General features: G+C 72.7%; 41 protein-coding genes and 1 other RNA gene. 25 read left to right on the top strand and 17 right to left on the bottom strand.

What is annotated here, in order from left to right; all coding sequences use genetic code 11:
• Positions 1-116: 116 nt before the first annotated feature.
• The 3 genes from ACFV61_RS12905 to ACFV61_RS12895 form a co-directional block, all read right to left on the bottom strand.
• Positions 117-260 carry a VenA family class IV lanthipeptide gene (locus tag ACFV61_RS12905; protein WP_159398410.1) on the bottom strand — a complete coding sequence of 48 codons (144 nt, stop codon included), beginning with the start codon at positions 258-260 and terminating at the stop codon, positions 117-119.
• A 261-nt stretch (positions 261-521) separates the two neighbouring features.
• Complete coding sequence (locus ACFV61_RS12900) at positions 522-2,519, bottom strand: alpha/beta hydrolase family protein (protein WP_380491586.1); 1,998 nt, start codon at positions 2,517-2,519, stop codon at positions 522-524.
• Positions 2,516-5,719, bottom strand: a complete 3,204-nt coding sequence (locus tag ACFV61_RS12895) for a lanthionine synthetase LanC family protein (protein WP_380491584.1) — start codon at positions 5,717-5,719, stop codon at positions 2,516-2,518. Before ACFV61_RS12895 ends, ACFV61_RS12900 begins: the two co-directional genes overlap by 4 nt.
• A gap of 651 nt (positions 5,720-6,370) precedes the next feature.
• Here ACFV61_RS12895 and ACFV61_RS12890 point away from each other — a divergent pair.
• Genes ACFV61_RS12890 through ACFV61_RS12880 form a run of 3 tightly spaced genes read left to right on the top strand, consistent with a single transcriptional unit; the run spans position 6,371 to position 9,115 of the window.
• Positions 6,371-7,207, top strand: a complete 837-nt coding sequence (locus ACFV61_RS12890; protein ID WP_380491582.1) for a Nif3-like dinuclear metal center hexameric protein — start codon at positions 6,371-6,373, stop codon at positions 7,205-7,207.
• A gap of 23 nt (positions 7,208-7,230) precedes the next feature.
• Entirely contained in the window at positions 7,231-7,974 is a 744-nt protein-coding gene (locus ACFV61_RS12885; protein WP_063347374.1) for a zinc ribbon domain-containing protein, read from the top strand.
• 4 nt (positions 7,975-7,978) lie between these two features.
• Positions 7,979-9,115, top strand: a complete 1,137-nt coding sequence (locus tag ACFV61_RS12880) for a bifunctional RNase H/acid phosphatase (protein ID WP_063347373.1) — start codon at positions 7,979-7,981, stop codon at positions 9,113-9,115.
• 49 nt (positions 9,116-9,164) lie between these two features.
• Here the strand turns inward: ACFV61_RS12880 and yaaA are convergent, their stop codons facing one another.
• Positions 9,165-9,950: a peroxide stress protein YaaA gene (yaaA, locus tag ACFV61_RS12875; protein WP_380491580.1), complete on the bottom strand. Its 786-nt coding sequence runs from the start codon at positions 9,948-9,950 to the stop codon at positions 9,165-9,167.
• Between the two features lie 117 nt (positions 9,951-10,067).
• Positions 10,068-10,508, bottom strand: coding sequence for a DUF3995 domain-containing protein (locus ACFV61_RS12870; RefSeq protein ID WP_079135552.1), 441 nt, complete (start codon positions 10,506-10,508; stop codon positions 10,068-10,070).
• A 142-nt stretch (positions 10,509-10,650) separates the two neighbouring features.
• Here ACFV61_RS12870 and ACFV61_RS12865 point away from each other — a divergent pair, with 142 nt between their 5' ends.
• From ACFV61_RS12865 to rnpB, 5 genes are all read left to right on the top strand, one after another.
• Complete coding sequence (locus ACFV61_RS12865; protein ID WP_380491578.1) at positions 10,651-11,001, top strand: hypothetical protein; 351 nt, start codon at positions 10,651-10,653, stop codon at positions 10,999-11,001.
• On the top strand, positions 10,998-11,369 hold the full coding sequence (locus ACFV61_RS12860) for a type II toxin-antitoxin system death-on-curing family toxin (RefSeq protein WP_063347370.1): 372 nt from the start codon (positions 10,998-11,000) through the stop codon (positions 11,367-11,369). Before ACFV61_RS12865 ends, ACFV61_RS12860 begins: the two co-directional genes overlap by 4 nt.
• 121 nt (positions 11,370-11,490) lie before the next feature.
• On the top strand, positions 11,491-12,948 hold the full coding sequence (locus ACFV61_RS12855) for an RNB domain-containing ribonuclease (protein WP_380337517.1): 1,458 nt from the start codon (positions 11,491-11,493) through the stop codon (positions 12,946-12,948).
• Between the two features lie 110 nt (positions 12,949-13,058).
• Complete coding sequence (locus ACFV61_RS12850; protein WP_380491576.1) at positions 13,059-14,546, top strand: MFS transporter; 1,488 nt, start codon at positions 13,059-13,061, stop codon at positions 14,544-14,546.
• Positions 14,547-14,559: 13 nt separating this feature from the next.
• An RNA gene (gene rnpB, locus ACFV61_RS12845) (RNase P RNA component class A) lies at positions 14,560-14,956 on the top strand.
• Between the two features lie 21 nt (positions 14,957-14,977).
• Here the strand turns inward: rnpB and ACFV61_RS12840 are convergent.
• The gene (locus tag ACFV61_RS12840) at positions 14,978-15,727 is read right to left on the bottom strand and encodes a very short patch repair endonuclease (protein ID WP_380491574.1); all 750 of its coding nucleotides are present in this window, start codon (positions 15,725-15,727) and stop codon (positions 14,978-14,980) included.
• Positions 15,728-15,978: 251 nt separating this feature from the next.
• Here ACFV61_RS12840 and ACFV61_RS12835 point away from each other — a divergent pair, with 251 nt between their 5' ends.
• The 6 genes from ACFV61_RS12835 to ACFV61_RS12810 all read left to right on the top strand — a co-directional run bounded on the left by ACFV61_RS12835 (position 15,979) and on the right by ACFV61_RS12810 (position 25,562).
• Complete coding sequence (locus ACFV61_RS12835; protein ID WP_380491573.1) at positions 15,979-18,579, top strand: Z1 domain-containing protein; 2,601 nt, start codon at positions 15,979-15,981, stop codon at positions 18,577-18,579.
• Entirely contained in the window at positions 18,579-19,592 is a 1,014-nt protein-coding gene (locus tag ACFV61_RS12830; RefSeq protein ID WP_380337529.1) for a PD-(D/E)XK motif protein, read from the top strand. The genes ACFV61_RS12835 and ACFV61_RS12830 overlap by 1 nt, the downstream gene beginning before the upstream one ends.
• Positions 19,589-21,481, top strand: a complete 1,893-nt coding sequence (locus tag ACFV61_RS12825; RefSeq protein WP_380491571.1) for a hypothetical protein — start codon at positions 19,589-19,591, stop codon at positions 21,479-21,481. Before ACFV61_RS12830 ends, ACFV61_RS12825 begins: the two co-directional genes overlap by 4 nt.
• Positions 21,478-22,380, top strand: a complete 903-nt coding sequence (locus tag ACFV61_RS12820) for a hypothetical protein (protein ID WP_380337535.1) — start codon at positions 21,478-21,480, stop codon at positions 22,378-22,380. The genes ACFV61_RS12825 and ACFV61_RS12820 overlap by 4 nt, the downstream gene beginning before the upstream one ends.
• On the top strand, positions 22,380-24,275 hold the full coding sequence (locus ACFV61_RS12815; protein WP_380491569.1) for a DUF6339 family protein: 1,896 nt from the start codon (positions 22,380-22,382) through the stop codon (positions 24,273-24,275). Before ACFV61_RS12820 ends, ACFV61_RS12815 begins: the two co-directional genes overlap by 1 nt.
• Positions 24,276-24,347: 72 nt before the next feature.
• Entirely contained in the window at positions 24,348-25,562 is a 1,215-nt protein-coding gene (locus ACFV61_RS12810) for a DNA cytosine methyltransferase (protein ID WP_380337541.1), read from the top strand.
• A gap of 255 nt (positions 25,563-25,817) precedes the next feature.
• Here the strand turns inward: ACFV61_RS12810 and ACFV61_RS12805 are convergent, their stop codons facing one another.
• The 3 genes from ACFV61_RS12805 to ACFV61_RS12795 all read right to left on the bottom strand — a co-directional run bounded on the left by ACFV61_RS12805 (position 25,818) and on the right by ACFV61_RS12795 (position 27,815).
• Positions 25,818-26,075, bottom strand: a complete 258-nt coding sequence (locus ACFV61_RS12805; RefSeq protein ID WP_063347367.1) for a hypothetical protein — start codon at positions 26,073-26,075, stop codon at positions 25,818-25,820.
• Between the two features lie 100 nt (positions 26,076-26,175).
• On the bottom strand, positions 26,176-26,574 hold the full coding sequence (locus ACFV61_RS12800; RefSeq protein ID WP_063347366.1) for an ACT domain-containing protein: 399 nt from the start codon (positions 26,572-26,574) through the stop codon (positions 26,176-26,178).
• A gap of 542 nt (positions 26,575-27,116) precedes the next feature.
• Positions 27,117-27,815, bottom strand: a complete 699-nt coding sequence (locus ACFV61_RS12795) for an ATP-binding cassette domain-containing protein (protein ID WP_380342717.1) — start codon at positions 27,813-27,815, stop codon at positions 27,117-27,119.
• 517 nt (positions 27,816-28,332) lie between these two features.
• On the opposite strand from ACFV61_RS12795, the gene ACFV61_RS12790 reads away from it, so the two are divergent.
• From ACFV61_RS12790 to ACFV61_RS12765, 6 genes are all read left to right on the top strand, one after another.
• Entirely contained in the window at positions 28,333-28,506 is a 174-nt protein-coding gene (locus ACFV61_RS12790) for a cypemycin family RiPP (RefSeq protein WP_159398383.1), read from the top strand.
• 107 nt (positions 28,507-28,613) lie between these two features.
• The gene (locus ACFV61_RS12785) at positions 28,614-29,462 is read left to right on the top strand and encodes a hypothetical protein (RefSeq protein ID WP_208869057.1); all 849 of its coding nucleotides are present in this window, start codon (positions 28,614-28,616) and stop codon (positions 29,460-29,462) included.
• A complete protein-coding gene (locus ACFV61_RS12780) occupies positions 29,459-30,370 on the top strand; it encodes an alpha/beta hydrolase (RefSeq protein WP_363377198.1) in 912 nt (303 codons plus the stop codon). Before ACFV61_RS12785 ends, ACFV61_RS12780 begins: the two co-directional genes overlap by 4 nt.
• A complete protein-coding gene (locus ACFV61_RS12775; protein WP_063346942.1) occupies positions 30,367-30,897 on the top strand; it encodes a hypothetical protein in 531 nt (176 codons plus the stop codon). The genes ACFV61_RS12780 and ACFV61_RS12775 overlap by 4 nt, the downstream gene beginning before the upstream one ends.
• Before the next feature lie 17 nt (positions 30,898-30,914).
• On the top strand, positions 30,915-31,580 hold the full coding sequence (locus tag ACFV61_RS12770) for a flavoprotein (RefSeq protein WP_380491567.1): 666 nt from the start codon (positions 30,915-30,917) through the stop codon (positions 31,578-31,580).
• A 77-nt stretch (positions 31,581-31,657) separates the two neighbouring features.
• Entirely contained in the window at positions 31,658-33,325 is a 1,668-nt protein-coding gene (locus tag ACFV61_RS12765; protein WP_380491565.1) for a helix-turn-helix transcriptional regulator, read from the top strand.
• 36 nt (positions 33,326-33,361) lie between these two features.
• On the opposite strand, the gene ACFV61_RS12760 is transcribed toward ACFV61_RS12765, so the two are convergent.
• Together ACFV61_RS12760 and ACFV61_RS12755 are read right to left on the bottom strand one after the other, a co-directional pair.
• Positions 33,362-33,559 (bottom strand): hypothetical protein, encoded by a 198-nt coding sequence (locus tag ACFV61_RS12760; protein WP_063347364.1) that lies wholly within the window; start codon positions 33,557-33,559, stop codon positions 33,362-33,364.
• 52 nt (positions 33,560-33,611) lie between these two features.
• Positions 33,612-33,842, bottom strand: coding sequence for a hypothetical protein (locus ACFV61_RS12755; protein ID WP_063347363.1), 231 nt, complete (start codon positions 33,840-33,842; stop codon positions 33,612-33,614).
• A gap of 424 nt (positions 33,843-34,266) precedes the next feature.
• Here ACFV61_RS12755 and ACFV61_RS12750 point away from each other — a divergent pair, with 424 nt between their 5' ends.
• On the top strand, positions 34,267-34,968 hold the full coding sequence (locus tag ACFV61_RS12750) for a bifunctional DNA primase/polymerase (protein WP_063347362.1): 702 nt from the start codon (positions 34,267-34,269) through the stop codon (positions 34,966-34,968).
• A gap of 62 nt (positions 34,969-35,030) precedes the next feature.
• On the opposite strand, the gene map is transcribed toward ACFV61_RS12750, so the two are convergent.
• On the bottom strand, positions 35,031-35,876 hold the full coding sequence (gene map, locus ACFV61_RS12745; RefSeq protein WP_380370577.1) for a type I methionyl aminopeptidase: 846 nt from the start codon (positions 35,874-35,876) through the stop codon (positions 35,031-35,033).
• Positions 35,877-35,980: 104 nt separating this feature from the next.
• On the opposite strand from map, the gene ACFV61_RS12740 reads away from it, so the two are divergent.
• Positions 35,981-36,214: a hypothetical protein gene (locus tag ACFV61_RS12740; RefSeq protein ID WP_063347360.1), complete on the top strand. Its 234-nt coding sequence runs from the start codon at positions 35,981-35,983 to the stop codon at positions 36,212-36,214.
• A gap of 57 nt (positions 36,215-36,271) precedes the next feature.
• On the opposite strand, the gene ACFV61_RS12735 is transcribed toward ACFV61_RS12740, so the two are convergent.
• Entirely contained in the window at positions 36,272-37,657 is a 1,386-nt protein-coding gene (locus tag ACFV61_RS12735; protein ID WP_380482133.1) for an MFS transporter, read from the bottom strand.
• 116 nt (positions 37,658-37,773) lie between these two features.
• The gene (locus ACFV61_RS12730; protein WP_380491562.1) at positions 37,774-38,379 is read right to left on the bottom strand and encodes a hypothetical protein; all 606 of its coding nucleotides are present in this window, start codon (positions 38,377-38,379) and stop codon (positions 37,774-37,776) included.
• A gap of 47 nt (positions 38,380-38,426) precedes the next feature.
• Between ACFV61_RS12730 and npdG the strand changes: the two genes are divergently transcribed.
• Both npdG and ACFV61_RS12720 read left to right on the top strand, forming a co-directional pair.
• Positions 38,427-39,119 (top strand): NADPH-dependent F420 reductase, encoded by a 693-nt coding sequence (gene npdG / locus ACFV61_RS12725; protein WP_380337556.1) that lies wholly within the window; start codon positions 38,427-38,429, stop codon positions 39,117-39,119.
• Between the two features lie 173 nt (positions 39,120-39,292).
• Positions 39,293-39,490 carry a hypothetical protein gene (locus tag ACFV61_RS12720; RefSeq protein WP_063347357.1) on the top strand — a complete coding sequence of 66 codons (198 nt, stop codon included), beginning with the start codon at positions 39,293-39,295 and terminating at the stop codon, positions 39,488-39,490.
• Positions 39,491-39,499: 9 nt separating this feature from the next.
• Here the strand turns inward: ACFV61_RS12720 and ACFV61_RS12715 are convergent, their stop codons facing one another.
• Entirely contained in the window at positions 39,500-40,315 is an 816-nt protein-coding gene (locus ACFV61_RS12715) for a site-2 protease family protein (protein ID WP_380482135.1), read from the bottom strand.
• A gap of 181 nt (positions 40,316-40,496) precedes the next feature.
• Between ACFV61_RS12715 and ACFV61_RS12710 the strand changes: the two genes are divergently transcribed.
• The gene (locus ACFV61_RS12710) at positions 40,497-43,883 is read left to right on the top strand and encodes a BTAD domain-containing putative transcriptional regulator (protein ID WP_380491560.1); all 3,387 of its coding nucleotides are present in this window, start codon (positions 40,497-40,499) and stop codon (positions 43,881-43,883) included.
• Positions 43,884-43,991: 108 nt separating this feature from the next.
• On the opposite strand, the gene ACFV61_RS12705 is transcribed toward ACFV61_RS12710, so the two are convergent.
• Positions 43,992-44,804 (bottom strand): ABC transporter permease, encoded by an 813-nt coding sequence (locus ACFV61_RS12705; protein ID WP_063347354.1) that lies wholly within the window; start codon positions 44,802-44,804, stop codon positions 43,992-43,994.
• Positions 44,801-45,823 (bottom strand): ATP-binding cassette domain-containing protein, encoded by a 1,023-nt coding sequence (locus ACFV61_RS12700; RefSeq protein ID WP_063347353.1) that lies wholly within the window; start codon positions 45,821-45,823, stop codon positions 44,801-44,803. Before ACFV61_RS12700 ends, ACFV61_RS12705 begins: the two co-directional genes overlap by 4 nt.
• Positions 45,824-46,037 lie beyond the last annotated feature (214 nt).

Raw genomic sequence — 46,037 nt, 5'->3', positions numbered from 1 at the left:
GGTGTGGGGGGGGGGGGGGGGGGGGGGGGGGGGGGGGGCCGCGGCGCACCCGCGCGGCGGCCCCCGCCGCCGCCGGCGCCCCGGCCCCCCCCCCCACCCACGGCTCACCGCCTGGATCAGCTGTTGGTGAAGATCAGGCAGGTGAGGATGAGACAGGTGTACTGGCAGCCGGCGCCGTGGCCGGTCAGCTCGACGGACTCGGTCTCCGGCAGGTCCTGCAGCGCCGCGAGATCGGTCTCGAAGTCCACCATGTTCTCCATGATCGGGTTCCTCCCCTGGAACTACGCCCGCCGCGATCTGCCTGCGGGCATCGGGTGTCGCCCCCGGGCGGCTCGGTCCGCCGCGCCGGGGTGGTGCCCCGGGCCGCGTCGGGCCCGGGAGTCTGTGTGGTGAGGTGTCGACGTTCTGAGGTGTCGAGGTGTCGAGGTGCCGACGTCCTGAGATGTCGAGGTACCGACGTGTCGACGTCCTGAGGAGTCGAGGTGCCGAGGTGTCGACGTACCGAGGTGCCGGGGCTCCGGTCAGCCCGGTCGGCCGGTCCGCAGGAAGGCGGCCAGCAGCTCGTGCAGCACGGCCGCGCCCTCCTCGGCGAGCACCTCGTGGCCCGATCCGGCCGCCTCGACGTACCGGAAGTCCGCGCCCTCGACCCGGCCGATCCGCAGCAACTCGTGCCGCAGTGAACGGGACTGGCTCACCGGCACGACCTCGTCCCGGTTGCCGTGCACCACCAGCAGTGGGGCGCTCAGCCGGTGCGCCAGCTGGAGGACGTCGCGCGGGCCACGGGCGTCGGTGATCGGCTCGTCGCCGGCCAGCCGGGTGGTCAACGCCCGTACGGGGGCTGCCGCTTCGGCCAGCAGCCGGGCACCGGACAGGAACGGCGCGACCACCGCGCAGCGGGACACCTGCTCGGCCGGCGCGTGCGCGGCCGCCAGCAGCGCCAGGAACGCGCCGTAGCTGACCCCGAACAGGGCCGGCGGCTCCAGCCCGAGCGCCGCGCGCTGGCCGGCGATGCCGTCCAGCAGGTACAGCACGTCGTCCAGGTCGGGCCCGCCCCAGGCGCCTCGGATGGCCATCGCGTGCGCCACCCCGTAGCCGGTGGAGCCGCGCTGGTTCGGTGCGATCACGGCCAGGCCCTCGGCGGCCATCCGCTGAAGGGCCGGGTCGAACTCCAGCCGCCAGGCGTCCGCCGGGCCCCCGTGCAGCGCCAGCACCAGGTGCGGGCTGCTCAGCCAGGTGTCCCCGCCGTACACCACGGCCTCCAACGGCCCCGCAGGACCGGCGAGTTCGAGGCTCTGCGCGGGCTGCCAGCGGCCGCCGTCCCCGGGTGCGGTGCTGCCGTCCACCCGCCAACCCGGCGGCTGGGTACGGGGGGTGCGCGGACCGCCGGGCTGCCAGGGCAGCACGGTGTCCCGCCACGGGCCGGGCAGGCCGGAGCCCAGCGGCGCCAGTTGCAGCGGCAGCGGCATCGGCATCGGGCCGGCCCCAGGCTTCGCCGGGCCGTGTGCCAGCAGCGCGTCCACGTCCAGGGCGGCCAGCGCCGCCGGGTGGTCGGGCGAGGAGTAAGGGAGCCGCAGCGCCGCCCCGCCCCAGTGGCCGACCGCGCCGAGCCGGCCGGGCGGTACCGGCAGCTGGTCCAGCCGGCCGGCGGCGGCCCGCCACAGGGCGAGCGCGGAGCCGGCGCCGTGGTCGACCTGCACCGCCACCTGCGGGCCGTCCGCCGTCTGCCGCAGCGCGACCGGCCGCAGGAACATGCCCGCGACGTGCAGGCACTCCGGGAACCGCAGCGGTTCGCCGCCGCCCAGCACGCCCCAGCCGAGCCGGTCGGTGCCCGGTGCGTCGCTGCGCACCATCGCGAACCGGCTGTCCGGGTCGAACAGCACCAGCCGGTCGTTGCTGCGCTCGCCGATCTCCAGCAGCGGGGTGGTCGTGCCGCTGCGCAGGTCCAGCACCACGGTGCGGACGAGCCCCGCGTTCACCCGGTCCAGCGCCAGCAGCGCCCCGGCGTGGTCCAGCCAGGCGCCGCCGCCGTGCAACCCCGGGATCTCGGCGACCCGTTCGGGCTCGCTGCCGTCCGTCCGCACCAGCCAGGCGGTGGTCGCCGGGCGGGTGTCCGTCCCGAGGGCGAGCGCCACCGGCGTCCGAGGACCGGCCCCGGGGGGCGTCGGGATCGGCAGCAGCCGCAGCCCGGGCATCCGGATCGTGGCCACCTGCTGTTCCACGGCGCCGTTCTCGCCGTACGAGAGGCGGACCAGGTCGTGCCGCTCGCCGTCGTGCCGGCAGACCAGCACCGAGCCGTCCGGCAGCGCGACCAGTTGCGAACGCAGGCTCTCCGACCGGTTGCCGGGCAGCGGCAACGCGAGCGGCGTGGCCGGCCCGCCGTCCGACGGCAGCCGCCAACTCTCCACGTACCAGCCGCCGTCGGCGGCCGAGGCGAGGCAGGCGGCGTGACCGCCGTCGGCGGCGAAGGTGAAACTCAGTCGGCGCAGCGCCTGCGCGACGGTCCGGGTGGCCACGTTCATGCCCCGCTCACCCCGCTTGCCGCACCCTGGGACCGGCGTACGGCGGGCGGCACCGGATCCACCCAGAGCCGGGGGCCGCCGTGCCGCAGTCGCAGCAGGAAGGCCAACGCGCCCGCCGCACCGGTGCCGTAGCCGGCCGCACAGCCCGTCCCGGTCTCGTCCGGCAGCACCAGCAGGCCGCCCCGCAGTGCCGACCGGGCGGCGATCAGCTGCGCCAACTCCTCGGCACCGGAACGGAATTCTGGTTCGGCGGCGACCTCGGCGAGGTCGAGCAGGTACTCGCCGTCGCCGGCCAGGCCGTGGCAGGCGCTCACCCCGCCGTGCCAGCGCCCGGCCAGTACGGCCCGCCCGGCGGCCAGCGCCAGCCCGTGCGCGGTGGCGTCGCCGGTGGCCCGCCAGAGCCGCAGCAGGAAGGTGCCCACGCCGGACGAGCCGCTGCACCAGTGCGCCAGCCTGACGCGGTCCGGATCGTCCGCGCTCTGCGGCCACCAGGCGCTCTCGCGCGGCGCGTCCCAGCGGACGGTCGCGGCGAGTGTGCGCCCGGCCTCGACGGCGCCGGCGAGCAGGTCGCGGTCGCCGGTCGCCTCGGCGGCGGCCAGCAGGAAGGCGCCCACACCGGCCACGCCGTGCGCGAAGCCGAGGTGGGTGATCCCGGCGAGCGCCGAGTCGAAGTCCGCCGGCACCGGCCACACCCGCCCGTACGGCTCGTGCCGGGCGGCGGCGAGCAGGGCGTGGCCGCAGTGGGCGGCGCGGTCGAGGAAGTCCGGGTCACCGGCGGCTTCGGCGGTGAAGCCTTCGGCAGCAAAGTGGAGTTGGGTGAACCCGGAGCCGGCCGCGCCGTGGCAGACGTCGGGGTTGGGCCACTCGACGGGGATCCGCCGGGCGAGCGCGGCGGCCCGAACGGCCAGCGCGTCGTCGCCCAACGCCCGGGCGGCGTCCAGCAGCGCCCAGGCCGTCCCCGACCGCCCGAAGTGCAGCCCGGGCAGCACCACCGGCTCGGCGGCCAGGCGCTGTTCGATCCACCCGGCGGCCGTCCGTGCCGTCCGCGCGGCCTCCGCGCGCACCCCGCCCGGCAGGCCCTCCGTCGCCACCGCCCGCGCCAGCACCGCCAGCACCCCGGCGGCGCCGTGCTGCACATTGCACGGATCCGTCCGCTCCCCGGCGGGCACGACCGGCCACAACCGGTCCCGCCGCAGCGGCGTGGCCGTGACGGCCAGCTGCCGCAGGCCGTCGCACAGCACCCGGTCGAGGAGGCCGGCCGACGCGCGGCAGGCGGCGTCCGCAGCGGCGCCGTCGGGTCGGACGGCAGCCCGGGGGCCGCCGGTCGCGGCGGCCGGGTCGGTCGGGTCGGTCGGGTCGGTCGCGGAACGGTCGTCGTGGGCGTCGGCGGAGTGCTCGGCGGGCGTGGCCCGGTGGGCCGCAGCGCGCCACGGCGGAGCGGCGGCGGCCCGCATGGCACCGGCCCTGGCGGGCGCGGCACTGCCGTCGGCGGCTCGCTGCGGGGGTGTGGTGGCGGCGTCGCCGGTCGGGCCGTCGGGGTGCCGGGTGTGCGCGGTCCGCCGGTTCGGGGCCTGCCACAGGGGGGTGACGGCGGTGGTGGTCTCATGCCCGTGCGCGGCACCGGGAGCCCCACCTGGGCGTGTGTCATCGCCGCGCCGGGCGTCCGCAGTGGCTTCGCCCGCGAGTTCCGCCCTGACCTGGGCGAGGCTCCAGCGCTGCCCCGGCTGTTCGGCCCGGAGGCCGAGGACGGCGGGGGCGAGGCGGCGGGCGGTGGTGCCGGTGCGGGCGGCGAGGGCGAGCCAGCGGCCGAGGCGCTCGGTGACCGGGCGGGCCCGGGGGAGGTCGTCCGGGAGCAGCGGGTCGTGCCCGGTGGCGAGGAGGAAGAGCAGGCCGCCGAGGGCGTACAGGTCGACGGCCGGGTCGGCGACGCAGGTGCCGTCGTGGACGAGGCCGAGCCGGCCGGGCCCCTGTTCGGGGGCGCGGTAGCCGGGGGTGCCGGCGGAGCCGGCGGGGCGGCCGGTTTCGGCGGCGAGTTCGAGGTCGACGAGCCGGAGGCGGCCGTCGGGGCGGACCATCACGTTGCCGGGGGAGAGGTCGCGCAGGACGAGTCCTTGGGCGTGCACCCGTTCGACGAGGTCGAGGAGGGCGTGCGCGACCGGTCCGGCGTCGGCCCAGTCGACGTCGGGGCTGCCGTCGCGCCGCAGCCGGGCGGCGACCCACGCGCCGAGCGGCTGTCCGGCGATTCGTTCCTGCACGAGGAAGACGGAGTCGTCCCGTTCGATCAGTTCGATCGGGCGGGGTGCCAGGCCCTGCCCGTCCAGCCGGGTCAGCAGGGCGGCCTCGTGCCGCAGGGCGTCGCGGGCGTCGGTGCCGGCCCGGTCGATCTCGATGTGTGCGCGGGCCTGCTTGACCACGACCTCGGCGCCGCTCGCGGCCTCCCGGCCGAGGAAGACCCCGCCCTTGGTGCTGTGCCGTACGGCGGCGGTGATCGCGTACCGCTCGGCGAGCAGCACGCCCGCGCCGCGTTTCGGCCCCGGCCGGGCCGCACCGGTCTCCAGCGGGTCGCCGGCCCAGGACGGCGCCCGGTAGGAGGCGCCGCGCACGTCCTCGGCCCGTTCGCCGTCCGGCCCGTGCAGGACGGACCGGTACTCCCCGTCGTGGCCGAGCTCGGCGCGGGCCGCGAAGGCGCCGTACCGGTAGTGGACCAGGCTGCCGGGCCGGTAGGGGCGGTCGGAGAGCACGACGGGCCCGGGCAGTCCGGCGGTGGCCCGGTCGAGTCCGGCGGCCAGCCGCCGGAACTGGGCGTCGTCGGCCGGGTAGACGGTGATGAACTTGCCCGCCGAACCCCGATCGCTGTTACGGGAGTTGAGTTCGCGCAGCCGCTGCTCCCCGGCGGCGAACTTGAACGGGCACGGGTCGTCGGCGAGAGCCCGTACGACGGCCGCGAGCACTGCTTCGCCCGCCGCCGAGGCCGCGCTGACGTGGAGCTTCCAGCCCTGCTCCGGGAGTGGAACCGACGCGGGCGGCCTGGCCGTGCACCAGAAGCCCCCGGCGGTGACCTCCCAGTCGCCGCCGCCTCCCCGGCCGCCGGCCTCCGCCAGCGCCGCCCGCGTCGTCTCCGGCCACGGTCCGGCCGCATCCGGCCCGTGGCCCGCCGATTCCCCGCCCCCGGCCGTACGCAGCGATGTGCCCGCCGCCATTCGCCACCACATCCCTTCGTCTCGTCCGCCGCCCGTGGGTGCCCACCTGCTCCGGCACCCGGGCGTGCGGCCCGGCCTGATCGGTTTCCTCGGAAGGAGCGGGAGTGCCGCCCCTGAACGGGAGTGCCGCCTCGGTGTGGCGTGCCGCCCCGGTGCGGCGCACCGCCCTGGTACGGCGCACCGCCCTGGTACGGCGGTGCCGCGCCTGGGGCAGGAGCCCCGGCCGCGCCCGTCCCGGGCCCGGTCTCGCCAGGGCCCGTGTCCGGCGGAGCGCCTTCCCGACCCCCGGTCGGGGCAACTGTCGGGGCAACTCCCGTTCGCAGGACTGAAGTTACTTTCGAGGCGGGAGTGGCTCAACGTAGAGCCGGTCACTTCACTCGTAAGGGTGATCAGGAAGCGGTTTCGAATTCGTGCGAGGGCTCCCATGTGAGCAGTGGGCGCCGGGCGCGCGGGCGCGTGCGACCGGCGCTGGCCTCTCCCGGGCGCCCCCACCGCAGATTGACGCGCGTCCGTACGCCATCGGCACCCGTGTCCGAACCGCGCCGCCGCCGCATCCCCGCCGCACCGGCCGCCCCGCTGCCGCCGCCCCGCCGCCCAGGTCGCCGAACGGCCGAGGCCCGACCGCCCCCGCGCGCACGGTAGTCTCGACAGGTGCCGAAACTGTCCGACGTCATCACCGCGCTCGAAGAGGTCTACCCGCCGCAGTGGGCGGAGGCCTGGGACGCCGTCGGCCTGGTCTGCGGAGACCCCCAGGCCGAGGTCGGCCGTGTGCTGTTCGCCGTCGACCCCGTGCAGACGGTCGTCGACGAGGCCGTCGAGTGGGGCGCCGACCTGGTGGTCACCCACCACCCCCTCTATCTGCGCGGCACCACCAGCGTCGCCGCGACCACCTTCAAGGGCCGGGTCGTACACACGCTGATCAGCAACGGCATCGCCCTGCACGTCGCGCACACCAACGCCGACCACGCCGACCCCGGCGTCTCGGACGCGCTCGCCGAGGCCGTGGGCCTGCGGGTGACCGGCCCGCTGGTGCCGGACCCGACCGACCCGCTGGGCCGCCGCGGCACCGGCCGCATCGGCTTGCTGGAGCCCCCGCTGCCCCTGTCGGCCTTCGCCGCGCAGGTGGCCGAGGGCCTGCCGGCCACCGCCACGGGCGTCCGGGTCTCCGGCGACCCGGACCGGCTGGTGAGCCGGGTCGCGGTGTGCGGCGGCTCGGGCGACAGCTTCTTCGCCGAGGTGCGGGCGGCCGGGGTGGACGCCTACCTCACCGCCGACCTGCGCCACCACCCCGCGTCCGAGGCCGCCGAGGCGGCGCCGGTCGCCCTGGTCGACGCCGCGCACTGGGCCACCGAGTGGCCCTGGCTCGCCCTGGCCGAGCGGGCCCTGCACACCGCCGCCGACCAGCGCGGCTGGGCCGTGGAGACCAAGGTCTCCCACCGGGTCACCGACCCGTGGACCGCGCACGCCCCCATGTCCTTCACCGCCTGACCCGATTCACAGGAGCCTTCCCCTTGAACGCCGCGCCCGCCGACCAGATCCGCCTGCTCGACCTCCAGGCCTTCGACTCGAAGCTCGACCAGCTGGCCCACCGGCGCCGGAGCCTGCCCGAGCACGCCGAGATCGAGAAGGCCTCCGCCGACCACACCGCGCTCAAGGACCTGGTGGTCGCCGCCGAGGCCCAGCAGGGCGACACCACGCGTGAGCTGACCAAGGCCGAGCAGGACGTGGAGCAGGTCCGCGCCCGGTCCGCCCGCAACCAGCAGCGCCTGGACTCCGGCGCGATCACCTCGCCGAGGGACCTGGAGAACCTCCAGCACGAGATCGGCTCGCTGGCCAAGCGCCAGGGCGACCTGGAGGAGATCGTGCTGGAGGTCATGGAGCGGCTGGAGAGCGCCCAGACCCGGGTCACCGAGCTGACCGCGCGCCTGCAGCACTCCACCGTCGTCCTCACCGAGGCCGAGACCCGCCGGGACGCCGCCTTCGCCGAGATCGACACCGAGGCCGACAAGGTCAAGCGGGACCGCGAGACCGTCGCCGCCGTCGTCCCCGCCGACCTGCTGAAGGTCTACACGAAGCTGCGCCAGACGCAGGGCGGCGTCGGCGCGGCCCGCCTCTACCAGCGCCGCTGCGAGGGCTGCCGCACCGAGTTCTCCATCACCGAGTTCAACGCCATCAAGGCCGAGCCGGCCGACAAGGTGGTCCGCTGCGAGAACTGCTCGCGGATCCTGGTCCGCACCGCCGATTCGGGCGCCTGACCCGGTGGCGGCTCGCTTCATCGTCGAGGCGGACGGCGGGTCCCGGGGCAACCCGGGGCCGGCCGGCTACGGCGCGGTGGTCCGGGACGGCGACACCGGGCAGATCATCGCCGAGGCCGCCGAGTTCATCGGCCACGCCACCAACAACGTGGCCGAGTACAAAGGCCTGATCGCCGGCCTCAAGGCGGCCCGGGAGCTCGACCCGGACGCCTCGGTGGACGTCCGGATGGACTCCAAGCTGGTCGTCGAGCAGATGTCCGGGCGCTGGAAGATCAAGCACCCCGACATGCAGCCGCTCGCCGCCGAGGCCCGCACGATCCTCCCGCGCGCCCGGGTGACGTACACCTGGATCCCGCGCGAGCGGAACAAGGACGCCGACCGGCTCGCCAACGAGGCGATGGACGCGGGCAAGGCCGGCCGCCAGTGGGAGCCCAGGCCGCGGGCCGCCGCGGTGGTGGACGAGCCGCCGCTGGAGACCGCCGCCCCCAAGGCCGGCTGGGCCGCCCCCGCCGACCTCGGCACCCCGACCACCTTCGTCCTGCTCCGCCACGGCGAGACCGCGCTGACCCCGCAGAAGCGCTTCTCTGGCAGTGGCGGCAGCGACCCGGAACTGTCCGACAAGGGCCGCTGGCAGGCCGCGCGGGCTGCCGAGGAACTGGCCGCCCGCGGCAGCATCCAGGCCGTGGTGGCCTCGCCGATGCGCCGCACCCGGGAGACCGCCGAGATCGTCGCCGCCCGGCTCGGCCTGGAGGTCCGGTACGAGGACGGGCTGCGCGAGGTCGACTTCGGCGACTGGGAGGGCCTGACCTTCGCCGAGGTGCAGGAGCGCCACCCGGAGGACCTGGCGGCCTGGCTCGGCTCGGCGAAGGCCAAGCCCACCGGCAGCACGGAGAGCTTCACCACGCTCACCCACCGGGCCGGCGTCGCCCGGGACAAGATCATCGCCCGGCACCCCGGCAGGACCGTGCTGGTGGTCTCCCACGTCAGCCCGATCAAGACGCTGGTCCGGCTGGCGCTCGGCGCCCCGCCGGACGCGCTGTACCGGATGGAGCTGTCCGCCGCCTCGTTCTGCGCCGTCCAGTACTACGCGGACGGCAACGCCTCGCTGCGGCTGCTCAACGACACCTCGCACCTGCGCTGAACACCCGGGGCTGAACGCCTGGCTCCGGGGACCGCCCCCCGGAGCGGGCTCAGTGCACCTCGGTGACCACCACGTCCAGCTGCCACGGCTTGCGCGCCGTGCCTTCGGCGGCGAGCTCCACCCGGTGCCCCAGGCCCCGCAGCGCGTCCAGCAGCTCGCCCGGCGTCTTCGGCTCGATCCCCGCGACCAGCAGGTCCCGCACCAGGCGCCCCTTGGTCGCCTTGTTGAAGTGGCTGACGACCGTGCGCTTGCCGTTGCGCTCCTGGAGCACCCGGACGGTCGCCGTCCGGGACGTCACCTCGCCGGCTGGCTTCCACGCCGCCGCGTACGCCGAACTGCGCAGGTCCAGCACCAGCCCGTCCGCCACCTCCGGCAGCACGGACGCCATCGCGCCCCGCCAGTACGCGCCGAGCGCCCCCGGGCCGGGCAGTTTCACGCCCATCGAGCAGCGGTAGGGCGGGATCCGGTCGGAGATCCGCACGGCGCCCCACAGGCCCGAGAAGACCAGCAGCGACCGCTCGGCCCGGCCGTACGCGGCCGCGTCCAGCGTGGCCAGACCCAGGTTGTCGAACAGCACCCCGGTGTACACCTCGCCCGCCGGACGGGCACCCGCCTCAGGCAGCCCGGCGTTGCGGGCGATCTCGCCGCGCAGCCCGGGGCTGAGCCCCAGCACCTCCGCGGCGGTGTCCTCGTCACCCCGGCAGAGACCGACCAGCGCGTCCAGCACCTCGCCGCGCGCCGCCGTCAGCCCGGGCAGCGACAGCCGGTCGAGCGCCACCGGCACCCCGTCCCCGGATGCGGCCTTGCCCTCCGAAGGCGGCAACAGCACCAGCACAGCGGACTCCTCAACACTCTGTGGCGGATGAACCCCGCCACCCTACGCAAAACCGGCGCGCCCCGGGCGGCCCGCCCGCCCCGTCCGTCCGCCCCGAGACGGTTGCCCCGGCCGCGGCTACTCGGCGCCGCCGGCCCCCGCGACCACGGCCGTCCCGGCCGCCAGCGCCAGGCAGAGCGGCGAGTAGTACCGGGTGTCCAGCCGCTTGAACCGCTCCGAGCGCTCGACGGCCCTCCCGAACAGCACCAGGCCGCCGGCGCCGCGCGCCAGCATCACCCCGGCCACCGCCCGCACCCCGGCCCGCCGCAGCCGCCGCGGCCCCACCGCAGGCAGCACCCCGGCCTCCGCCCCCACCAGGTACGCGGCCGTCCCGAGCAGCCCCGCCACCGCGACGCAGGCCGCCGGGGACGGTGGTCCGTCGCCCGCGCCGACCACGGTGTCCGCGAACTCCTCCGGCGTCCGCAGCGGCCACGGCGTCACCGCCCACACCGCGTGCAGCGCCCCCGTCGCCGCCAACACCCCCGACACCGCTGCCCCGGTCACCTTCACCGCACCCATTGCCCGAACCCCCTTCGTGAACGACCACTCGACCCCAGCCTACGAGTGCTCACACCCGGGCCCCACCCCGCCCGGGGGTTGGAAATCCGGTGGGGCCGCCCGGCGTTCGCCACTACGGTGAGCAGCGAGGAGTGTGAGCGAGATGACCCTGCGACCCCTGGACCTGGTGCCCGGCGACGACGACGCCGTGGAGGAGTCCCTGTCCGTGCGCCTGCCCGCCGGCCTGCCGGCGGAGACCCGGCAGGCCCTGGAGTTCGCGGTGCGGGCCGCCGCCGAGGCCGTGATGGCCGGGCGGGTGCGGGTGACCGAGGCCCCGGCCGGGTCGGACACCGCCGAGCTGGCCTTCGAGGTCCGCCAGTCCGAGGTGCCGGACGCGCTCACCGAGCAGTCGCAGGAGCCCGGCCGACAGAGCCGGTCCGAGCGTCGGGCCGCCATGGTCGCCCGGATCCGTGCCGCCAACGCGGAGACGCTGGAGAGGCTCAAGGACCTGTGACCGAGTACCTGGACCTGGAGGACGTCACCTACCTGGCCGGCGGCCCGGAGAACATCCGGGACCTCGGCGGCCTGCTCTCGGCGATCGCCCGCCCGCAGGCGAGCCTGTTCGGCGGGGACGCCTACCCGGACCCGTGGACCAAGGCCGCCGCCCTCGGCCAGAGCCTGTCCCGCAACCACCCGCTGATCGACCGGAACAAGCGCACCGCCTTCGAGGCGATGCTGCTGTTCCTGGACTACAACGGCGAGCCGTACACCGACCCGCACCCGGACGACGCGGTGGCCTTCATGCTCCGGCTGGCCACCGGCGGCTACGACGACGCCGTCGTGCTCGCGGGCAAGGACCTGAAGTCGCTGCTGGGGCGCTGAGCCCACCAGCACCGGCCGCCCAGTGGTACCGGCAGCACCGGCAGCACCGGCCGCCCGGCCGCCCGGCGCGTCCGGCGGGGTGATCCGTCCGGAATCACCCGATTCGCCCTACGCTGCCTGCATGCCTCGCCGAAAACTGCGCGTCAAGGCCGCCGACTCCGCCCGGATCAACACCGAACTGACCGAACTCCGCGCCCGCCTGGAGATCCACACCGAGTGGCCGGAGCCGGTGCTGGCCGAGGCGGAGGAGGCGGCCGAGCGTCCCCGGCTGCCCGAGCACGACGCCACCGACCTGCCGCTGTTCACCGTCGACCCGCCCGGCTCGCGCGACCTCGACCAGGCCATGCACCTGCTCCACCGCCCCGGCGGAGGCTACCGGGTGTACTACGCCATTGCGGACGTCGCCGCCTTCGTCCGCCCGGGCGGCGCCATCGACGCCGAGGCCCGCCGCCGGGTCGAGACCCTGTACTTCCCGGACCACCGCGTCCCGCTGCACCCCGCCCGGATCTCCGAGGACGCCGCCAGCCTGCTGCCCGGCGAGCCCCGGCCCGCCCTGCTCTGGCAGCTGGACCTGGACGCCGACGGCGCCGTGGTGCTCGCCGACCTGCGCCGCGCCCTGGTCCGCTCGCACCGCCGCCTCGACTACGCGGCCGTCCAGCGCGCGGTGGACCTCGGCGGCGCCGACGAACAGCTCGCCCTGCTCGCCACCGTCGGCCGGCTGCGCGAGGAGCAGGAGCGCGCGCGGGGCGGGATCAGCCTCCCGGTGCCCGAGCAGGAGGTCGAGGAGACCCTGCACGGCTACGTCCTCGGCTACCGCGCGCCCGGCCCCGCCGACGGCTGGAACGCGCAGATCTCGCTGCTCACCGGCCTGGCCGCGGCCGACCTGATGCTCGACGCGGGCGTCGGCCTGCTGCGCACCCTGCCCGCCGCGCCCGCCGCCGCGTACGAGCGGCTGCGCCGGATCGCCGCCGCGCTGGACGTGGACTGGCCGCAGGCGCTCCCGTACCCGGAGCTGATCCGCTCGCTGGACCCGGACGCGCCGATGGACGCCGCCTTCCTCAACGCGTGCACCGGCCTGCTGCGCGGCGCCGGCTACCACGCCTTCGACGAGTCCCGGGGCCTGCCCGCCCCGGCCGACCCGGGCCACGCCGCGCTCGCCGCGCCGTACGCGCACTGCACCGCGCCGCTGCGCAGGCTCGGCGACCGCTTCGCGCAGGAGGTGTGCGCGGCGGTGGCGGCGGGGGAGGAGGTGCCGGACTGGGCGCGGGAGGCGCTGCCCGCCGTGCCGGGCCTGATGGCGAGCGGGGACCGCCGCGCGGCCGAGGTCGAACGGGCCTGCGTGGACCTGGTGGAGGCGGAGCTGCTGGCCGGCCGGGAGGGCGAGGACTTCACCGCCGTGGTGATCGACGTGGACGAGCGGCGGCCCGCGGCCGGCACGGTGCAGCTGCGCCGGCCCGCCGTCCGGGCCCGCTGCGACGGCGCCGATCCCGGGGCGGTGCTGCCGCTCGGCGGGCTGATCCGGGTCCGGCTGACGCAGGCCGACCCGCTCACCCGCACCGTCCGCTTCGCCGCCGTCTGACCCCTACCGCTTCCACACGCCCCACGCGCCCCCGGCGCCCGCCCGGCGCCGCCACCCGGACGGTCCGTCACACGGCCCCCGAGCACCGTCCAGGTGGGAGGATCGGTCCCGTGCCCGAAGCCCAGCCCTCCGTCGCCCCGGGGCGCCGCCGCCGACTGCTCGTCCTGGCGATCTGCTGCCTGAGCCTGTTCATCGTCGGCCTGGACAACACCGTGGTGAACATCGCCCTGCCGGCGATCCAGCGGGACCTGGACGCCCCGGCGTCCGGGCTGCAGTGGATCATCGACGCCTACACCCTGGTCCTGGCCTCGCTGCTGATGCTGTTCGGCTCGGTGGCCGACCGCTTCGGCCGCCGCCGGGTGTTCCAGACCGGGCTGCTGTGCTTCGCGCTCGGCTCGCTGCTGTGCAGTCTGGCGCCGAGCCTGGAGTGGCTGGTGGCGTTCCGGGCGTTGCAGGCGGTCGGCGGTTCGATGCTGAACCCGGTGGCGATGTCGATCATCACCAACACCTTCACCGACCCGAAGGAGCGGGCCCGGGCGATCGGCGTCTGGGGCGGCGTGGTCGGCATCTCGATGGCGCTCGGCCCGTTGCTGGGCGGCTTCCTGGTGGAGGGCGCGGGCTGGCCGTCGATCTTCCTGATCAACGTTCCGGTCGCCGTGGTCGCGATGCTCCTGACCGCCCGTTACGTCCCGGAGTCGCGCTCGCCCCGGCCGCGCCGGCTGGACCCGGTCGGGCAGCTGCTGATGATCGTCCTGCTGGGCTGCGGCACCGCGGCCATCATCGAGGGCCCGGGCAGCGGCTGGACGTCCCCGCTGATCCTCGCCCTGGCGGCCGCCGCCGTGGCCGCGCTGATCGCCTTCCCGCTGTGGGAGCGGAGGGTGGCCGAGCCGCTGGTGGACCCGCGGTTCTTCGCCAGCGCGCCGTTCACCGGCGCCACCGTCACCGCGGTCTGCGCCTTCTCGGCCCTGGGCGGCTTCCTCTTCCTCAACACGCTCTACCTGCAGAACGTCCGGCACTACGACCCGTTCGAGGCGGGCCTGTGGACGCTGCCGATGGCCGCGATGATGCTGGTCTGCGCGCCGCTGTCCGGCCGGATCGTCGGCAGCCGGGGCCCGCGCGGTCCGCTGGTCGCGGCCGGGCTGGGCCTGGTCGCGAGCGGGCTGCTGCTGACCAGGCTGGCCGCCGACTCCCCGCCGGCGCTGCTGCTGGCGGCGTACGGGCTGTTCGGCTTCGGCTTCGGCATGGTCAACGCGCCGATCACCAACGCGGCCGTCTCCGGCATGCCGCGCGCCCAGGCGGGGGTGGCCGCGGCGGTCGCCTCGACGAGCCGCCAGATCGGCCAGTCGCTGGGGGTGGCGGTGATCGGCACGGTCGTCACCTCGGCCGTGGTCGGCCCGGTGGCGACGGGCTTCGCCCCGGCCAGCCACGCGGGCTGGTGGATCCTGGTGGGCCTGGGCGCCGCGATCCTCCTCCTCGGCCTGGCGACCACCACCCCGTGGGCGACCGCGACCGCCGTCCGGGTGGCCGCCCGCCTCGGCGGCGAGCCGCCCGTGGTCCGCTCCGGTGTACGGGAGGCCCCACCCGAGCGGCTACGATGACCACTACGGCGGAAGAGCCGGCCGGGCGGCCGCGACGGGTCCTTGACCCGCCGAGGAACGTCCGGGCTCCACAGAGCAGGGTGGTGGGTAACGCCCACCCGGGGTGACCCGCGGGACAGTGCCACAGAAAACAGACCGCCCACCGCTTCGGCGGCGGGTAAGGGTGAAACGGTGGTGTAAGAGACCACCAGCGACCGGGGTGACTCGGCCGGCTCGGTAAACCCCACCTGGAGCAAGGTCAAGATCGGCGCCCTCGGGCGCCGTGCGCGGATGACTGAGGGCTGCTCGCCCGAGTCCGCGGGTAGACCGCACGAGGCTGTCGGCAACGGCAGTCCTAGATGGATGGCCGCCTCCCCGGGCCGCGCGAGCACCCCGGGAGACAGAACCCGGCGTACAGGCCGACTCTTCCGCCCCTTCTTTTTTTTCCTGCCCTAAGGGCCGGATGTCCTGGCGTCGATCGCGGCCCTGACCGCTTCGGCGGCCGCGTCCGGTGGCACGTGCTCCCAGATCCGGATCACCGTCCACCCGGCGGCCTTCAGCGCCTCGTTGGTTTCCGTGTCGCGTTCCCGGGTGCGGTTGAGCTTCTTCTCCCAGAACGAGCTGTTGGCCGAGGGCCGGGTGCCGTGGTCCGGGCAGCCGTGCCAGAAGCAGCCGTCGACGAACACGGCGATCTTCGTCTTCGGGAAGACCAGGTCGGCTGTTCGTCTAAGGTCGGGCAGGGGTCGTGCCGACACACGGTAACGGAGTCCCTCGGCGTGCAGCAGCGACCGAAGCCGACGCTCCGGGGCCGTGTCCCTGCCCTTGTTTGAGCGCATGGAACGCCGGGTCCCTGGCGAGGACGCCCAGGAGACGACGCCCTGCTCGACGGCGTCGACCAGGAGTCCGGCCTCCCGGGCAAGACGCCATCCCTCGCGAAGGTTGGCGCCACGGGTACGGCGGTCGACGATGCCGAGCCGGGCGCTGTGCGTCCGGCCGTCGACGGACCAGCGCAGACCCGCGCGGGTAGTGCCTGTCCGGGGCGAGGTGGTGAGGACGACGCTGGCAGGCCGTAGCCGGCCACCTCCAATGTCCACCAGTCGGGCTTCCGGGCCTCCGGCTGCGTGGTCCTGCTCGCGCGATCGTTCGGCCCGGCTCGGAGACCGCGAGGGGGCGGTCCGAATCGACGAATCCGTGGCGTTCATCCTGGTCAGTCCCGTTCTCCGCCTGTCAGGTGTGCTTGTGGCCCTTGAAGTCCCGGCTCCAAGGCCCAGCGTAGGACCTGCCATGGACACTCGGTCCCGCCGTGAGGGTCGGGGCGGTGAACAGGAGGCCGTCGAGACGGTGATTGCCTGTACTGTTTTCGCGATCGATCCATGGCCGGGGCGCTCGCACCGCCGTCGTGCCCTGGGTGGGGCGTGGACGAATCAGCTGTACAGGGGAGCCGGGCGGCGCAATGAACGAGTTCGATCTGCAGTACGAGGCGTTTAAACAGCTGATCAAGCAGAAGACGCCCGAGCAGGCGCTGAGCACGATCAGGCTGTTCGGGATGAGCGAGGAACTGGTCAGGCGCATCGCCAAACGGCACCAGCAGGAGACCATCAAGGTGCGGGACATGCGCCAGCCCGGCTCCGTGGTCCGCAACAATCGTGAGACCTGGTACGTCGGTCCGCAGGAGGGCGACCGTTGTTGGCCCGCGCTTCAGAACCTGCTCGGGCGGACCGCGTGGGACGAGGAGTCCGTTCAGAGTCTCGACGAGGCCTCCACCAAGGTGGTCTCGATGCTCGACCACCCTTTGGAGAAGTCGTTCTCCACTCGCGGGCTGGTCGTCGGATACGTCCAGTCCGGGAAGACCACCAACTTCACGGCGCTGATCGCCAAGGCGGCAGACGCCGGATACAAGTTCTTCATCGTTCTGGCCGGCATGCACAACGGCCTGCGCAGGCAGACCCAGCTGAGGCTTCAGGACCAGCTGGTGGATCCGGTGCTGGACCAGTGGCACACGCTGACCAAGACGGAGGGCGACTTCGAACCGCACGGCAATCCGGCGGCCTTCTTCGCCCAGAGCAACGGGCAGCACGTGCTCTGCGTGGTGAAGAAGAACGTTCCCCGGTTGAAGAAACTCAAGAGCTGGCTCGAGCAGGCGCCCGACTATCTGAAGACGTGCCCCACGCTCATCATCGACGACGAGGCGGACCAGGCCAGTGTCGCCTCCAAGACGACGAACCCGTTGATCCGGGAGATCATCGACCTCTTCCCACGTGTCGGCTACGTGGGCTACACGGCCACCCCGTTCGCGAACCTGCTGATCGACCCGGCCGCCGGGGACCTTTACCCCAAGGATTTCATCGTCAACCTGCCGAAGCCGAAGGGGCACTTCGGGACCGAGGTGCTGTTCGGTCGGCAGCCGATCGATGGGGAGGACCCGGAGGACGTTCCGGACGGCTACGACATGATCCGTACGGTCCCGTACGAGGAGATCCCTCTGGTCCGGCCCGGACGCGATGAGATCGACGGATTCGTTCCCGAGATCGAGGGAGCCCTGCGCGAGTCCGTTCTCTACTTCTGGCTCGCGACCGCCGCCCGTCGCTTCCGTGGCACAGGGAACCGTCATTCCACGATGCTCGTCCACACCAGCGTCGGCACTGCTGTGCACGAGAGCTTCAAGGCGCCGCTTGAGGACTTCCGAGAGGAGGTCTCCGCGCTGGTCGAGCGCGGAGACACGGCCGCACTCGGCGAGCTGCGCCGCCTGTGGGGGAGCGAGACCGGCCGTGTGGACGCGAGCGAGTTCGACGAGACGGAGACCTCGTTCGACGAGCTCGTGGAACACCTGCCCGGGGTTCTCGTGGAGTGCCGGATCATACTGGACAACTCCACGAGCCTTGAGCGCCTCGACTACGAGAACGGTCCGGTCACGGCGATCGCGGTCGGAGGGAACACCCTCTCCCGCGGCCTGACTCTGGAAGGCCTGATCGTCAGCTACTTCGTTCGTGGTGCGTCCACGTACGACACGCTCCTCCAGATGGGGCGCTGGTTCGGCTTCCGCAACGGCTATGCGGACCTGCCGCGCGTGTGGATGACGGACGACCTGCGTGACTCGTTCCGGCACATCGCGATGGTCGAGGCGGAGATGCGGCGTGACATTGACCGCTACCTCGTCGAGGACAAGACGCCGGAGACCTTCGCGGTCCGCCTGCGCAGTCACCCTTCGCTGAGGATCACCGCGGCCGCGAAGATGCGCGATGCGATCAAGGCGAGTTCGTCGTACGGCGGCCAGCGCATTCAGACCCGGTACTTCCACACGCACGACGCGGCCTGGCTGCAGGCCAATCAGGAGGCCGCCAGCGGGCTGCTCCGTGACGCGTTGAAGCTCGACGGTGCGCGGCACGAGGACCACACGGTTCACGGCCGGCCTGGTAGGCACGTGCTGAGGGACGTCTCGCATGGCCTGGTTCTCAGGTTCCTGGACGAGTACCGATTCCATGAGAAGTCGATGGACTGCGATACGAAGCTGCTGCGGGAGTACATCGAGAAGCGCACCCGGGCCCGTAACGGAGGAGGTCTGCGGCGCTGGAACGTCGCGGTGGTGGGCAACGCCCCGAGCGGTTCGTCGGACATGCTCTACGAGTTCGTCGAGGGCATCGCCGTCGACCGGATCGTTCGCGCGCGGCAGATCACGGCCGATCCGGCGGCCGCGGACATCAAGACCCTGATGAATCCGATCGACGCCGGTATCGACCTGGACCTCAAGGGCTGGTCCGGCGGAAAGGTCACCGAGGACGTGCTCAAGCACCTCCGGCAGACCCAACTGCCGGACACCGGGCTGCTCGTCCTCTACCCGATCGACCGGGTTTCGCCGACCAGGCGCAAGGAGCGTCTCCCGCTGGACGCCGTCGACCACGTGATCGGTGTGGGCATGGTGTTCCCCGTGCCGCGTGGCGAGGACAGCAAGGTGGACTGGTACAGCGCGGACCTCTCCGGTGTCGTGCAGGACGACGATCTGGACGCGATGCCGGAGGAGGACCTCTCGGCCGCGCTCTACGAGGAGCAGGGCTGATGACGGACGGAGGCCTTCAGAGGATTCTCGAGGATCACTGGGTGGCTCTCGGCGTTGGCCCTGCCGGTGGCGCCGATGTCGTTCGGACCTCGGAGTTGCCGGTCGACACGGAACTGGGGCGGCTGCTGGCAGCGGTGGACGGCCACGGATTTCGACACCTCCTGGTGCCTCTGCAGCGACGTCAGAGCGTGGCCGGCAGCGTGGCCGGAGCGGCTCTGCGCATATACGAACGGCCGTTGCAGGACGACAACCGGTACGGACGGTACGCCGACATCACCTGTGCGCTCAGGGAGCTTGACGACGTCTTCACCGGGCTGTGCAAGGACGTCCTCCTCGCCCTGGAAGCGGATGGTTCGCGCCCATACCGGACGGCCCTTGCGGTCGTGGACCGCTGGCGCCGGTTGTTCGCCGGGGTCCCGAGGATGCTCAGCCGTGAACAGCTCGTCGGGTTGCATGGTGAACTGTCAGTTCTGGAGCGGTTGCTGACGATCGACCCGGGGGCCGTTCGGCTCTGGGTGGGCCCCGACGGGCAACGCCACGACTTCACCGACGGACGCCATGCCGTCGAGGTGAAGAGCACCATCGACGCCTCGGAACGGAGGACCGTCCATGTGCACGGCCTGGACCAGCTTGAGGAGCCGGACGGCGGCGATCTTCTGCTGGGCTGGCACAGGTTCGAGGAGCGCGTCGACGGCGAGACCCTGAAGGAGCGGGTCCAACGGGTGCGCGACCTCTGCGACGACGAGTCCGGGTTCATGGCCGGGCTGCTGAGCGCGGGGTACCGGTCCGGCTCGGGCGACCCGCAGGCCGATCGCCGACTCCGGTTGGTGGAGAGCCGGTGGTACACGGTCGATGAAACGTTCCCGCGGTTGATGGTGGGCTCGCTTGTCGACGGCGTACCCGAAGGCGTGTTGGATGTCGGATACGTGGTCGACCTGGTCGGGGTGCGTGCGGAGCCGCTGGAGCCTGGCGTCGTCGACGAGCTGCTGATACGAATGGGGCGGAACGCGTGACGACGGTGCCGCGATGGTTCTCGGAACAGCACGGACCGGGCGGCGGGAACGGCGGGTCCCTACTGCTGCGTCGGCTCGATGCGACGGAACTCGATAACCTGACCCTGCTCGTGCGGGAGTCGGCCCAGAACAGCTGGGACGCCCGCGCCGGGGACGGGCCGGTCGACTTCAGGATCGAACTGCGCACGCTCGGCCCGGCCGAGGCGCCGGCGTGGCGTGCGCTGCTCGAACGCGACGCGCCGACGCCCGCTCACCTGCCGTTGCGGGCGTCCCTCCACCGTTCGGCGCCGAGGATGCTCATGGTCACGGACCTCGGCACCAAGGGCCTCGGCGGTCCGACCCGGGCCGACGAGGTGTCGGAGGAGGCCTCGGACTTCGTCGCGTTCGTGAGGAACGTCGGCGATTCCCAGGACGCGGAGGGCCGGGGTGGTACGTACGGGGCGGGCCGGGTGGTCTTCCACCTCGCGTCCGCCGCACATACCGTGCTCGTCCACACCCGTTGTCGGGTCGGGAACCGGATCGAGACCCGCCTCATCGGGTGGGCGCTCCACGAGCGGTACACCACGGAGACCGTTCTCGGTCCCCGATCCTTTACCGGGCGCCACTACTGGGGCGAGGTTCGGGACCGGGGGGATCAGACAGGTGTGTCGTACGTCGAGCCGCTGACGGGGGAAACGGCTGACACCGTAGCCAGCGAACTCGGCCTGCGCCCGTTCCCCGAAGGTGTGACCGGGACGACGATCGCGATCGTCGACCCCGACTTCGGAGACCGCACCGCGGCCGAAGGGATGCGGTGGATCGCCGATGCCATGGTCTGGAACCTGTGGCCCAAGATGCTCCCCGGTGCCGACGGCAAGCCGCCCCTTCGTCTATCCGCCGTGCACGACGGCACCATGGTGCCGGTGCCCGAACCGGCCACGGTCCCGCACCTGGGGCCCTTCGTGCACGCGTTCCGCTCGATGGACAGGCCGATCGCGCACCGGAGCCTCGGCCGGATCCTGGGCACCTTCGGACTCAAGCCGTTGATCTCGCCGTTCGGTGAACCGCCCCCACCGGCGCGGGAGGCCGGCATCGTCGGGCGGGTGCACCACACATGTCTGATGCGGCCCGTCGATCTGGTCGTGAGGTACCTCGAAGGGCCTGCGCCCACGGACGAGGCGATGGGGTACGCAGCGGTCTTCCGAGCGGACTCCGCAATGGACCGTGTCTTCGCGGCCAGCGAGCCGGCCACTCACGACGACTGGTTGGTCGAAAAGCTGAGCGGGGACGAGCACCGTCTGGCCGGTTGGGCCATGCGGGAGATCAAGCGCGAAATGAAGGAGGCGGCCGCCCCGCGAGCGCAGGGTGTGGAGTCCGGCGATGGTGTCTCGCTCGCCCGCATGAGCCGGTTGATGTCGGGTCTCATGGTCGGCGCCGCCGGACAGGGGGGCGGGGCCGTGTTCGGCCCGCCCGGGTGGAGTCGCCGATCGGGGGGTCGGTCCGGTACGGCGGCAGTCGGCTCGGTGGCCAATGGCACATCGGACACGACGGTGGACCGGTCCGGTAGGCGCGGTGCCCGGGTCCGGCACCTGGACGCCCCGTTTCCGGACACCTTCGAGGGCCGACCGGTGGTGGTCCAGCGTTTCCAGCTGCCGGACTGCGGACCGTATGAGGTGAAGGCGGTTCTCGGTGTCACCCTGGGCGGAGGCGGTCGGGAGGATTCACCACCGGAGGGTGCGGCGGTGCCTGAGGTGGTTGGTTGGGTGTCCGACGCGGGTGACTTCGCGACCGCGAGGATTCTGCAAGCGGAAGGCGGAGACGGGAAGGTCTGGTCTCTTCTGGTCAGGCCGGCGCCCGACACCGTAACGCAGGTGACACTCGAAGCCGGGTTCAGGGAGGTGTCCGCATGAGCCGTCAGGTGTTCCCCTACCGGCGGCCGCAGAACGACGAGGTGTCCGCGGACGGCTGGTCGGTCCGCCTGGACGGGGAGGGGCGTGGGCCGCTCCCGTCGTTCATCCCGGACTGGGACTACCAGTACGATCTCCACCTCGAACGCGAGGTGCGCATCGACGTCGACGCGGTTCGCCGGTCCACCGGACTCCCCGTCGAGGCAGAGCTGACATTGGTGGTCGTCTGGAGTTCCTCCGGCTCCGGGCTGAGAGTGCGGGCACATCGCGTCACGCTGCCGGCCGTGGGGGCGACGGTGGTACCCGTCTCCTTCACTGTGCACGGCCGGGAGAGCGGTGGGGTGCTGGTGTTGGACACTCAACTCGTCCTGACTTCGCGGGTGAACACGATGTCCCTCTGGACCGCCGGCCGCGCCGGGTCGATCCTCTGGCGGGACGAGGCCCAGGTCAGGCTGCAGGGTGACGACTCCCAGTTCCCCATGTCAGTGGTCGACTTCAAGCTTGCGGGTTATCCGGACGACGCCCCGTGGCTGTTGTCGATCGGGCCGGACCCCAGAGCGGCCGCCATGGGCGCGATGGTCCTGCTGGTCAACAGCGGGACGCCGTCGGTGCTCGAAGCCATGAAGCGGGCCGATCAGCCGACGCCGGCTGACCGCCCTGTCCACTCGGCGCTGCGGGCGGATGTGGTCCGCCTTCTTGTCGAGCACGCGGTCCGGAACCCGGAGCTTCGTGAGGACTGGCGATACGAACCGGACACGCTCGGGCACCTGCTGCTCGGGATCGTCCACACCTACTTCCCCGACACCTCCTTGGAGGGCCTCCGCAAGTTGTACGAGAACGACCCCTCCCTGTTCTCCGCACGCGTCCAGAGCGCCGTCCGGCTTTTCGCGAAGGAGTCCTGATGGCCTACCTGATGCCGCAGCTGCTGCCAGCCGCCGTCGACGGACTGTGTGTGGAGCTCAAGGACCGGACGGTCGAAGAGCTTCGGACCCGCGCCGCCGTGTCCCACCCCGCCACGTACTACGCCGCGACCGGAGGGCGGCGTCTCCCCGCGGACCGGCTGGCGGCACTCCGGGATGCGGTCGTTGCCGTGGCTGTCAAGAACGGTTTCCCGGCGCAGTCCGACAGGCCGCCAGCCCGGCGGGCGGCGGCGCGCTTCGACACCGAGGTGGCGCGACTTCTCTACAAGGACGCGGGGATCATCCCTGCCGAGGCCCTGTCCCCACAGTTGTGGGCGTTCCTGTCCCTTGTCGTGATGCCGGACGTGGCCGCGTGGCGTTTCCCCGGTTTCAACCCGAGACGCGTCACCGGCCGCGACATCACCCGTCACGTTTTTGGACGCCTTTGGTGGCGGGCCCACCTGGTGGGTGGCGAGCGGCTCGACCCGGACGATCTCTACGACGCGCTATCGGTGCTCGGGGAGGAGGCCTTCGACCAGGTCTTCGCCCGGCGGACATCCATCGGCGCCAGCTCGCACCTTGTCTGCGGGATCCTTCGGGTGTGGCAGGAGTTCGACATCCCGGACGAGGAGGTCGCCGATCGGCAGGTCTTCCGAGACTTTCTGAAGCGCATCCTGCGACTGCGCGCGTTCGTTTCCTTTGACGCCCTCGACGAGAAGGAGCTCGACGAGGAGTTGCGCGGCCTCGTCCAGGAGTCGTTGGCGACGATCACAAGCCGGGACAGTGGGCGTGAGCCGAAGTCTCCGTTCCCGATTCCGGCCCAGCGGCCGTCGCTGGACGACGTGCGCACGATCGAGGGCTCCGGTATGAGCGGGGCAAGATCGGTGGGTTCGGCTGCAGGCAGCACCGTGACGGAGGACGCCCCGTTGACGGTGATCGATCTCTGCGCCGGGGTCGGAGGCATGACGCTCGGGCTGGAACGGGCGGGGTTCGAGATCGCCGCGGCAATCGAGATCGACGCGGACAGCTGTGACACGCTGAGGACCAATCGACCGGCCTGGGAGGTGTTGACGGGCGATCTTCAACACCTTGGACCGGAACACTCCGTCTTCCGTGGCAACGTCGATGTCATGGTGTGTGGGTTGCCCCGCTCCCCGTACACGTCGGCCGGCCGACAGCAGGCGACCAGCGACCCTCGCGACGTGCTCGTGGGTGCGCTGGCTGTGGCCATGGCCGTCCGCCCGCGCATTCTGGTGCTGGAGAACATCCCCGACTTTGTGGAGAAGCCCAAGTTCGAGGAGGCTCGGGCCAAGGTTTTCGCCGCTGCGGAGGAACTCGGCTACGTGGTCGAGAGGGGCGAGCTCCAGGCGGTGGACTTCGGTGTGCCACAGCTCAGGGGGCACGGCTTCGCGGTGGCCATGAGTGCTGAGGACATGGAGCATTTCACCTGGCCCGACCCGCTTCCCGGCCAGCGGCCCACGCTGGGCGAGACACTGCTGCCATCCATGGCCGCCCGCGGGTGGCCCCACGCCGCAGAGTGGGCCGCCGGTGCGGATGTTCCCGCCCCGCTGATCGTGGGGGGCGCGACGGGGCGCGGGGGCGCCGATCTCGGTCCGTCGCGCTCCAAGGCCATGTGGGCCCGTTTGGGTGTGTACGGGGGGAGCCTGGGGGACGAGCCGCCCGCCGCCGACTTCGTTCTGGATCGTGGGGCCCCGCCGGGCGAAGGACTGCTGAGACTTACCCTGGAGCAGGTGGCACTCCTGCAAGGGCTTCCGACCGACTGGAAGGTTCAGGGCAGGAAGACGTCCGTCTATCGGCAGATCAGCCAGGCGGTTCCGCCGGTGGTGGCCGAGGCGTTGGGCCGCAGCCTGCTCGCGGTACTCGGACCGCGAGCGTGACTCGTTCCAGCAGACGCCGGAACACCCGTACGGCGGGCCGACCGCCTTGATCGCAAAGTAGAATCCGACACCATGCCCATCCGTGACTCTGACCTCACCGACCACGACGGCTCCGCCCGTGAGCTCACCGTGGTGGATCTTTTCGCAGGTGCGGGAGGGTTCACCGCAGGACTCACGAAGAGCTACCGGCCGGAAGGCGCGGAGAGCAGCCCGTTCCGCAGCGTCGCGGCGGTCGAATTCGATGCCGCGGCCGCGGCGACCTACGCGGCGAACTTCGGTGGGCACGTCGCCAACGTCGACATCACCGGTTGGTTGCCTCCTGAGGAGGTTCTGAACGCCGACGTGATCGTGGGGGGTCCGCCCTGCCAGGGGTTCTCGGGCCTGGGCAAGGAGGACCCGGACGATCCGCGCAACCTTCTGTGGAAGGAGTATGTGCGCGTTGTCGGGCTGGTCCGACCGAAGATCTTCATCATCGAGAACGTCGACCGTTTCATGCGCTCGCCACAGTTCGCCGACTTGAAGAGGGCGCTCGATGACGATCGGTTGGGGGACTACGAGATCGTCCCCGCCGTGCTCAACGCGGCCGACTACGGGGTGCCCCAGGCGCGCCGCCGGACCATCGTGATCGGCACCCGCAAGGACGTGATCCGACGACACCCCGGCAAGCGGCCGCTGAGTCATCCGTCAGCCACCCACGTCCGGGAGCCCGACCTCACGGGCCGCCCGCTCTGGCGCACGGTTCAGGAGGCCGTTTTCGACCACGTCGCCAAGACCGTGGACGGGATCGACCTGCCCGACCGGGCGGCGGCGGACGGCGGTGTTCCGGGGCCGTACCGGACCACCGAACTGCACATCGGTCGGGAACCGCGTCCGCTCTCGATCGCGCGGTACGCCGCGATTCCGGCCGGAGGCAACCGTAAGAACCTGCGGGACAAGACCGCCGTCATCGACGGAAAGGCGACCCCGCTCTCGACGGAGAGCTGGGATCGGCACAACAACGGTTCGGGCGACGTGATGGGACGGCTGCACGCCGATCGGCCCTCGGTGACCATCCGTACCGAGTTCTACAAGCCGGAGAAGGGGCGTTACCTGCACCCGGTGGCGGACCGACCGATCACCCACTACGAGGCGGCGTTGATCCAGGGCTTTCCCAGGGATTTCGTCTGGCACGGTTCCAAGATCCAGATCGCCCGTCAAATCGGCAATGCCGTGCCGGTCGGGCTCGGATCGGCAATCGGCAAGGCGATCGACGAGTACCTGCGGAAGCTCGGGCCCGAGGAGGTCTGATCCGCGGCGTCATCCTGCCTGGCTGCAGGCCTGAGAGCCGTTCGGTCCCCGTTGGCCGGACCTGAGCCAAGCAGACGACCCCGGGAGACAGAACCCGGCGTACAGGCCGACTCTTCCGCCGCCCTAGCTTGACTGAGGCCCCCTGATCTGCGAAGCCGCAGGTCAGGGGGCCTTTGTCGTGGGGCCGCCCCGGTCGCGCGAGCGCTCCGGGAGACAGAACCGGGGGTACAGGCCGACTGTTCCGCTTGCCTGCCGTTACGCGGGGCGGGCGCCGACGGCGTCGCGGATCTGGTCGCCGAGGCCGCCGTTGACGCGGGCGCAGTTGGCGCAGCAGAAGAAGCGGCCGGCCACTTCGACGCCGTGGCCGACGATGCGGACCTGGCACTGCTCGCAGCGCGGCGCGAGCTTCTCCATCGCGCACTCGAAGCTGTCGAAGGTGTAGGTGTCGCCGGTGATGGTCTTGATCTCGAAGGCGAGCCAGTAGTCGTTGCCGCAGGTGACGCAGGTGGCCATGGCGGCCGTCTCCTTCCGGTGGGGGCCGGCCGGCCGGGGTGGCCGGGCAGCCGTTCCCAGTGTCGGAGGGCCGTGCGGGGGCGGCCACTCGGCGGCGTCGTCAGGCGGAGCGGCCGGCCAGTTCCTCCAGGGCCCGGACGGCGCGGTCGGCGTCGTCGGCGGTGACGAACAGGTGGTCGTGGTGGAAGCCGGCCACCACGTTGCAGCTGATCCCCTCCTCGGCGAGGCGCCCGGCGACGGCCGCGGTGAGGCCGACGGCCTCCAGGGCGGAGTGGATCTGCAGGGTGATCCAGGCGGCCACGTACTCGTAGCGCAGCCCGAGTGCGTCGGCCTCCTCCTGGGCGACGACGACCGTGACCCCTTCGGGTTCGGCGACGGTCACCACCGGCCGCATGCCCGCGGGCACCTTGGCGGGCAGCGTGCAGTACACGTACCGCCCCGGGTTGAGCAGCGGGCGCATCCCGTGCAGCAGCTTCGCGAGGTCTCGTTCACCGGCCATGCCCGTCACCGTAGCGGCCGGACGGGGCCCGGGCGGTGGGGTGGGGCGCCGGTGCGCCGTTCGTGTCGGAATCCGTTGACGAGCGACAGTCGCCGATATATCGTCGAGCTATCGAGACAGTAACTCGACTGGCTCGGTGAACGAGGAGGTGAGCGCCATGCGCTCAGGAAACCGAGGAAATCCGGGAATGCGGTTCAGCGGCGAGGGTCCGCGCGGTGGCTGGCGCCGCGGGCCGGGGCCGGACTTCGAAGGGCGGGAGTTCGAGGGCCGGGAGGCCTTCGGCGGCTTCGGCCCGGCGCCCGGGGGGGGCGGGGGGCCCCCCCGGGTCGAACTCGTCCACTGGAGCAGGGCGGGGACGCCCCAGCAGCCGCCCACCAGGAGGACCGTATAGACAATGAACCACGCGCTCCTGCACTTCTCCTGGCGCGTGCCGCTCCGGGCTTCGCGCAGGAACAGCAGGGTGTCCGCGGTGCAGTCCCCCGACCTGTCGGGCACCCGTGCCCTCGTCCCGGTCGCGGGTGCCACGCTGTCGCTCAAGCCGCTCATCCTTCCCCCTGCACCGCCCCGGACGGGCCCGAGTGCCCCGAACGCGAGCCGACTTCGACGATCTGGTCCGCGACCTCGTTCAGGGCCCGGTGGTGGGTGGCCATGAGGACGGCCGCTCCGCGGTCGCGGTGCTCCGCGATCAGGCGGGCGAGGGCGGTCCGGGCGTGGGAGTCGAGCCGCTGTTCGGGCTCGTCGAGGATGAGGAGGTCGTGCGGCCGGATGAAGGCGGCGGCGAGGAGCAGCGCCTGGGTCTGTCCGGAGGACAGGGCCGAGGGGAACTGTTCGGACTGCGCCGTGAGGCGGTGCGACTCCAGCGCCCCGTCGACCGCGGCATCGGCTCCGGCGCCCATGCCGTGCGACAGCGCCACGAGCCGCAGGTGCTCCCGCACGGTGAGGTCCGGGTAGAACGCACCGGGATCCATCACCGACGCGACCCGCTTGCGCACGTCCAGGGAATCCTCGTGGATCTCTTCCCCGTCGAAGACGACCGATCCTCCGGACGGTCTCTCCCGTCCGGCCGCCACGCGGAGCAGGGTGCTCTTGCCGGATCCGTTCTCCCCGACCAGGGAAACGCACTCACCACGGTGGATGCGGAGGGAGACCCGGTCGAGCACGGTGCTGTCACCGTACGCGTGTGTGACGTCGACGAGTTGCAGCAGCGGTGCGCCCGCCGCCTTGCCGGTTTTGTTTTTCAATCGACGAGCCGTCTTCTCTCGGATGATCGAAACGTTCATTTTCACACTTTTCTGAACATTGGGCCGATCATAGCAAGGCGTCCCAATCCTGCAAAGCCGACCCAAATACACCCTCCGGGCGGCCCGACATGCGCCCTCCGGCCGAACCGGAACCCGAACCCGAGGCCGTCAAGTCAAATGGGGTGATTCGAGGCCATACGGACTGTTCGGCGGAATCCGCCACCCGCCCGGATTCTCGATCAAGGCCTGACCTGCGATATCAATGATCGAATACAGGAACACCCGGGGACTCCGCAACAAAAGGGGCATTGCACAGAATTCGAGGAATGTCCACCTACAATGGAATTGGTCAATTTCTTCGAAATTATCCGCCGCCGATTCGCATTGTGCACACCATGAACACATCAAGGGTCTTCCCGTGGTTACCGAAACGACATATGGTCGAACGGCAGCGGCCGGCAGCGGACGTCGGTCCTCTGTGGGTTGGCCGCTGTCTCCACCATCAAAAGGAGAAAGAGTGAACGCCACCGAATCGCGTGTCGAGTTCGTGACCGATGCCGTCAACGCTTCGTTCGCGGAGGCGCAGGAGGGTTTCGTGAACGCACACAACGCTCCCGCGATGACCACCCCCACCATCATCGCCGTGTGCGAGGTCGTCGTGACGGGCAGCACGATCTGCCTCGGCTGCTGAACCAACTGACCCACCGGTGACACCACCCATGTGAGCAGACGGGCCGGAAAGGGGGACGAGCGGTTCCCCTTTCCGGCCCCGCTCGACCGGAGCACGAGGACGCGTGAATGCCATTCACTAAGATCGTCAACGAGCCTTCCCACCCCATATCGCGCGAGGACGCGCATTACTGGACGCTGGCCCCGGCCGCGGTGGGCGAGATCATCAGCGGCCTCGAAGCCTTGACCCGGACAGCCGCCTACGGACCCAACGGCCTTTTGCAGGGCCTGAGTTCGAAACGCGATCGCAGCGTCGTCCCGCAGGCTCTCCGCAAGGCGATCGACAGCCGCGGCGGCGCCGTCGCCATCAAGGCCATGGGCGTCGTCGGCGGAGCGCTGACCCTGACCGGCCGCAGGAGCCGGGCGCAGCAGATCACCGGAGCCGGCCTGATGCTGGCCTCCAGCGGCCTGAGCAAGTACCGCACCTCGTTCGGCAGGGACGGGGCGGACCACATGGCCGCCCTGATCTGCGGCTACCGCGTGCTCACCGCCTTGGTCCCCGAGGCCGAGAAGTCCGACGACCTCTTCCTGCGCGCGGTCAACGCCCAGACCTTCATCGCCTACGTGACCGCCGGCGCGGCGAAGGCGATCTCCAGTACCTGGCGGTCGGGCGAGGCGCTGGAACAGGTCCTGCAGACCCAGCAGTACGGGGACAGCGCGGTCGCCAAGTGGCTGAAGAAGAGCCCGCTGCTGTGCAGTTCGATGACGTGGTTCACCATCGTCTGGGAGACGGGGTTCCCGGTCGTCTACCTGCTGGCACCGGCGGACGCCCGCAGGGCCCTGGCCGGCGTCAAGCTCTTCCACCTGGGCATCGCCGTGACGATGGGCCTGCCGCGGTTCTTCTGGGGATTCAGCTCGGCCCACGCGGCGGTCCTCTACGCCGTGGACCGCCTCCCCAGGAACGGGGGCCGGGGATGAGGTTCGAACGCCAGGTGGTCGCCACCTTCGGGGCCGCCGCCGTGGTCAGCGCCTACCTCTCGTACATCCGCCTGGAGGAGGAGTACACCCGGCGCGGCGGGCTCAAGGGGACCTCCCTGATCCAGGGCCCGGACGGCCTCGCGATCGAGTACGCGCTCGATGGCGGGGAGCTCGGCCCCACCGCCCCCGTCGCGGTCCTCGAAAGCGGCCTGGGCGCGCCGCTGGAATCCTGGGACTGGGTGGCCGGGCTGCTCAGCCGGCGCTTCCGGGTGCTGCGCTACCACCGCAGCGGGTACTGGCGCTCGAAGAGCAGGCTGCGGCCGGCCCAGTTGGTCGAGTTCCTCCTGCAACAGCTCGCGCCGCAGGGCGACGTCGTCCTGTGCGGCCACTCGATCGGCGCCCTCACCGCCATGAACGTCGCGGCGGAGTCCGCGTACGTGCGCGAGCGCGCCACCGTCCTGCACATCGTCGACGGGACGGACGCCGTCCTCCTCGGTGAGGACCGCGGGTCGAAGAGGCGGGTGGCGCGCTACAACCAGGACACCGCGCGACGGCTGCTCGGCTCGGCCCTGGGCACCACCCGCTGGCTGACGAGCCCCACCGAGCGGGAACTCGAATACCGCCCGGACATCCAACGGGCGTACCTGGCCTCGATCTCCAGCCCCCAGGTGCTGCTGGCGGCTCGCCAGGAGTACCTGCACGAGCCCCTCGCCGGGCAGGACTTCGTGGCCGCCGGGCCGCTGCGGCGCGTCGTCATCTCGGCCGCCAACAACACCGAGCAGCAGCGCAAGCTCAGCGAGCGGGTCGCCGCGGACTTCCACGTCGTGCCGGCGAGCAGCCACCGGTCCATCATCGCCAAGCCCGCCCTGGCGCAGCAGACGGCGGCGATCATCCTGGAGAACTCATGAGCGCGTGGCGCAGGGCCGTCGCGTCCCTGGTCAAGGCCGCCCTGGTGACGCACGTCGTGCTGACGGTCTTCGAGAACCTGCCCGACGACAAGCTGCCGATCAAGATGCGCCTGCCGTTCTTCCCCGACCTGCCGCAATGGCGCTTCTTCGCCCCGAACCCCGGCATCGAGGACCTGTACGTCTTCTACCGCACGCGCGCGACGCCCGCGGACGGCTGGACCACGTGGGCCGACCTGGCCATGCGGAACGAGGCGAAGCCGCTCGCCGTGCTGTGGAACCCGGGGAGCCGGGTTCCCAAGGCGCTGTTCGACATGGCGTCGCAGGTGCGCACGCTCGCCTCGAACGGGGCCATGTTCGAGTGGATGCTGAACAGCGACGGGTACAACCTGATGGCCGGGGCCGTGCGGGACGCGTGCAGGAAGAGCAGCGAGTCGGGCGACTACCAGTTCATGATCGTGGCGTCCGTCCCGACCGAGGGTGCCGACGGGATCAAGCCCATCATGATCTCGCCGGAACTCGCCCTGTGAACCGGGGGAATACCGAGATGCCCGAAAGCACCGAAAGCAGCGGAACCGGCGGAAGCGCTGGAAACACCGGAAACGCCGGAAGCGCCGGAAGCGCCGGAAGCGCCGGCAATCAGGAGATCCCCGATCTGGGCGAGAAGCGGATCCTGTTCATCGTGACCGGATCCATCAACGCCGCGCTCACGCCGTACTGGCTGCACTGGCTGCGCCAGTCGTTTCCCCGGATCACGAGCGACCTCCTGGTGACCAGGTCCGCACAGCGTTTCGTGACGCTCGACGCGCTGCGCCGACTGGTGGGCGGCGACGTGTGGACCGACGACTACGCCGACCCCTCCCTCCCGGAATCCGCGCACGTGGAGATCGGCGAACGCGTCGACGCCTTCGCCGTCTTTCCCGCGACGCTCGATTTCGCCATGCGGCTCGCCGCGGGAAACTGCAACACCCCCGCCACCATGGCGTTGCAGATCACCGACAAGCCGATCGTGCTCGCCACCGCCTTTCCGGCCGGAAATGCCGTCGTCGAACGCAACATGGAGCTCCTGCTGCAGCGCCCGAACGTCTCGGTCAGCCAAACCGTCGCGGCCTACAGCGTCGGGAAGCGAAAATGGGAGGGCGAGACCGGCTTCTACCTGCCGTCGGTCCTGAAGGAGCTGGAAGGAATGTTCGATGCGGAGGGCCGCCGGTAGCACCAGCTCCCGGTGAGCGGCCGCCCCGCCCGTGGAATCCCGCGCGGCGGACCGACCACGAACGAGGCGGGCCGAGCATGAAATGGAACAGCGACGTCGCGGTCGTGGGCAGCGGGCCGAACGGCCTGGCGGCGGCCGTCACCTTCGCCCGCGCCGGGCTGCACGTGGACGTCTACGAGAGCCAGGACGAGATCGGCGGCGGCCTGCGCACGCACGCGCTGTTCGACAGCGACGTACGGCACGACATCTGCTCCGCCGTCCATCCGATGGCCGCCGTCTCGCCGTTCCTCCGCCGGTTCGACCTGTCGGCCCGCGGCATCGACCTGCTCCAGGCGGAAGCGTCCTACGCCCATCCGCTGGCTGACGGGCGGGCCGCCGTGGCGTACCGCGACCTCGACCGGACCTGCGACGCACTGGGCCGTGACGGCGCCGGCTGGCGGCGGCTGATGGCACCGCTCATCGGCCGCAGCACCGAGATCGGGGAGCTCTTCCTCTCCGACTTCCGCTCCGTCCCCGCGTCCCTGCGGACTCCGGCGATGCTCGCGTGGCGGTCCCTGGTCCACGGGACGGCGCTCGCCACGCGCCGGTTCGCGACCGACGAGGCGGCCGCCCTCCTCGCCGGGGTGGCCGCGCACGCCGTCGGCAGGCTCCCCAGCATCGTCGGCGGGGCCGTGTCGGTCTTCCTCGGCCACCTGGCGCACAGTTCGGGGTGGCCGGTGCCGCGCGGCGGGAGCTCGGAGATCGCGGCCGGCCTGGCCGAGGACATCCGGCGCCACGGCGGGCTGATCCACACCGGTGCGCGCATCACCGAGCTGGCGCAGGTGCGCGGTTCGCGCGTCGTCATGTTCGACACCGGGCCGAAGGAGTTCTCGGCCGTGGCGGGCGACCGACTGCCCGCCGCCTACCGGCGACGACTCGGCAGGTTCCGGTACGGGCCCGCGGCGGCCAAGGTCGACTTCCTGGTGTCCGAGGCGATCCCGTGGCGCAACACCGACGTGGCCAGGGCCGCCACCGTGCACCTCGGAGGGTCGCAGGCGCAGATCTACCGCCGGGAGTCCGGGGTGGGCGGCCGGCGCGGGGGCCGCGCCCCCCGCGCGCCCCCCCGGCGCCCGGGGGGGGGGGGGCGCGGGGGGCGGGGGCCGGACTTCGCCGGGGGGGTGTGCGCGGGCGGGGTGGCATTCGGCGGCTCCGGCCCGCCGCGGTTCGGCGGCGGTGGCCCCGGGCGGCCGATGGGCGGTCCGTTCGGGCACGGCTTCGGCGGGCACGGCGGGCGCCGCGGCGGTCCGCACGGGCGGCGCGGCGGCCGGGCGCGGCGCGGGGACGTCAGGGCCTCGCTGCTGGCGCTGCTCAAGGAGCGGCCGATGCACGGCTACGAGATGATCGCCGAGATCTCCGAGCGGACGGGTGGGGCCTGGCGGCCGAGCCCGGGCTCGATCTACCCCAACCTCCAACTGCTGGAGGAGGAGGGCCTGATCACCGCGGAGGAGGTCGGCGGCAAGCGCCTGGTGTCGCTCACCGAGGCGGGCCGGGCCGAGGCCGAGGCGGGGCCCGCCGAGCCGTGGGCGGAGGCCGGCCGGGAGGTCGACTGGGAGGCCGTCCAGGAGGTCGGCCAGGCGCTGGCCGCGGTCGACCAGGCGATCCGCCAGGTGATGGCGACGGGCACCGAGGCGCAGCGCGCCAAGGGCCTGGCGGTGCTCACCGAGGCGCGCAAGAAGCTCTACCTGATCCTCGCCGAGGAGGACTGACCGGCGTGGGGGGCTGGGCACAGGCGGTGCGGCTGCTCAGGGGTGGACCGTGAACAGGGCCACGCAGGCGAGCAGCAGCACCGCCCAGCCGAACCAGAGCCAGCCGTTCGGGCCGATCACCACGGTGTAGACGCACACCGCCACCAGCAGCGCCCCGGTGACGCCGGCGACCTGCCGGTTGTGGTGCGCGACCGCCTGGGGGCGGCTGCGGGGGTGCCGTGCCGTTCTCGCCATGCCGTCCTCCCGGGGAGGCTGGGGGCGGCGGCCGGCGCGGGCGGTGCGGCCGTCAGCCGGACGCGCGGGCGGTGGCCGCCTCGTCGAACTCGTAGCGCCAGTGCCAGCTGATGCCCCGCACCTGCTTGGACCGGACGTACACCAGTGTGCGCGCGGGGGAGTCGCCGTGCGCGGGGACCGGCACCTTGTAGGTCTTCGGCACGCCGAACATCGGCCCCAGCGGGATGGGGAGGATGCGGCCGTCCAGGGGGCCGCCGACGAATTCGGTGTCCGCGCTCTTCACCCCACCAGGGTCTCACCTCCGCACGGGTGACCGGCGCACACGCCCGGGGCCCGTCCGGCGGATCCTGCCGGGTGCGGGGAGTGTGACCGGAGAGGCACCGCCCCCGGTCATCCGGAGGCCCCGCGCACCCTTATCCTTCCTGTTACGCCCCCGGGGTTCACCCGGGTCAGCGGGCCCCGTACGGGCCGGGCGGGGCGCGGATCCGCGCGCCCTCCGGCCGACCTGGCGCGGACAGCGTGCTGCCGCGACTGCGTACCGTGACCCGGGCGTCGGCCCTCCGGTGACCCCGGTTCCCGGTCGGCAGGGCGTGGACAGCAGGGCCGAGCACCGCCCCGGGAAGCAGCGGGGGGCGCTGTGCGTTGCGTCGGAGTGGTACGTCGAACGCTGTGCCGCACCAGGTACGGCAGTGCGCGGAAGGGGCCCGATGGAAGCCGGCGGCAGGTGGACGACCTGGTGGCAGAAGCGTGAGCGTCAGCGGGCCCGGTCGGGTGACGTGGACGGCCCCGCCGCCCGACTCGATCAGCTGCTCGGCGCGGTGCGCGCCGGATTCCCGCTCGCGCCGGCCGCGCATCCGGCCGGCTACCGCTGTTCCTGCGACCGGGTGGCCTGTCCGGCCCCCGCCCAGCACCCGGTCTCCTTCGCCTGGCAGACCCAGGCCACCACCGATCCCGAGCAGCTCGCCCGCTGGCTCGCCCGCGATCCGCAGACCAACTTCATCACCGCCACCGGGCGCGCCCACGACGTGCTGGACGTCCCGGTCGAGGCCGGCCGGCTGGCCCTGGAACGGCTGACCGAGCGGGGCGTCGAGGGCCCGGTCGCCGCCGTCGGCGAGGACCGCTACCTGTTCTTCACCGCCACCCGGGGCACCCCGCAGGACGAGGACGAGTGGTGGCCGAGCGTCCTCGACTCCACCCCGGACACCATGTCCGAGCACCCCGGCCTGCGCTGGCACTGCCGCGGCTCGTACACCCTGCTGCCGCCGGCCGCGCTGCCGGACGGCTCGCAGGTGCGGTGGCTGCGCGGGCCCGAGCAGCCGCTGCCGGACCCGCTGCGCGTCCTGGACGTGCTCACCGACGCCTGCACCGAGGTGGGCGCCGTCGCCGAGGAGCAGTGGCTCATCGGCTGAACCGGCGCCCCACGGCTCGGCGGCTCGGCGGTTTCCAGGGGCCGCCCGGCGCCCGGCCGGGGTCACGGCAGGGTGAGGACCTCCGCGCCGTCCGCCGTGACCACCAGGGTGTGCTCGAACTGGGCGGTGCGCTTGCGGTCCTTGGTGACGACCGTCCAGCCGTCCGGCCAGATCTCGTAGTCGTAGGTGCCCAGGGTGAGCATCGGCTCGATGGTGAAGGTCATCCCCGGCTTGATCACCTCGGTGGCCCGCTCGCTGTCGTAGTGCGGGATGATCAGGCCGGAGTGGAACGACGTGTTGATGCCGTGCCCGGTGAAGTCCCGCACCACGCCGTAGTCGAAGCGCTTGGCGTAGGACTCGATGACCCGCCCGATCACGTTGATCTGACGGCCGGGCTTGACGGCCTTGATCGCCCGGTCGAGGGATTCGCGGGTCCGCTCGACCAGCAGCCGGGACTCCTCGTCGACGTCGCCGACCAGGTAGGTGGCGTTGAGGTCGCCGTGCACCCCGTGGATGTACGCGGTGGCGTCGATGTTGACGATGTCGCCGTCCTGGAGCACGGTCGAGTCCGGGATGCCGTGGCAGATCACCTCGTTGATCGAGGTGCAGACCGACTTGGGGAAGCCGCGGTAGCCGAGGTCGGACGGGTACGCGTCGTGGTCGCACATGTAGGTGTGGGCGACGGCGTCCAGCGCGTCGGTGGTGACGCCGGGGGCGATCAGCTTGGCGGCCTCCGCCATCGCCTGGGCGGCGATCCGGCTCGCGATCCGCATCTTCTCGATCGTCTCGGCGGTCTGCACCTCGGGCCCGGTGTACGGCGTCGGGGCGGGCCGCCCGACGTACTCGGGGCGCGCGATGTGCGCCGGGACCTTGCGGGTGGGGGACTGGATGCCGGGTACGAGAGCCATGGCCGCGAGTCTAACGGCCGCCCCTGGCGCGCCCGGGCGGTGTGCGCGGAGGCCCCGGCCGGGGAATGATCGGTACGACCCCATCGCGTCGACGGGAGGGCACCATGCCCCTGGGATTCCACCGCAAGCCGACCGGAAAGCCCGGCGAGTGGTTCTACTGCATCAAGCACGGCAAGGTCGAGGAGGGGCCGGAGTGCCCCGCCAAGGACCGCCTCGGCCCGTACGACAGCCCGGAGGAGGCCGCGCACGCCCTGCAACTCGCCGACGAGCGCAACCGGGAGTGGCGGCAGGGGGACGAGCGCTGGAACGACACGCCGAAGGACGGCGGCGGCGAGTAGCGGCCGGGGCGGCGTCCGGCTTTCTGCCGTCAAGCCGGCGCCGTCAGCAAGTCGGTGTCAGTCCGTCGCCGCGGCGGCCTCCCGCTCGCCTTGCTGCCCCCGCTCGCGCTGCTGTTCCCGCTCGCGCTCCGCGCGCTCGTGCCCGGCGCGGACGGCGGCGGTGTGCGGGTCGGTGCGGTCGTCGTAGGCGAGCAGCTTGGGCAGCGCGGCGGCCACCACGACGACGGCGGCGACGCAGATCAGACCGCCGCTCCAGACGGCGGCGCGGACGCCGACCAGCCCGGCCATGGTGCCGGCCCGGACCTGGCCGAGCTGGGGGCCGACGGAGTAGCTGAGCAGTTCGACGCCGGCCATCCGGCCGCGCACCTCGTCCGGGATGGACTGGTTCCACATGGTCGAGCGGGCCAGCCCGCTGATCTCGTCGGCGCCGCCGGCCAGCGCCAGGCCGAGCAGCACCAGCCAGATGCTCCCGGACAGGCCGGCCAGGGCCATGGCCGCGCCCCAGCCGACGGCGGCGACCACCAGCAGCCGGCCGTGCCGGTGGATCCGGGACGTCCAGCCGCTGGTCGCCCCGACCAGCAGGGCGCCGGCCGCGGAGGCCGCGTACATCGGGCCGAGCGCCCAGTCCGCGCCCAACTCGGAGGCCAGGAAGGGGAAGACGGCCACCGGGAAGGCGAACAGCATCGCGCAGAGGTCGATCGTGTAGGTGCCGAGCAGGTCCTTGCGGCTCCACGCGTACCGGATGCCGGTGAGCACCGCCCGCACCGACGGCCGCTCGGCGCCGGTGGCCGGCGGCACCGCCCGGATCCGGACGAGCAGCAGCAGCGAGGCGGCGAAGGTGAGCACGTCCAGCGCGTACGCCGTCCCCACCCCGGAGAACGCCACCACGACGCCGGCCAGCGCCGGCCCGGCCACCGAAGCGGCGTTGCGGTACAGGGAGTTGAGCGCGAACGCGGCGGTCAGGTGCTGGTGCGGGACGATCCGCGGGGTGAGCGAGTCCAGGGCCGGGCGCTGCAACCCGTCGCAGGCCGCGACCAGCGCGGCGACCAGGTAGATCGGCCAGAGCAGCGGGGACGGCAGCAGCGCGTTGAGCAGCAGCAGGCCGGCGAGCAGGCCCAGCCCGGCCTCGGCGCGCAGCACCAGCTTCCGGCGGTCCAGGGCGTCGGCGAGGGCGCCGCCCCACAGGCCGAAGACGATCAGCGGGACGAGCTCGAAGGCGCCGATCAGGCCGACCGCGAAGGAGGAACCGGTCAGTTCCTTGATCTGCATCGGCACGGCGACGTAGGTCAGGTAGCTGCCGAAGCTGGTGACGCAGCCGGAGAGCCAGAGGAAGCGGAAGTCGCGGGAGGCGCGCCAGGGCGAGAGGTCGGGCGCGAGCGAGCGCAGCAGCGTGCGAGACCGTCCGGAGGTGCCGGGGGGATGCGGGGGTTCGTCGTCGTTCACGAACCAGCATCCTCGAACGCGGGCCGCCGGGTTCGCAAAGGGTTTTTCAGCCCGGCACACGGCCGTCATGGTCGGCGTCCGGCCGTCACGGTCGGGCCGGGGCGGGGTGGGCCGGGCTACCAGCGGCTGATCGCGGGCGGTACGGTCAGCCGGCCGGCGAGTTCGGCGAGCCGGTCCAGCGCGGCGCGGTGGCCCGGGGGCCGCCCGGCGGCGGCGCTGACCAGGTGCTGGGCGAGGTCGAAGGGCTGCTCGTCGGCGGTGCCGACGGCGAGCCGCTCGTGCGCGAGCCCGCCGAGGTCGCCCGGCTCGGCGGGGGCGGCGCCGTCCAGTGCGAGCACGGTCGCGCCGTGCCGGCGGGCGTCCTGCACCCGTTCCAGCAGTGTCGGGCCGGCCGCCTCCGGCGCCACCACCAGGACGGTGGCGCCGCGCCCGGCCCCGGTGAGCCGGCGCAGGCCGTGCGCGAGGTGCGACGGGGCGCCGGCCGGCGGAGCGTGCCGCAGCAGGGTGGGCACCAGTCGGGGGACGGCCGACCAGGCGGCCTCGTCCGCCAGGTGCGCGGCCAGATGCCAGGGCTCGTACGCCTCGGTGCCGACCAGCAGCAGCTCGCCGGCCGTGCGCCGTGACACCGAGCGCCGCAGCGATCCGGCGAAGCCGCCGACCGCCTCCAGCCAGCCGGTGCCCGCCAGGTGCTGCCGGAGTGCCGAAACTCTCACCGCGTCCATGCGGCCCAGAATGTCGCGTCCGGCCGGGGGTTTGACAGGATCGGCCCATGACTTCCCTCGATTCAGCGACAAACCCGGCCCACGAACTGCCGGACGTCTCACAGCTGGTGGTCGGTGTCCTCGGCGGCACCGGCGACCAGGGGCGCGGCCTGGCCCTGCGACTGGCCAAGTCCGGCCAGCAGGTGATCATCGGCTCGCGCGACGCGGCCCGGGCCGAGGCCTCCGCCGCCGAACTGGGCCGCGGCGTGCGTGGCGCCGACAACGCCACCGCCGCCCGGGAGAGCGACGTGGTGATCGTCGCGGTGCCCTGGGACGGGCACGCCGCGACCCTGACCGCGCTGCGCGAGGAACTGGCCGGCAAGATCGTGGTCGACTGCGTCAACCCGCTCGGCTTCGACAAGCAGGGCGCGTACGCGCTGAAGCCGGAGGAGGGCAGCGCCGCCCAGCAGGCCGCCGCGCTGCTGCCGGACTCCCGGGTCACCGCCGCCTTCCACCACCTCTCGGCGGTGCTGCTCCAGGACGAGTCGGTGGAGCAGATCGACACCGACGTCATGGTGCTCGGCGAGGAGCGGGCCGCCACCGACATCGTGCAGGCGCTGGCCGGCCGGATCCCTGGCATGCGGGGGATCTTCGCGGGCCGGCTGCGCAACGCGCACCAGGTGGAGTCGCTGGTGGCCAACCTGATCTCGGTCAACCGCCGCTACAAGGCCCACGCGGGCCTGCGGGTGACGGACGTCTGAGACCGGACCATCTGAGAGCGGACCGTTTGAGACCGGACCGTTCGGGACCGGCCGCCCGAGATCCGGTCGAGCCGTGTCGGCCTCACCCCTGGACCAGTTCCGGAGGTGAGGTCGGCGACAATGGGTGCGGCCGCAACCCGGCCGACCGCACCCGGCCCTAGGAGCCTCCCGCCATGCCCCGCACGTCCCTCTTCGCCCTGATCGTCGTCGTCCTCGCGCTGGCGGCCGCCGTGGTCTCGCTGACCCAGGGCTTCTGGCTGGGCCTGATCTGGCTCCCGATGGCCGGTGTGGCGAGCAACGTGCTCTGGATGAACCGCCGCCGCGCGAAGATCGCCGAGGCCACGGCCGCCGCGGCAGCCGAGCAGGGCTAGCCGAGCTGGCTAGTTCTTCCAGAAGCTGAACAGGTACCGGCCGAGCGTCGCGTAGTCCTGGTCCACGCCGAACAGGCTCATCAGGTCGTGGATGACCCCGAAGAAGAACGAGTTCACCTCGGGCTGCCACAGCAGCGCGAACACGGCCAGCAGCCCGTACGGCGCGAACGGCTCGACCGCGCGCCGGGTCTTGTAGGACAGCCAGGGCTCGACGATCCCGTAGCCGTCCAGGCCGGGCACCGGCAGCAGGTTCAGCAGGGCGGCGCTGAGCTGGAGCAGGCCGAGGAAGCCGAGCGCGGCCGCGAACGGCGAGACGTTCAGCTCGTAGCCGTTCCAGACCGCGTGCACCGCCGGGTCGTCCAGCCAGCCGGCGCCGATCGGGACCAGCAGCAGGGCCGCGCACACCACGTTCACCAGCGGCCCGGCCGCCGAGATCAGGCTGTGCTTGAGCCGGCCCTGGATCCGGTCCCGCTCGATCCAGACCGAGCCGCCGGGCAGGCCGATGCCGCCCATGATCACGAACACGATCGGCAGCACGAAGCTGAGCAGCACGTTGGTGTACTTCAGCGGGTTGAGCGTGAGGTAGCCCTTGGCGCCGACGCTGATGTCGCCGCCGTGCAGCGCGGTGCGCGCGTGCGCGTACTCGTGCAGGCACAGCGAGACCATCCAGCCCGCCACCACGAACAGGAACACCCCGAACGAGGCGTTCCCGTAGCCCGAGTACACCGCCCAGCCGGAGGTGGCGAGGACGGCGAGGAGCACCCAGAACACCGGGCTGATCCGGCGGTCCTCGCTGCGTGAGCGCTGCGTGGCGGCGAAGGTCATGGTGTGGGTGCTCCGGGTGTCCGAGGAAAAGCGGGCAGGGGATCGATCATGCCGGGCGGGCCGGTGACCGGACAAGCCGTCCCGGGTGAACGTCCGAGGGCCCCGTCCGGGTTCCGCCGCGGGTGAGGGGCCCCTGGACAATTGTGCGCCCCGAGCGCCGCCCATCGACCAGAATGGACCGGTGTACTACGGCATCCTCGGGACCACGACGGCCCACCACGACGACGGCACCCCGGTGCCGCTAGGCGGCGCCCGGCTGCGGGCACTGCTCACCGCGCTCGCCCTCCGGCAGGGCCGCCCGGTGCCCGCCGACCTGCTGGTGGACGAGGTGTGGGAGGCCGAGCCGCCCCAGGACTCCTCCGCCGCGCTCCAGACCCTGGTCGGCCGGCTGCGCCGGACCGTCGGCCGGGACGAGATCGGCTCCGGCCCGGCCGGGTACTGGCTGACCGACCCGGCCACCGACCTCGCCGAGTTCCAGCGGCTCGGCGCCGAAGGCCGCCGCGCCCTCGACACCGGGGACCACGCGCTCGCCGCCGACCGGCTGCGCGCCGCCCTGGCGCTGTGGCGCGGCCCCGCCCTGGCCGACCTGCCGGACCGCAGTGGCCCGGCCGCCCGGCTGGAGACCCAGCGCGAGGAGGCCCGCCGCCACCGGATCACCGCCGAGCTCGGGCTCGGCCGGGCCGCCGAACTGGTCGCCGAGCTCACCGAGCTCTGCGAACGGCAGCCGCTGGACGAGCCGTTGCAGCAGCTGATGATCCGGGCGCTGCACGAGAGCGGCCGCACCGCCGAGGCGCTGCGCCACTACGAGCGGACCAGGCGCGCCCTCGCCGACGAGCTCGGCGTCGACCCGGGGCGCCAACTCCAGGCCCTGTACGCCACGTTGCTGACCCCGGCCGAGGTCGAACCGGCCCCCGCGCCGACCGTGCCCGCGACCGCCCCCGCGCCGGAGCCCATACCGGCCCCGCCGGCCGCCGAACGGTCCGGGGCGCTCCAGCCCCCGCGCGTCGGCGGCAACCTGCGCGGCCGGCTGACCAGCTTCGTCGGCCGCGAGGGCGATCTCGCCGCGCTGCGCGGAACGTTGACGAACAGTCGGCTGATCACCCTGACCGGCCCCGGCGGCTCCGGCAAGACCAGGCTCTCGATCGAGGCAGGCCGCGCCGAGCAGTCCGCCGGGCACTGGCCGGACGGCGTCTGGGTGGCCGAACTCGCCCCGCTGGAGAGCCCGGACGCGGTGCCCGCCGCCGTGGTCTCCGCACTCGGCCTGCGCGAGATCGTGCTGCACAGCGGCGGCATGGTCGCCGAGGTGATCGAGAAGCGCGCCGAGGACCCGGTGCGCCGGCTGGTCGAGCACTGCGGCCACCGTCGGATGCTGCTCGTCCTGGACAACTGCGAGCACCTGATCCAGGCCGCCGCCGATCTCGCCGACGTCCTGCTCGCCGAGTGCCCCGAACTGACCGTGCTCGCCACCAGCCGGGAGCCGCTCGGCGTGCCCGGCGAGACCGTGCTGCCGGTCGAGCCGCTGCCCGACCCGGTGGCGCTGCGCCTGCTCACCGAGCGCGCCACCGCCGCCCGCCCCGGCTTCGACCCGGACACCGACCCGGCGGCCTGCGCCGAGATCTGCCGCCGCCTGGACGGCCTGCCGCTGGCCATCGAACTCGCCGCCGCCCGGCTGCGGGTGATGACGGCGCGCCAGATCGCCGACCGCCTGGACGGCCGGTTCGCCCTGCTCACCGCGGGCAGCCGCACCCTGCTGCCGCGCCAGCAGACCCTGCGCGCGGTGGTCGACTGGAGCTGGGACCTGCTGGGCAAGCGCGAACGGGCGGTGCTGCGCCGGCTCTCGGTGTTCGCCGGCGGCTGGCAGCTGGAGGACGCCGAGGCGATCTGCGCCGACGGCACCGAGGTGGTCGGCGGGGAGGTCGCCGACCTGCTGCTGTCGCTGGTCGACAAGTCCCTGCTGGTCGCCGACCTGGACGACGGCAGCCTGCCGCGCTACCGGATGCTGGAGACCATCCACGAGTACGCGACCGAGCGCCTCGCCGAGTCCGAGGAGGAGCGCGACGCGACCGGGGCCCGCCACCTGGCGCACTTCCGGAGCGTCGTCGCCACCGCCTTCCTGAACATGCACGGCCCCCAGCAGCTGCACTGGCTGACGGTGCTGGAGCGCGAGCTGGACAACGTCCGGGCCGCGCTGAGGCGCGCCATCGACCTCGGGGACGAGGAGCAGTCGCTGGTCCTCACCCTCGGCATGAGCTGGTACTGGTCGCTGCGCGGCTACAGCATGGAGGCCCGCGGCTGGTACGACGCCGTCGCGGCGCTCGGGCCGGATCCGTTCGGTCCGCAGCCGCCCGTACCGCTGGAGCGGGACGTGCTCTCCTACGGCCTGCCGATGCCCGAAGGGGTCGTCGAGGAGGCCCGCCGACTGCTCGCGATGTACCGGCTGATGGGCATGTTCGAGGGGAACCTGGACGTGCTCGGCAACCCGGTGGCGATCGCCGTCGCGGAGCAGCTGCTGGACGTCTACACCCCGGAGCTGCCGCAGGCCTACCGGTTCCCGGGCCTGATACGGGTGTTCGGGGCGTTCCTGGCCGGCCGGCTGGAGCTGATGAAGAGCCTGCTGGACGACGCCGTCCGCGGCTGCGAGGAGCACGGCGGGCCGAACGACCTCGCGTTCATCCTGCAGCTCCGGGCCAAGATGCTGAACGACTGGCCGGGCGGGGCCGACCAGGGAATCCTGGACGGCGCGCGCTCCCTGGAGCTGTACGAGCGGGCCGGCAACCTCTGGGGGGTCTCCCAGGCGCTGGCGGCCCAGGGCGAGTCGCTGGCCAACCGGGGCGATCCGGCGGCCGCCGCCGCAGCGTACGAGCGGGCGATCGAGCTGGCCGAGGAGCTGGGGACACCGCACGAGGTGCCGATGCTGCGGGTGAACCTCGGCTCCGCCCTGCTGGAGCAGGACATGGAACACGGCGAGCGGATCATCCGGGAGGCGCTGGCCGGGCTGGACTCCCACAGCGCGGACCACTCCTCCACCGGCGCGCTGCTGTTCGGCGGCCTCACGCTCTGTGGCGTCCACATGCTGCGCGGCGAGCACGAGCAGGCGCTGGCCGAGCTGGACCGGATGGAGGCGACCAGCGTCGGCAGCTTCGCCCCGGGGATCGTGACCGGGATGCTGACCACCACCCGGGGCTGGATCACCGCCCGGGCAGGCCGGCCGGACGAGGGGCTCGCGGCACTGCGCGAGGGGCGGACGCTGCTCCGTCAGACGGCGAGCACCAGCGGCTTCGGCGAGCAGATGACGGTCATGGTGGTGCCCGCGGTGGTGGGCGTGCTGCGTTCCTTCGCCGAGCGCGACGGCGACCTGGAGCGGGCCCGGCAGGCCACCGTGCTGCACGGGGCGCACCACATGCTGAACGGCCCGAAGGGCGGCTACCTGGACCGCGTCGAGCGCGGCCGGGCGGCGGCCTCCCTGCGGGCCCTGCTGGGCGACGCCGCGTTCGAGGCCGCCCACACCGCCGGCGAGGGCCTGACCCCGGAACAGGTCCGGGAGCGGATGTACGAGTGGATTGGCTGACCGACGTCCGTCCCTGGACGTCGGTCAGCCGATCCGTCGGCCGGCCCCGTCCCCTGGTGCCGGCCGGTCGCCCCCCGGCCCTCCCCCGCGGAGGGCCGGCGGCCGTTCTCAGGTCCGCTTGCGGAAGCGGGCGACGGCGAGCGGCGCGAAGATCGCGGTGGTGGCCACCGACCAGATCAGCACGACCATCACCGGGTGGGCCAGCGGCCCCTGGCCGTTGAGCAGGGAGCGGGAGGCGTCGGCGAGCGCCGACAGCGGGTTGACCTTGGTGAAGGCCTGGAGCCAGCCCGGCATGGTGTCGGTCGGCGCGAAGATCGAGCTGCCGAACTGCATCGGCATCAGGACCAGCATGGCCACGCCCTGGACGGCCTGGGCGCTGCGCAGCGCCATGCCCAGCAGCATCGAGACCCAGACGATCGACATGCCGAACACCAGCGACAGGCCGACCGCGGCCACGACCTCCAGCGGACCGGTCTTCACCTCGAAGCCGATGCACATCGCGAAGCCGATCAGGATCACGAAGGAGAGCAGCGCCCGGCAGGTCTCGGCGGCCATCTTGGAGAGCAGGACGGAGGCCCGGCCGATCGGCAGGGTCCGGAAGCGGTCCATCACGCCGGTCTGGAAGTCGCTGTTCAGGCCGGTGCCGACGGCCATCGCGAGGGTGAGGCCGGTCTGCCCGAGCAGGCCGGGGATCATGTACTGCTTGTAGGAGTCCTGGTTGCCGGAGACGGCGCCGCCGAAGACGTAGACGAACAGCACCGTGAAGATGACCGGCATCAGCACGGCGTCGAACATCGACTCCGGGTCGGCCTTGATCCGCATCAGGTTGCGGCGGGTCAGCGCGCCGACGTGGCGGAAGGTGCCGGACAGGCCGATCCGGGAGTCCTCCACCCGGGCGGGGGTGATGGTGGCGGTGGTCATGCGACGGGCTCCTTGGCGAGGCTGGGGACGGCGTCCGCGGTGTCGGCGGGCTTGCCGGTGATGGCGAGGAAGACCTCGTCGAGGCTGGGCACCTTGGTGTCGATGCCGGCTATCGCGAAGCCGCGGCCGCCGAGCACCCCGATGACGGTGGTCAGCTGCTCGTCGTCGGTGATCGGTACGGCGAGCAGGCCGGTGTCGGTGGAGACGGTGGCGCTGGTGATGCCGCGGTCGTGCAGGCAGCGGGCCATCTCGGGCAGCTCGGCCGGGTGGGCGGCGCGGATCTGGAGGGTCTGGCCGCCGACCTTGGCCTTGAGCTCGGCCACGCCGCCGTTGGCGATCACCCGGCCGCGGTCGATGACGGTCAGCTCGTCGGCGAGCTGCTCCGCCTCCTCCATGTACTGGGTGGTGAGCAGCACGGTGCTGCCCTCGGCGACCATCCGCTGGACCTCGTCCCAGACCTCGTTGCGGGTGCGCGGGTCGAGGCCGGTGGTGGGTTCGTCCAGGTAGAGCACCTTGGGGCGGCCGATCATGCTGGCGGCCAGGTCGAGGCGGCGGCGCATGCCGCCGGAGTAGGTCTTGGCGGTCCGCTTGGCGGCCTCGGTGAGCGAGAAGCGCTCCAGCAGTTCGGTGGCCCGGGCCTTGGCCTCGCGGCGGGGGAGGTCGAGCAGCCGGCCGATCAGGTAGAGGTTCTCGTACCCGGAGAGGAGTTCGTCGACGGAGGCGTACTGACCGGTGAGGCCGATGGTGCGGCGCAGCTGCTTGGGCTGGCGCAGGACGTCGTAGCCGCCGACGAACGCGGTGCCGGCGTCGGGCTTGATCAGGGTGGAGAGGACCCGGACCAGGGTGGTCTTGCCGGCGCCGTTGGGGCCGAGCACGCCGAGCACGGTGCCCTCGCGGACGGTGAGGTCGACCCCGTCGAGGGCCTTGGTGGTGCCGTAGTGCTTGACGATGCCGCGGACTTCGACGGCGTTGCCCGCGGCGGTCCCCCGGTCGTTCGGGGCGGTGGCGATTCGTGTCATGCCCCCAGGCTGTCCGGCCCGGCTGTCAGCGGGCTGTCATGAGGGGGGCGGGTTCGGCGCTGCGCTGTCAGACCGCTGTCACCGGGGGAGTGGGCACGGCAGCGGGCCCCCCCCCCCCGCGGGGGGGCGGGGGGCGGCGGGGGCCGGGCGTGTGGCTGTGGGGGCGCCCCGGGGGGGGGGGCGCGCGGAGGCGGGGGGCGGCGCAACCCGCGGC

Source organism: Kitasatospora sp. NPDC059817, from assembly GCF_042731835.1.
Taxonomy (GTDB): domain Bacteria; phylum Actinomycetota; class Actinomycetes; order Streptomycetales; family Streptomycetaceae; genus Kitasatospora.
This window is presented reverse-complemented; position numbering and strand designations above follow the sequence as displayed.

Excerpts from the sequence above, each read along its gene's own strand:
- ACFV61_RS12720 (WP_063347357.1), top strand. The coding sequence starts at position 39,293 with ATGCCCCGCACGTCCCTCTTCGCCCTGATCGTCGTCGTCCTCGCGCTG.
- ACFV61_RS12775 (WP_063346942.1), top strand. The coding sequence starts at position 30,367 with ATGAGCGCGTGGCGCAGGGCCGTCGCGTCCCTGGTCAAGGCCGCCCTG.
- ACFV61_RS12835 (WP_380491573.1), top strand. The coding sequence starts at position 15,979 with ATGAACGAGTTCGATCTGCAGTACGAGGCGTTTAAACAGCTGATCAAG.
- ACFV61_RS12905 (WP_159398410.1), bottom strand. The coding sequence starts at position 260 with ATGGAGAACATGGTGGACTTCGAGACCGATCTCGCGGCGCTGCAGGAC.
- ACFV61_RS12865 (WP_380491578.1), top strand. The coding sequence starts at position 10,651 with ATGACCCTGCGACCCCTGGACCTGGTGCCCGGCGACGACGACGCCGTG.
- ACFV61_RS12770 (WP_380491567.1), top strand. The coding sequence starts at position 30,915 with ATGCCCGAAAGCACCGAAAGCAGCGGAACCGGCGGAAGCGCTGGAAAC.
- ACFV61_RS12740 (WP_063347360.1), top strand. The coding sequence starts at position 35,981 with ATGCCCCTGGGATTCCACCGCAAGCCGACCGGAAAGCCCGGCGAGTGG.
- ACFV61_RS12830 (WP_380337529.1), top strand. The coding sequence starts at position 18,579 with ATGACGGACGGAGGCCTTCAGAGGATTCTCGAGGATCACTGGGTGGCT.
- ACFV61_RS12730 (WP_380491562.1), bottom strand. The coding sequence starts at position 38,379 with ATGGACGCGGTGAGAGTTTCGGCACTCCGGCAGCACCTGGCGGGCACC.
- ACFV61_RS12805 (WP_063347367.1), bottom strand. The coding sequence starts at position 26,075 with ATGGCCACCTGCGTCACCTGCGGCAACGACTACTGGCTCGCCTTCGAG.
- ACFV61_RS12820 (WP_380337535.1), top strand. The coding sequence starts at position 21,478 with ATGAGCCGTCAGGTGTTCCCCTACCGGCGGCCGCAGAACGACGAGGTG.
- map (WP_380370577.1), bottom strand. The coding sequence starts at position 35,876 with ATGGCTCTCGTACCCGGCATCCAGTCCCCCACCCGCAAGGTCCCGGCG.
- ACFV61_RS12785 (WP_208869057.1), top strand. The coding sequence starts at position 28,614 with ATGCCATTCACTAAGATCGTCAACGAGCCTTCCCACCCCATATCGCGC.
- ACFV61_RS12760 (WP_063347364.1), bottom strand. The coding sequence starts at position 33,559 with ATGGCGAGAACGGCACGGCACCCCCGCAGCCGCCCCCAGGCGGTCGCG.
- ACFV61_RS12700 (WP_063347353.1), bottom strand. The coding sequence starts at position 45,823 with ATGACACGAATCGCCACCGCCCCGAACGACCGGGGGACCGCCGCGGGC.
- ACFV61_RS12855 (WP_380337517.1), top strand. The coding sequence starts at position 11,491 with ATGCCTCGCCGAAAACTGCGCGTCAAGGCCGCCGACTCCGCCCGGATC.
- ACFV61_RS12895 (WP_380491584.1), bottom strand. The coding sequence starts at position 5,719 with ATGGCGGCGGGCACATCGCTGCGTACGGCCGGGGGCGGGGAATCGGCG.
- ACFV61_RS12840 (WP_380491574.1), bottom strand. The coding sequence starts at position 15,727 with ATGAACGCCACGGATTCGTCGATTCGGACCGCCCCCTCGCGGTCTCCG.
- ACFV61_RS12765 (WP_380491565.1), top strand. The coding sequence starts at position 31,658 with ATGAAATGGAACAGCGACGTCGCGGTCGTGGGCAGCGGGCCGAACGGC.
- ACFV61_RS12900 (WP_380491586.1), bottom strand. The coding sequence starts at position 2,519 with ATGAACGTGGCCACCCGGACCGTCGCGCAGGCGCTGCGCCGACTGAGT.
- ACFV61_RS12705 (WP_063347354.1), bottom strand. The coding sequence starts at position 44,804 with ATGACCACCGCCACCATCACCCCCGCCCGGGTGGAGGACTCCCGGATC.
- ACFV61_RS12750 (WP_063347362.1), top strand. The coding sequence starts at position 34,267 with ATGGAAGCCGGCGGCAGGTGGACGACCTGGTGGCAGAAGCGTGAGCGT.
- ACFV61_RS12715 (WP_380482135.1), bottom strand. The coding sequence starts at position 40,315 with ATGACCTTCGCCGCCACGCAGCGCTCACGCAGCGAGGACCGCCGGATC.
- ACFV61_RS12800 (WP_063347366.1), bottom strand. The coding sequence starts at position 26,574 with ATGGCCGGTGAACGAGACCTCGCGAAGCTGCTGCACGGGATGCGCCCG.
- ACFV61_RS12815 (WP_380491569.1), top strand. The coding sequence starts at position 22,380 with ATGGCCTACCTGATGCCGCAGCTGCTGCCAGCCGCCGTCGACGGACTG.
- npdG (WP_380337556.1), top strand. The coding sequence starts at position 38,427 with ATGACTTCCCTCGATTCAGCGACAAACCCGGCCCACGAACTGCCGGAC.
- ACFV61_RS12870 (WP_079135552.1), bottom strand. The coding sequence starts at position 10,508 with ATGGGTGCGGTGAAGGTGACCGGGGCAGCGGTGTCGGGGGTGTTGGCG.
- ACFV61_RS12810 (WP_380337541.1), top strand. The coding sequence starts at position 24,348 with ATGCCCATCCGTGACTCTGACCTCACCGACCACGACGGCTCCGCCCGT.
- ACFV61_RS12780 (WP_363377198.1), top strand. The coding sequence starts at position 29,459 with ATGAGGTTCGAACGCCAGGTGGTCGCCACCTTCGGGGCCGCCGCCGTG.